Below are 54,786 nucleotides of genomic sequence, written 5' to 3'. Positions count from 1 at the left end.
GTCGTTGAGCGTCGGCTATGGCGAACTGGAGGCGCTGCTGCTGCGGCAGGCGCTGTTCGGCACGGAGGAGGAAGAGGTCGTGCTGGACGGCGAGGGGATGGTGAAGAGCCGGAAGGTGAAGCGCGGGCATCCCAATGCGGTCGGGGTGCGGCTGCTGCTGCAGCATCGGCGCGAGGTTGGGGAGAAGCTGGCGGCGGAGACTGTGGACCGGCCGGACGGGGCGGATGCGGTCGAGCGGTTGCGGGCGGCGCTGGAGAGGGTGCGGGAGAGGCGTGGGTGAGGAGGAAGTGTTGGGTGAGGCGGCTTTCCTTCTCCCTCTCCCCTTCAGGGGTTGATGAGAGGCACGTGACTCTCATCGAGGTTGGGGAGAGGGGAGCGGCGGTGGAGCTTGCGTTCCCCTCTCCCGCCTTCGCTTTGCTCGGCACCTCGGCCAGAGTCACGAGCCTCTGGCCGACCCCTGAAGGGGAGAGGGAAATGCGGTTGCTTACCGCGCCGCTTCGGGAGCGTGGCGCAAGTGAAGGAGAGGGTAAGGCCTGCCTTGGCCATCCCTTTCCGATCTGCCGGTTCGGGCGAAGCCCATGCGTTCGTAGAAGGTGACGGCGCCTTCATTCTGTTCATTGACGTCGGTCGTCATGGCCGGGTGGAGGGCGAGACCGTGATCGACGAGCGCGCGGCCTACGCCTTTGCCGTGCCACGCCGGGTCGATGAAAAGGGCGTCCATGTGCGTGCCGTCGATCAGCATGAATCCGACCGCGCGGTCATCGGCATCGGTGGCGAGCCATGCGGGGGATTGCGGCAGGAAGCCGGACACTTCCGCATCGATCGCCTGGCGGTCGGCGGGATCGAGGAAATCATGGGTTGCGTCGACGGCGCAGCGCCAGATGTCGAGCAGGCGAGCGCCATCGGCGGCGCGGGCGGGGCGGATCGATATCATGGGCGGCATATAGGGACGCAGCGGAGCAGGCGAAAAGGCGCATGATCAAAAAAAGGCCAAAATGAGGCACTTGGGCCGGTGAGGGGAGTGAATGGCCGATGGGTGGCATGTCGGATTTCGAGAGATTGGCGGCCCTGCCCGATGCGGCGCGCGAGCGTGTGCTGGCGGGGTTGAACGGCGCGGCGGCGCAGGCGCTGGAACATGATTGGGAATGGCTGGCCCGGCCCGAGCAGCTGGCGCCCGAGGGCAGCTGGCGCATCTGGTTGATGATGGCCGGGCGCGGATTTGGCAAGACGCGGGCCGGGGCGGAATGGGTGCGGCGGATTGCGGAGAATGACAGCGCCGCGCGGATCGCGCTGGTCGGCGCGACCCTGGGCGAGGCGCGTAGCGTGATGGTGGAGGGGCCATCGGGACTGCTGTCCATTGCGCCGTGGTGGAACCGGCCCATCTTTTCGCCAGCGCTGCGGCGGCTGGTGTGGCCCAATGGCGCGATGGCGCTGCTGTTTGGCGCGGCGGATCCGGAATCGCTGCGTGGGCCGCAGTTCAGCCATGGCTGGGCGGACGAGATCGCGAAATGGCCGCTGGGAGAAGCGGCGTGGGATAATATGATGATGGGGATGCGACTGGGGCGCGCTCCACAAGTGATGGCGACGACGACGCCACGGCCGGTGCCGCTGGTACGCGGGCTGGTGGCGCGGGACGGCGCCGATGTCGCGGTGACGCGGGGGCGGACGGCGGACAATGTGGTCAACCTGGCCGAGGGCTTCGTTGCGGCGATGGAGCAGAGCTATGGCGCGACGCGGCTCGGGCGGCAGGAACTGGACGGCGAGCTGATCGAGGAGGTCGAGGGCGCGCTGTGGAACCGGGAACTGCTGGAGCGGTGCCGGGTGGCGCATGTGCCGGGCGGCGGGGATGGCGGGGCGTTGCTGTCGCGCGTGGTGATCGGGGTCGATCCTCCGGCTTCGGTACATGGCGATGCTTGCGGGATCGTGGTGGCCGGGATGGGCGGCGATGGGCGGGCCTATGTCATTGCCGATGCGAGCGTCGAGAAGGCGAGCCCGGAAAGCTGGGCGCGGGCGGTGGCGCAGGCAGCGGCGCTGCATGGCGCGGACCGGGTCGTTGCCGAAGCCAATAATGGCGGGGCGATGGTGGAGAGCGTGCTGCGCGCGGCGGAGGCGGCGCTGCCGGTGCGGCTGGTTCATGCCAGTCGGGGCAAGGCGGCGCGGGCCGAGCCTGTGGCGGCGCTGTATGAAGCCGGGCGGGTCCGGCATCGGGGAGCCTTCTGGGCATTGGAGGATGAGATGTGCGGTCTGATCGCCGGGGGCGGCTATGTCGGGCCGGGGCGGTCGCCGGATCGGGCGGATGCGCTGGTGTGGGCTCTGACCGAGTTGATGCTGGGACGGCGCGGCGATGCGCGGGTGCGGGCGGTTTGAGGAACCGGGCTGACCGGCGCGGCGTATTATCCCAAGTCAAGTTTTTCGAGGGAGTTAGGCTGATGAAACTGGCCAGGATCATGATGGTGGCGGCTGGCGCGACTTTGGTTGCCACGCCGGTGATGGCTGCGTCGCTCAATAGCAAGGAGCGGGCGCGGGTGGCGCGGGCGGCTCCGCGTGACCGTGATGATGTGCGCTACTGCCTGTTGCAGGCGAAGAAGGGGCGCGATCGAGGGACGGTGATCGGCGCGGCTGGCGGCGCTGGCGTGGGTGCGCTGGCGGGCGGGAGCCTGGGTGAGTCCCTGCTCGCCGGTGCGGCTGGGGCAGTGGCCGGGCGTGTTATTGGGAAGAGCGAGGGGACTAATGCCGAATGTGATCGGGTGTTGCGGCGTAATCCCTGAGTAGGTGGGCGGTAAGTCCTTTCTGTCATCCCGGGCTTGACCCGGGATCCCGCTTCTTCTTCCGCAATATGGACAAGGAAGCGAGACCCCGGGCCAAGCCCGGGGTGACAATCTCAAGATAGTAGGTTGGGTGAGGGCGTTCCCCTCTCCAGGTTCCGTAGGCGGCGGGGCGTGCCCCTCTCCAAGTTTCGCTAGGCGGCTGTCGCCGCCAAGCTTCACTATCCTCTCCCCTGAAGGGGAGAGGATTTTTGTTTTGTGGGGTCTTCATGAAATTTTTCGGGGCGAAGGCCGCGCGGGGTGGCGCGCGGCCGGTGTTGGCGCGTGCCTGGGGTTCGGGCGCGGTGGCCTTGGGGGAGTGGCCTGCTTCCTATGAGGCGCAGGTGCGCAGCGGCGTGCTTGGCAATCCGGTGGCGCAGCGCGCCCTGCGGCTGGTGTCGGAAGGGGCGGGGGCCACGGCTTTGCTGGCGAGCGGGGTGGAGGAGGAAGAGCGCGGGCCTGTGCTGTCGCTGCTGACGCGCTGTTCGGCGGGGCAAAGTCTGGTGGAGACGCTGGCGAGCCATTTGCTGCTGCATGGCAATGGTTATGTGCAGGTGATGACGGGAGCCGATGGCAAGCCGGTCGAGCTTTATGCGCTGCGCCCCGAGCGGGTGAGCGTGGAGGCGGACGCGCGGGGGTGGCCTGCGGCCTATCTTTATCGCGTGGGGGACAGCGTGACGCGGCTGCTGCCCGAGGATGGGACGGGGCGGGCGTCGATCCTGCATCTGAAGGCGTTGCATCCACTGGACGATCATTATGGGCTGGGCTGCGTGGGCGCGGCTGCTGGGGCGGTGGCGATCCACAATGCGGCGACGGTGTGGAACAAGGCTTTGCTGGACAATGCGGCGCGGCCTTCGGGCGCGATGGTCTATGATCCGGGCGACGGGTCGGTGATGAGCCCGGAGCAGTTCGAGCGGGTGAAACGCGAGATGGAGGTCGCCTTTTCCGGCGCGGCCAATGCGGGGCGGCCGATGCTGCTGGAGGGCGGGCTGGATTGGAAGGCCATGAGCCTGACACCGGCGGAGATGGACTTTGTGGGCCTCAAGGCTGCGGCGGCGCGAGAGATCGCCTTGGCCTTTGGCGTGCCGCCGATGCTGATGGGGCTGCCCGGCGACAATGCCTACGCCAATTATCGCGAGGCGAACAAGGCGCTGTGGCGGCAGACGATCCTGCCGTTGGTGGCGAAGATCTGCGGCGGGCTGGCGCAGGGGTTGCAGGGATGGTGGCCGGGGCTGGGCCTGGCGGTGGACCTGGATGCGGTGCCTGCGCTGTCGGATGAGCGGGCGGCTTTGTGGGAGCGGGTAGCTGCGGCTGACTTCCTTTCGGCGGATGAGAAGCGGGCGATGCTGGGGATTTGAGGTTCACGCGGAGACGCGGAGACGCGGAGGGTTTTTGAGGGCTGCCTTTGGCAGCCTTTTGCGTCTGTGGGTCTTTGCGCGAGGGAGGAGTGGGGCCGATGAAATATGATGGCGAGATGCTGGCGAGGCTGGTGGCTCAGGCTGAAGCGGCGCCGGGGCAGATGGACATGTTGATGATCCGCGCGCTGATCGAGGAGGCGAGTGAGTTGGGCGCGGGGCGGGCCCTGGAGCGGCTGGGGCTGAGCGATGGGCGTGCGGAGGGCGATGTGCGGGAGTTGCGCGAGCTGCTGTCCGCCTGGCGGGACGCGAAGAAGGCGGCGCGCGGGGCGGTGGTCGGCTGGGCGGTGCGGATCGTGATGGCGCTGGTGCTGCTGGGCGTGGCGGTGAAGGCCGGGCTGATCGGGATGGTCCGGGGATGAGCGGCCCGAGCGGAGGGGGCGATGTGCGGTTCGCTGGTTATGCGGCGGTGTTCGATCGGGTCGATCATGGCGGCGACGTGGTGCGGCCGGGCGCTTTTGCAGGCGTGGCGGCGGGGGTGCCTTTGCTGTGGCAGCATTTGCCGGGCGAGGCGATCGGGACGGTCGAGCGAGTGGAGGAGGATGCGCGCGGATTGCGGGTGATCGGGCGCGTGTCGGGGCGGACTGGCGCGGGGAGGGCGGCTGCGCGGGCGTTGAAGGAGCGCGCGGTGGATGGGCTGTCCTTTGGCTATCGGGTGCGGGAGGCGCGGGGGGCTTCGCCGCGAGAATTGCTGGCGCTGGAGCTGGTGGAGGTGAGCGTGGTGACGCACCCGATGCAGCCTTTGGCGCGGGTGATTGCGGTGGAGAGGTAGCGCCTCTCCCCCTCATCCAACTTCGCCTAGCCAGGAAGCTGGCGAGGCTTCGTATCCTTCTCCCTCGAGGGGAGAAGGTTTGATGGGCGGTCCTTTGGGGCCGCCTTTTTTGTGGGAGTGGTTGATGACGGATCAGTTGGAAGCGAGCTTTGATGCGGTGGTGCAGGGTGAGCGTATCGAGGCGCTGGAGGGTGAGATCGCGGCGCTGAAAGGCGCGCTGGTGCAGCAGCAGCGGCCTGCGCTGGATGGGGTGAAGGGTGGGACGTTCGATCCCAAGCGGGCGGCCTTTGTCGATCGTTACTTGCGGCAGGGGCTTGAGGCCGGGGTTGAGCTGAAGAGCTTTTCCGGCGCGACTGGCGCTGCGGGCGGCTATGCGGTGCCGCGCGAGATCGACCAGATCATCGATGCGACGCTGAAGGGCATTTCGCCGATCCGGTCGATCGCCAATGTCGTGCGCACGGGCAGCGCTGGCTATCGCAAGCTGGTGACGTCGGGCGGCATCGTGTCGGGCTGGGCGAGCGAGACGGGTGCGAGGGCGGAGACGGGAACGCCCAGCTTCAATGAGATCGTGCCGCCCTATGGTGAGCTTTACGCCAATCCGGCCGCGTCTCAGGCGATGCTGGATGATGCGCAGTTCGACGTCGAAGGATGGCTGGCGGGCGAAATCGCGCGTGAGTTTGCGGCGGCGGAGGGTGCGGCCTTCGTCAACGGCAATGGCACGAACAAGCCCAAGGGCTTCCTGACCTATACGGCGACCAATGAGGCGGACGGCGTGCGTGCCTTTGGCTCGCTGCAATATGTGGCGTCGGGGGGCGCGGGCGCTTTTGCTGCGAGCAACCCGGAGAATAAGCTGATCGACCTCGTTCAGAGCCTGCGCGCGCCCTATCGCCAGGGGGCGTGCTTCGTCATGAATTCGGCGACGTTGTCCGCCATTCGCAAGATGAAGACGAGCGATGGCGCGTTCATCTGGCAGCCGTCGTTGGCGGCGGGGCAGCCTGCGACGCTGCTTGGCTATCCGGTGGTGGAGGCCGAGGACATGCCGGACATCGCGGCGGGTTCGCTGTCGATCGCCTTTGGCAATTTCCAGGCGGGCTATGTGATTTCGGAACGTAGCGAGACGAGCATCCTGCGCGATCCGTTCAGCAACAAGCCGTTTGTGCACTTCTACGCCGTGAAGCGGATCGGCGGCGCTGTTTCCAATTCGGAGGCGATCAAGCTGATGAAGTTCGCGGCTTCTTAAGCGGTGCCCTCATCCAACTTCGCCTAGGCCCAGTCGGGCCAAGGCTTCGTATCCTTCTCCCGCTTGCGGGAGAAGGATCATATTTCGTGGGAGGGGCGGTTGGTGCTGGTGCGGGAAGAGGCTGGGGCGGCGGGGGCGTCGCTTGGGCAAGTGAAGGAATATCTGCGGATTAGCGGCAGCGGCGAGGATGGCTTGTTGGAGGGACTGATCAAAAGCGCAACGGCGCTGTGCGAGCAGTTTTTGGGGCAGTGGCTGATCCTGGGTGAGGCCCGGGAGACGGTGCTGGCGGACGGAGGGTGGCAGCGGCTGTCGGCGCGGCCTGTGTCGGCGATCCTGGGAGTTGATGCGGTGGGGCCGGATGGCGCGGGGCAAGCGCTGCCCGTCGATGCCTATTCGGTGGATATCGATGCGTCAGGCGATGGCTGGGTGCGGGCGCGGCCTTTGTCCGGGCAGCGGGTGCTGGCGGTGCGCTATCGCGCGGGAATGGCGGAGGATGCGGACGGGTTGCCCGAGCCGATCCGGCAAGGGATCGTCCGGCTGGCGGCGGAGCATTTCTCCGCGCGTGGAGGTGAGGTTGCGAGCCCGCCTGCGGTGGTGAGCGCACTGTGGCGGCCGTGGCGGCGGATGCGGCTGGCATGAAGGTCGTGGCGCTGGCGCGGCTGGCGGAGGAGCGCGCCCGACGGCGGCAGCGCGAGGTGGCCGAGGCCATGCTGGCGGCGGGGGTGGAGGATGCGCGGATCGAGGGGGATGCGGTGCTGCTGTCGGGACGCGGGCTGATGCGGCGATGGCTGGGCGCGCTTGATCTGCGCGATTGGGCGAGGGGTGGGCGATGAGTGCGGAAGTGACGGTGCGCGCTGCGGTGATTGCGGCTTTGACGGAGGACGCGGCTGTGATGGGCGGCCTTAATGGGCTGTTCAACGGGCAGCCGCTGCGAGCGAGCGTGCCCTATGCGGTGGTGGGCGAATGTATCGCCAGCGACTGGGGCGCGAAGGAAGTGGACGGGCGTGAGTTGCGGCTGACAATTGGGCTGCATGACGCTGGTGAGACGCCGGGGCGGTTGGCGGCGCTGCTGGAGCGGATCGATGCCGTGATGCAGCTTCTGGAATTTGCCGAGGGGTGGAGGATCGTCGGGGTGCGGTTGATCCGGTCCCGGGTGGTGAAGGGGCGCGAGAAGGAAACCTGGCAGGCGGTCGTGGATTATCGGGTGCGGGTGGTTCGGCAAGGCGGATGATTTTCGCGCGGAGACGCGGAGGCGCAGAGATGCTGCGCTGAAAGCACGGTCATGCCTGTTTCCGAACTCCCGTCCAGACGCGACCCGGCAGGGCAGGGCCGCAATATTCCATGGCGCTCCGCGTCTCCGCGTCTCCGCGTGATTAATTCTCGCGCAGAGGCGCAGAATGCGCAGAGCAGGAAGAGATGCTTCGGCGCGGATGGGATTGGGCTGATCAGAGGGTTGTCACGTCTCCCCGCTAACCCGGTTCTCGAGACACGGATTGCGCGACGCTTCTCGACTTCGCTCGAAACGAACGGAGGCGGCTGTGGGGAACTTCGTTCCCGTGCCTTAGCCGCCGGGCTTGGAGTAATCCTCGAACTCGCCGGTGATCTTGTCGACATATTCGGCGATCTGGTCGTCTGCGTCGGCCTGGGCGTCCTTGTCGGACATGCCGGTGGATTTGTCGTCAGCGACGATGGCGGCGCGGAAGGCGGCTTCCTTGGCGCTGCACTTGGATTTCAGCGTGGACTGGAAGTCGCCGAGCGTCAGTTTCTTGTCGAGCGCGGGGCCGACTTCCTTTGACAGGCACTCGGAATACGCCTTGCGGCCAGCGCCTACGGCATCGCCGCTTTGCGGGGTGGCGGCCAGCATCATCATGAGGGGAGCAGCGAACAGCATTCGAACCTCTCCAATCGCAATTCAGGCACGGTTTATCTTACGGGAGAATGCTCCATGGGAGTGGAAAAGGGAAGCGCGTTTCTGTTGAAAGTGGGCGACGGCGGGACGCCTGTCGCATACGCAACTGTCGCCGGAATGCGGACCACGCAGCTGTCGGTAAATGGCGAGGGCGTCAACGTTACGTCGAAGGATTCCGGCGGCTGGCGGGAGCTGCTGTCGGGGGCGGGGGTGCGGTCCGTCAGCGTGTCGGCAGCGGGCATCTTTACCGGGTCGGCGGCCGAGGTGCGCATTCGCAACCATGCGCTGGCGGGGACGATCGAGCAGTTTGAGCTGAGCTTCGAAAGCGGCGAGCGGATGCGCGGGCGCTTCCTGGTCACGCGGCTCGACTATGCCGGGGATTATAATGGCGAGCGCAACTATGCGCTGAGCCTGGAAAGCTCCGGCCCGGTGGTGTCGGAATGAGCGCGGCCAATAGGGCGAGGGGCGAGGCCGCGCTGGAACTGGCTGGCGAGACTTTGCGGCTGCGGCCGAGCTTTGCGGCGCTGGTGGCGGCGGAGCAGGAATTGGGGCCGCTGTTCGAACTGGTGGAGCGGGCGGCTGCGGGCAAGCTGTCGCTGTCCGACATGGCGGGGCTGTTCTGGCACTGCCTGGCCGATGCGCCCGAAGGGCTGACGCGTGAGAGGCTGGGCGAGGCGATCGTCGAGGCGGGGCTGGCGAAGCTGTCGCCGGTGCTGGGCAGCATCATCAGGCAGATATTGGGGGGACGATGAGCTTTTTCAAAGCGGCGGCGCGGCTGGCTGGCGTCGCGGGATGGCTGCTGGGCTGGCGGCCGGATGAGTTCTGGCGATCGACGCCGGTGGAACTGGAGGTGGTGCTGCGGGCCGCGAGGGGGGAGGAGGAAGAGATGGGTGTTGGGATGGATGCGGGGGAGTTGGCGCGGCTCAGGGGGGTGATGCCGGATTGAGGTGGATGCTTTCCGTTTCTCGACAGCACTCGAACGAACGGAGGTATCGTGTGGGGCACGCCCCCACCCCAACCCCTCCCCTGAAGGGGAGGGGCCTTTTTATGTGTGTGGGAGGTGGCGATGGACGAGGAAATCGAGACGCTGGTGGTGCGCGTTCGAGCGGATACGCAGGGCTTGTCGCGCGATGTGGAGGCGATGCGGGGGGCGTTGGAAGGGCCGTTGGCTTCGGGGGCGGAGCGGGCTGGGCGGCGGATTGAGCAGGGGTTGTTGCGGGCGGTGCGGAGCGGGCGCTTTGGTTTTGAGGAACTGAAGCAGGCTGCGTTGTCCGTGTTGGAGGAGATCGCCGCCGGAGCGGTGCGGTCTGGCGCGGCAAGTGTCGGCGGCGTGGGTGGTTCCCTGCTGACATTGGGTGCCGCCGCGCTGGGTCTGCCGGGGCGGGCGACGGGCGGGCCGGTGTCGCCGGGGCGCGCCTATGTGGTGGGCGAGCGGGGGCCGGAATTGTTCGTGCCGACGGCCAGTGGGCAGGTGGTCGCACATGGCGGCGGTGGCGGGCGTGATGTGCGGGTGAACATCGCCATGCAGGGGCGCGGCGAAGGGTTCGATAACGCCCGGATGCTGGCGCGGAGCGCGCGGCAGGTGGCACGAGCGGTCAGGGGGGCGCTGAACGGATGAGTGGGCTGGGCTATTGGCTGGCGGACGCGCGGCGGGGGCAGGAGGAGCGCTTTATGAAGCGTTTCGCGCCAACGCATTGGACGGTGAACTTCCCGCGGCCGATGATGGCAAGCGTGGTCACGACCGCGCCGGATGCACTGCGGGTGGACGCGGTTTTTTATGGGTCGGGCGATCTGGCGGGGCTGATCTGGGAGGCGGAGGACAAGTGGAGCCATCCGCTGCTGGCCTATGAGACGGCCCGCGATTTTCGTGCGTGCGTGCTGCGGTTCCGCTGGCGGAGCGGGGGGCTCAAGCGGCTGGACGAGGTGCATGGCCCGACGCTGACGATCGAGGGGCGGGATGCTGCGGGCAATCCGAGGTCCTGGTATGTGCGGCTGTGGAATTATGCGAGCGGCACGGCGGAAGATGCTGAAGTCGTTTTGGATTTCGCTGATCTGGATGGCGGGTTCCTGCTGCCGGGCGAAGCTGATCCGGTGTGGGCGGGCGATGTCGATCGGATGTTCATTTCACTTGGCTCCCCCGGCTACGACGCGGGGACGACAGCCTTTGTGGCGGGGGTCGAGGGATGGGCCGAGCTGTCCAACATGCGTTGCGACGGCGCGGGGTCTGTGCTGAGCGTCGGCGATGTGATCGTGCCCGAACATGGGCTGTCGATGGCGACCGGCTATGATGATTGTTTCAACCAGACGCCTGAGCGGATCGTCGAAGCGATCCATGCGCTGGGCTATCGGGGCGACATCAACCATTATGTGGGAATGAGCCATTATTTCCGGCTCGAACCGCTGGGCGGCGGATTTTACGTCAGCCTTGCCGGGGGCGTGCTGAATGCGCCTTGTGCGGCGTGGCATGCGGATTTTGCGCGGCGGGCGAAGGCGCTACGGCTGGGGGTGATCTGGTCGCTTTCCTATGAGCTGCTGGACGCGCATTGCTGGAACGACTGGAAGCAGCGGGCGGAGAATGGCGATCCGGCGCTGACCGGATGGTCGCCGCCTTCGACATTGCTGTCGCCCGCGCATGAAGGGGCGATGAGCTATTTGCGGCTGGTGGCGGGGGCCTTTGTTTCCATTGGTTTGAGCGCCGGGATTCCGATCAAGTTTCAGGTGGGCGAGCCATGGTGGTGGGTGATGCCTGCCGATGGGCGGATCTGCATTTATGACGCAGCGGCGCGGGCGGCCTTTGGCGGGAGCCCGGTGTCGATCAGCGATGTGCGGGGAGCTTTGAGCGGCCCGCAAAAGGCTCTGCTGGATCAGGCGGGGGCGGTGCTGGCGGCTTCGACGGCGGCGCTTTGTGCCTGGGTGAAGGGGTTGGCGCCGGGGGCGGTGACGCATTTGCTCGCCTATCTGCCAACCGTGCTTGATCCGCTGGCTCCGGAGGCGAAGCGGGCGAACATGCCTGTCGGCTGGGCGTCGCCCGCCTTCGATGTGCTGCAGCTGGAGGATTATGACTGGGTGACGGAGGGCCGTCCTACGCGCACGTCCAGGGGGATCGAGGTGGCGACGGCGCGGCTCGGCTATCCTGTCGAGGAGCAGCATTATTTTTCGGGCTTCGTGCTGCTGGGTGAGCAGGCGGCGCAGTGGCGGCAGATCGCTGACGCGGCGGATGCAGCGGTGCGGCGGGGGACGGCGGCGACCTTTGTCTGGGCGCTGCCGCAGGTGGCACGGGATGGCTTCACCTGCTTCAGACTTCAGGGGGATGATGAGATGCAAGCCTTTGACGATGTGGCGTTTCCGATCGCCATCGGGCGGGACGCGAGCTTGTCGCCTGCTTTTTCGACCCAGATCGTGGAGAGCCCGTCCGGGCATGAGCGGCGGAGCAGCGATTGGGCGGATGCGCGGCTGTCCTTCGATGCGGGGCCGGGCGTGCGATCGGAGGCGGACATTGTCGCGCTGATCGCTTTTTTCCGGGCGCGGCGTGGGGCGGCGCGGGGATTTCGTTTCAATGATCCTTATGATGATCGCAGTTGCGGGCCGGGAATGATGCCGACTGCGCTGGATCAGCGTCTGGGGACTGGAGACGGCGTGCGGACGGAGTTTCCGTTGCATCGCTATTATGGCGAGGGCGAGGAGGCGCAGGTGCGGCGCATCACCCGGCCGGTTGCGGGCAGCATCAGGGTGGCGGTGAATGGCGTCGAGATGATGAGCGGCTGGAGCCATGCGGGGCTGGGCGTGATCGCCTTTGACGAGGCGCCTGCGCCGGGCGCGCTGCTGACGGCGGGCTTCCGTTTCGACGTGCCGGTGCGCTTTGCAGAGGACAGGCTGGACATCAACCGCGCGACCTTTTCGGCGGGCGAGGCGCCTTCGGTGCCGCTGGTGGAGATACGGGAATGAGCGGGGTGGAGGCTTTGGACAAGCCGCTGTCGACGCTTGCCTTCTGTTGGCGGCTGGAGCGGCGGGATGGGGTGACGATCGGGCTCACCAGCCATGACCGGGATCTGGAGATCGGGCATGTCCGCTATCGCGCTGCGCCGGGGATGATGCCTTCGGCTATTCGCAGCGGGATCAGCGCGGAAGCGGGCGATACGGACTTGGCTGGCGCACTGATCGCCGATGCGATCAATGAGGCGGACCTGATGGCGGGGCGCTGGGATGGCGCCGTGCTGGAATTGCGCCTGACCGAATGGGAAGCGCCGGGCGTGCTGTGGTGGCTGCTGGCGAAGGGTGAGATCGGCAGCGTGGCGCGCAAGGGCGGGGCGTTCACGGCGGAGCTGGTGGGGGCGATGGCGGCGCTGAAGGCTCCGGTCGCGCCCTCTACATCGCCCGATTGCCGGGCGCGGCTGGGCGACCGGCAGTGCCGGGTCGATCTGGCGGCGCGGCGCAAGGTCGTGACGGTGGAGGCCGTCGATGATGTTGAGGTGAGCGCGGCGGGGTTGGCGGCAGGGGTCTATGCCTTTGGCACGTTGCGGTGGATGACGGGACCCAATGCTGGTGCGGTGCAGGGGGTGGTGGATAATGGGGCGAGCCTGCTTACCCTGTCGGACCCGCCTTCCTTTGCCGTCGCGCCGGGCACGCTGGCGCTGCTGACGGAGGGGTGTGACCGGCAGTTGGAGACATGCCGGGCGCGGTTCGGCAATGTCGTGAATTTCCGGGGGGAGCCCTATCTGCCGGGGACGGACCTGCTGACGCGCTATCCGGGCGCATGAGCAGCGGACAAGCGGACCGGATCGTCGCGGCGGCGCGCGGTCTGGTGGAGGTGCGCTTCCGCCTGCAGGGACGAAGCAGGGCGAGCGGCGTGGATTGTGTCGGGCTGGCGGCGCTTGCTCTGGCAGAGGCGGGGCATGAGGCTGCCCTGCCGCGAGGCTATGGGCTGCGGTCAGGAGACGAGGCGCTGGCGCGTGACTGGTTGACGCAGGCTGGATTGGTGGCTGTCGAGCGGCCCAAGGCGGGCGACCTGGCGCTGGTACGGCCGGGGCCGTTGCAATTGCATCTGATGATCCTGGTCCCTGGCGGGCATGTCCATGCCCATGCGGGGCTGGGACGCGTGGTCGAGACGCCGGGGCCTTCGCCCTGGCCCGTCATCGGCCATTGGCGGACGATAGAGGAGGAGACATGGCGACTTTAGTGCTGACGGCGCTCGGCACCGCCATTGGCGGGCCGCTGGGCGGGGCGATCGGCGGGCTGATCGGCAGCAGTTTCGATCAGGCGGTGCTGTTCAAGCCCAAGGGGCGCGAGGGCAGGCGGCTCACCGAATTGCAGTTGCAGACGTCGAGCTATGGCGCGCAGATTCCGAAACTGTTCGGAACCATGCGTGTCGCGGGCTCGGTGATCTGGGCGACGGACCTCAAGGAAAAGCGCAACCGGAGCGGCGGCGGCAAGGGGCGGCCGAGCGTCACCAGCTACAGCTATTCGGCGAGTTTTGCCGTGGCCTTGTCGGCGCGGCGGGTGCGGGCGGTGCGGCGCATCTGGGCGGACGGCAATCTGCTGCGCGGCGCGGCGGGCGATTTCAAGTCCGGACTGAACGCCTTTCGCCTGCACCTGGGCGGGGAAGATCAGGCGGCCGACCCGTTGATCGCTGCGGCGGAAGGCATTGCCAAGGCGCCCGCGCATCGGGGGATTGCCTATGCCGTGTTCGAGGACTTGCAGCTTGCCGATTTCGGGAACCGCATCCCTTCCCTGACCTTCGAAGTCGAGGCGGATGCGGGGATGGTGGCGATCGATACGGTGGCGATGGACCTGAGTGGCGGCCTGCTTGCCGCTGCTGGGGATGAGAGCGTGCAGGGGTTTGCGGCAGGCGGCACCGATGTGGTGGAGGCGATCACGCCGCTGGTGGAGGCGTGGGACCTTGCCTTTGCCGCTGGGGAAGATGGGCTGCGGCTGATCGGAACGGCTCGGGATGAGCCCGAGGCCGAGGTCGGCGAGGCTAAGCTTTGCAAGCGCGTCAATGGGCGAGCCATCGACGCTGTCGAGCAGACGGGCGGGAGCGTCGAGACGGTGCCGGTGGCGCTCGCCCTGCGCCACTATGATGCGGCGCGCGACTATCAGGCGGGGGTGCAGCGGGTGACGCGGCCAGGGACGGGGCGGATCGAACGTGGCATCGATCTGCCCGTCACCATGCCCGCCGATGCGGCACGACGGCTGGCGGCGCGACGTTTGGGCCATGACTGGACCGGGCGATCGGCCATGACGCTGCGGTGCGGGTGGGAGGCTCTGCGTCACGATCCGGGCGACATCGTGACAGTCGAGAATGTGCCCGGGCGCTGGCGGATCGAGGAGCGGGAATGGGAGGCGATGGCCGTGCGGCTGGCGCTGCGGCGGGTGCCTGGAGCCGGGGGTGTGTTGCCTGCGGGTGCATCATCCGGTTCCATCGTGCGGCAGGTGGATGATCCGCCGGGCCCCACATCGCTGATGCTGGTCGACCTTCCGCCGTTGCGGGACGCGGCCGCCACGGCGCCCTTGATCGCGGCGGCGGCAAGTGGCGGAGAAGGATGGCGGGGCGCGGCCCTCTTCGCGATGAGCGGTGCGGGGGAGGCTGACCCGGTTGGCCGCACGGCGCCCCGCGCGGTGATGGGGCAGGCGGACGAGGTCCTGGGGCAGGGGAGCTGCACGTTGATCGATGCGGTCAACAGCCTGCATGTGACGTTGCTGGCCGATGACATGGAACTGGGCGACGCGGATGAAGCGGCGCTGGCGCAGGGGCGCAATCTTTGCATGGTCGGACGGGAGCTTCTGCAATTTTCCCGTGCGGTGCAGACGGGCGCGGCGAGCTTCCGGTTGGAGGGGCTGCGCCGTGGGCTGTTCGGAACCGAGTGGGCTATGGCCGAACATGGCCCTGATGAGCCGTTTCTGTTGATCGGGGAGGAGCGGCTCGCCGAGCCATTTGCCGGGACGGGCAACAGTGAAATCGGCATGACGCTGCGCCTTGCGGCTCTGGGGATCGGTGATGCCGAGCCGGTGGAGGCGGAACTGGCCGTGAGCGGCGAGGCAGTCACTCCGGTAGCGCCCGTTCACCTGCGCGCCTTATCTGACGGAGCAGGCGGCTGGGACATTCGATGGGTGCGGCGCAGCAGGAGCGGCTGGCGGTGGGTCAGCGGGGCGGATGTGCCGATGGGCGAGGAAGGTGAGCGCTATGAACTGCGCGTTCTGGCGGCTGGCGCTTTGATCCGGCGGATAGAAACCGGGTCGGCGCAGTGGACTTACGAGGCCGCTGCCTTCGATGCCGACGGCGGGGGCGCTTTGACGATCGAGGTCCGGCAGATCGGGTCCTTCGCCCTGGGACGTCCCGCGCGCATCATGCTGCCTGGCTGATAATCGAGAATGGAAAGGAAATTCGACATATGACGAGCGATGCGACGCCGCGCTGGGTGCTGCCGAACCTGTTTGCCGGGCAGGCTCAGAAGGAACTGTTCCATAACGAGGCTTTGGCAAGGATCGACATGCTGTTGCACGGCCAGGTGGAGAGCGCGGACGAGGGTACGCCGCCGCTGTCGCCCGGGGAAGGGCAATGCTGGATCATCGCTGCGGGCGCCACGGGAAGCTGGCTTGGCCGGGAGGGATCGGTCGCGTGCTGGACCGATGGCGGATGGCGTTATGCCGAGCCTCGTGCGGGTCTGGTCCTGTGGGTGGCGGACAGGGGGCACATCATGCAATTCGATGGCCACGGATGGGCCGACGGAGCCGTGCGGAGCGATGGGCTCTATGCCGGAGGTTTGCGCGTGGTGGGGACGCGGCGTCCGGCCATCGGCAACCCTGTGGGAGGGGGTTCCGTCGACAGTGAAGCGAGGAGTTCCATAGCGGCTATTCTTTCCGCGATGCGGGATCATGGATTGATCGAAACATGACTTGAACGTGCCCGACTTTTACAGTGCTGGTGCACGGAAATGCTTATATATCGGGGCTCCCGCAGTCCGCTGATGCATTTTGGCAACAGTTTCACCAAATGTGGACTTGCCATGAAACTTTCTTGCCGATACATGGTTTCAGCAGTCCTTCGTGACACTTTTGAAAGGGGAATCCAAATGCGGAAGCTTGCCCTCGCGGCTGCGCTTGCGACCAGTGCCCTGGCCACCCCGGCCCTGGCGCGTGATGATAGCTGGTATATCGGTATCGAATCCGGCGTCACCATCGTTGAAGATCAGGACATCACTTTCAGCCCCGGTTTCGATCCGTTCACGGGCGCTCCCACTGCCAGCACCACGCTGGAAAATGTGGACTACCACAAGGGTTGGGACGCTGACGCCGTCATCGGTTACGACTTCGGTGGTTTCCGCCTTGAAGCCGAAGCTGGCTACAAGCGTGCCAAGGTCGACCTGGACAACAGCCAGTTCGGCGGTTCCGTTTCGGCTCTCTCGTTCATGCTGAACGGTCTGCTTGACTTCGGTTCGGACGATGGCCTGCAGGGCTTCGTCGGCGGCGGTGTCGGCGTTTCGCGCGCCAAGCTCGCCAACGACCTGGTCAACGACAGCGACACCGGTTTCGCCTGGCAGGCGCTGGCTGGCATTCGCTATCCGCTGACCAACAACCTCGACGTTTCGCTGAAGTATCGCTTCTTCAACCAGGACGACATCAACCTCGTCCCGGCTTACACCACTGCGGTGGGCGTTGCTGGCGGTGACGTCGAAACGAAGCTGCGTACGCACAGCCTTCTGCTGGGTCTGACCTACAACTTCGGTGGTGAACCGGCTGCTCCTCCGCCGCCCCCGCCGCCGCCCCCGCCGCCCCCGCCGCCTCCGCCGCCGCCTCCGCCGGTCGCTGAGTGCAGCCCTGGGCCGTACATCGTCTTCTTCGAATGGGACAAGTCGGACATCACGCCTGACGCCGCCACCATTCTGGACAACGCGGTTTCGGCCTACAGCAACTGCGGCAGCGCCCAGGTCATGCTGGCAGGCTATGCGGACCGTTCGGGTTCGGCCTCGTACAACGTCGGCCTGTCGCAGCGCCGTGCGGACGCCGTCAAGGCCTACATGGCTTCGAAGGGCATCCCCGATGGTGTGATGACGACCCAGGCGTTCGGTGAATCGAACCCCCGCGTCGAAACCGCCGACGGTGTTCGCGAACTGCAGAACCGTCGTGTGGAAATCACCTACGGTCCGGGTTCGGGTCAGTAAGCAAGATCTCCATCTTTCGGGATGGATCAAGGTTGAGGGGCTGGTCGAAAGACCGGCCCCTTTTCCTTTGCGGGGTGTAGGGCGACATGGTGCTGCACAGCACCGGAGGAAAGGGGAGCGGCGGCGATCCGCTCGTCGGCTTGGCATTCTGAACTATATGCGCAACAAACAGCGTCTTGCTGCGTTCGCCAGCCATGCTTCATCGGGAGTGCATTTGATCATGAAACGTGCTGCAATCGTCTTCGCGCCGCTCGCCCTTAGTCTTGCCGCATGTGCAAGCACTGACGTCAGCACCGTCAATAGCGGGGCCGCTGGAGCCTCCAGCGCCCGCGCCGTTCTTCTGGCGGCGGATGGTTCGCGCCGCGGCGAGGCCATGGTGACCGAAGCGGTGGACGGCTTGCATGTGGCGGTACGGGCGATGGGGATCACCCCTGGAGTTCATGCGGTTCACGTGCACATGACGGGTACTTGCACGCCTCCCGACTTTGCCAGCGCGGGCGGCCATTGGAACCCCACGGCCAGGCAGCATGGCAAGGACAATCCTGCGGGCATGCACATGGGGGATATGCCGAACCTCACCGCTGGTGCCGATGGCACGGGCCGGATGGAGTTCGTGATAGCTGGCGCTACGCTACGTAGCGGAGCCAATGCTGTGCTCGACGCGGATGGCGCCGCGATCGTGGTTCATGCGCAGGCGGATGATAACAAGACCGATCCTGCGGGGAATGCAGGCGGGCGCATCGCCTGTGGGATATTGTCCGCTGCGTAAGGCGGCATCGTGGTGGGCGCATACACTCTATAAAGGGGCGGACGTGGCGGGATAGGTCGCCGCAATCTCATAATGCGCGCCGCTCTGGGTCAAATGGCTTTCGAACAGGGCAAATTCATCTACGGTGAAAGGCGCACTGGAGAGACCGGCATGATGGGTGATGAAGCCGTCCGTATCGCCACCGCTCCTTCCGAAGCGCGCCAGGGTTATATGGGGCAGGTAGGCGCGTTCTTCTGCCGGGAAGCCTGCTGCGACGCAGACGCGGTCAATCTTCCGGTGAAGGTGTTGGAGAGCATCGTGCGGCTGGACGCCTGCCCATAATATATGGGTGCGTCCCTTGCGATCGAACTGGCCGAGGCCCGCCAAGGAGAGCGAGAAGGGGGAAAAGCGAAGGGACGACAGCGCTTCCGCAAGGTCATTGGCGTGGTGGCGGTCGGCATCGCCTATGAAGCGCAACGTCAGGTGAAGTTGATCGTCATCCTGCCAGCGTGCTCCGGCAATGCCGCCCATCAACGACAGCAACCGCGTCCGAATGTCCTCCGGCGGGCGAATGGCGACGAACAGGCGGTGCATGTTGCCGATATAGTGAGGCCCGGCCGAGGCGCTAGCGGACAAGCGTGCCGATGTGGCGCTATTCCTTCCCCGGAGCGTTGGCTCTTCCCTTGAATTGCCACTCATATGGGGCGATAATAGCGATATCGGCGAAAGTGCGCCGGCGAAGGAGACTATCTCATGGCCAATTGGTCTGACCCCCGATCGAATATTGCCGGTTTCGGCGGGGCGACAGTGGCGCGCGGCGAGGCTTTCGACGCTGGCCTGCGCAGCTACATGCTATCGGTTTACAATTATATGGCGAGCGGCGTGCTGCTGACCGGCATCGTCGCAATGCTGTTCGCGTCCAGCGGCTTTGCCTACCAGATCCTGGCTGGGCCGGGCATTCTAAAATATGTGATCATGCTCGCACCGCTTGCCTTCGTGATGGTGATGAGCTTCGGCATGAACCGGCTGTCGACGGTCGCCATGCAGGCTCTGTTCTGGGCCTATGCGGTGACGATGGGGCTTTCGCTCTCGTCGGTCCTGCTGGTTTATACCGGTACGTCAGTGGCGCAGACCTTCTTCGCGACGGCTGCGGCTTTCGCGGGGCTCAGCCTGTGGGGCTACACGACGAAGAAGGATCTGTCGGGCTTCGGCACCTTCCTGATCATGGGCGTGGTCGGCCTGCTGGTCGCATCGCTCATCAACCTGTTCCTGCGCTCTAGCGCGCTGGACATGGTGGTCAGCTTCATCGGTGTACTGCTGTTCGCAGGCCTCACCGCCTACGACACGCAGAAGATCAAGAGCATCTACGCCCATGTCGCAGGGACCGACATGATGGGCAAGTCGGTGGTGATGGGGGCGCTGAACCTTTATCTCGACTTCATCAACATGTTCCTGTTCCTGCTGCGCTTCATGGGCAATCGCGACTGATCGCACGCTTGCGGACGAATCGAAAAGGCCCGGTGGAGCGATCCGCCGGGCCTTTTTCTATGGGGTGGTTCAAGAGGAATCAGGATGACTTCTGCATCTGCGCAATGAGCGCGCCGTCCAGTTCCTTCTGCCGTTTGTAGGCCGGGCGTTCGCGCAGGCGGGCGGCATAGGCTTCGAAGGCTGGGCGGCTATCGATGGTGCCGAAGGTCAGGCCCCAATCCACCTGAGAACCGACATAAACATCGGCGGCGGTGAACTGGTCGCCGCAGATCCATTGGCCGCCCGACACCGCCTTTTCCAGTGTGGTGACGGTCTGGTCATAGCTGCCATAGCCCATCGAGCGCTCCCGGCCTTCCGGCACAGTGAGGCCGAGCGACTTGTTGGAGACCGCCGCCTCGACCGGACCAGCGGCGAAGAACAGCCAGCGATAATAGTCTGCCCGCTGATCGACGGGCGGGGCGAGACCGGCGTCCGGGAAAGCATCGGCCAGATAGGCGCAGATCGCGGCCGCCTCGGTCACGACCTTGCCCTTGTGCACGATGGCGGGAACCTTGCCCATCGGGTTGATGGCGAGATAGTCGGCCGCCTTCATCGTGCCGTCATAGTCGAGGATGGTCATGTCGTAGGGTTGGCCAACCTCCTCCAGCATCCAGCGGGCGATTTGTCCGCGCGACATGGGGTTCGTGTAGAAGGCGATGTCTGTGGGCATGGGGTTCTCCCTTAAGTGCGTGAGAGGGAGAGTGCCGCAAGTCGAGGCTGTGGACTATCGGGAATTTTTGGTTGGTGGCTGCCTCGGCTGTTGCGCTGGCCCACCCCCTGGCCCCTCCCGCTTGCGGGAGGGGGGACAAGTTGATCCTGGCCTCTTTGCCCCAAAAAAAGGGCGGCTACAGGAGCCGCCCTTTCATCTCATTCTCTTCAGTCCGCTTACTTGGCCGGTTCGGCGGGCTTGGCCTTGCCACCCTTCTTGCCCTTCTTGGGGGCCGCCGGGATGATCTCGAAGGCGAGCGCCTCGTCCTTCAGCCTGACATGCACTTCACCGCCATGCACCAGCTTGCCGAACAGCAGTTCCTCAGCGAGCGGCTGCTTGATCTTTTCCTGCATCAGGCGGCCCATCGGGCGAGCACCGTAGAGCTTGTCATAGCCCTTCTTGGTGAGCCAGCCCTTCGCCTCGTCGTCCAGCGTGATGTGGACGTCGCGGTCGGCCAGTTGCAGTTCCAGTTGCAGCACGAACTTGTCGATGACCCGCGCCACGATCTCCGGCGGCAGATAGCCGAAGGGAACGATGGCATCGAGACGGTTGCGGAATTCCGGGGTGAAGAGCTTCTTCACCGCATCTTCCTGCACATCGTCGCGGGTCAGTTCGCCAAAGCCGATGCTTTCCTTCGCCATGTCCGACGCACCGGCATTGGTGGTCATGATGAGGATGGTGTTGCGGAAGTCCACCGTCTTGCCATGGTGATCGGTCAGGCGGCCATTATCCATCACTTGCAACAGGATGTTGAACAGGTCCGGGTGGGCCTTCTCGATCTCGTCCAGCAGGAGGACGCTGTGCGGGTTCTGATCGACCGCATCGGTCAGCAGGCCGCCCTGATCATAGCCGACATAGCCCGGAGGGGCGCCGATCAGGCGGCTGACCGAGTGGCGTTCCATATATTCCGACATGTCGAACCGCTGGAGCGGAATGCCGAGCAGGTTGGCCAGCTGGCGCGCCACCTCCGTCTTGCCGACGCCGGTCGGGCCGGAGAAGAGATAGCTGCCGATCGGCTTTTCCGGATCGCGCAAGCCCGCCCGCGACAACTTGATCGCGGAGGACAGAACTTCGATCGCCCGGTTCTGGCCGAACACGACGCGCTTCAGATCCGTGTCCAACGTCTCCAGCACGGACTTGTCGTCGGCCGAGACGGTCTTGGGAGGGATGCGGGCCATGGTCGCGATGACCTGCTCGATCTCCTTGGGTGTGATCGTCTTCTTGCGCTTCGACGGCACCACCAGCATCTGCATCGCGCCGACTTCGTCGATCACGTCGATCGCCTTGTCCGGCAGTTTGCGATCGTTGATGTAGCGCGCCGACAGCTCCACCGCCGCCTTGATCGCGTCGGGGGTGTATTTGACGTTGTGATGTTCCTCAAAGGCGCTGCGCAGGCCCGCGAGGATCTTGACCGTGTCCTCGACCGAAGGTTCGTTGACGTCGATCTTCTGGAACCGGCGCAGCAGCGCGCGGTCCTTCTCGAAATGGTTGCGGAACTCCTTGTAGGTGGTGGAGCCGATGCAACGGATCGTGCCGCCCGACAAGGCGGGCTTGAGCAGGTTGGACGCGTCCATCGCCCCGCCGCTGGTGGCGCCAGCGCCGATGACGGTGTGGATTTCATCGATGAAGAGGACCGCATGCGGCATCTTCTCAAGTTCAGTGACGACAGCCTTCAGCCGCTCCTCGAAATCACCGCGATAGCGCGTGCCCGCGAGCAGCGCGCCCATGTCGAGGGAATAGATCACCGCTTCCTTCAAGACGTCGGGAACCTCGCCCTCGACGATCTTGCGCGCCAAGCCCTCCGCGATCGCGGTCTTGCCGACGCCCGGATCGCCCACATAGAGCGGGTTGTTCTTCGACCGGCGGCACAGGATCTGGATCGTCCGGTCGACTTCGGCGCTGCGGCCGATCAGCGGGTCAACCTTGCCCCGCGTCGCCTTCTCATTGAGGTTGACCGTGAACTGCTCCAAGGCACTGTCCTTCTTGCCCTTGCTGTCCTGCGCCTTCTTTTCCTCCTCCTGAGAGCCCTTGGCGGCGCTCTGTTCAGGAGCGGCAGTACCCTTGCCGACGCCGTGGCTGATGTAGCTGACGGCATCCAGTCGGCTCATGTCCTGCTGCTGGAGGAAATAGACGGCGTAACTCTCCCTCTCGGAGAAAAGCGCGACGAGCACATTGGCTCCCGTCACTTCATCCTTTCCGGAAGATTGCACGTGCAGGATGGCGCGCTGGACCACGCGCTGGAAACCGCTGGTGGGGGATGGGTCGCTTGATCCCTCCAGCTTCAGGCTGTCGAGTTCGCTGTCGAGATATTGGGTGACGGCGTCGCCCAGTTCGCCAAGCTCTACACCGCACGCCTGCATCACCTTCGAAGCATGCTCGTCATCGATCAGCGCGAGGAGCAGATGCTCCAGCGTCGCATATTCGTGGCGGCGCTCCGACGCATGGGTCAGCGCGTTGTGCAACGTGGTTTCAAGGGCGGGTGCGAAAGATGGCATTTCTATTCTACTCCTGAGCCCGCAAGAGGGGCTGTCTTGAACCATATGTCGGCATTGCTCGACGGCGGATCAAGGAGGGGTCCCTGATCGCCGGAATTGCCAGACTGCCCGTGCCCGAAGAGACCCTGTTCAGGGCCGCAGGGGGCGGGGCGCGGGTTCATCGCTTGAATAACGCCTCGGCACTTGATTTGTGGTTAACGGCGCTTTCAATCTTTGATCTGGTGCGGGCTATTTCACCCTCCAGCGCCGCGATGCGCTCTTCCAGATCGGCAAGGGACAAGGGACCCAAATCCTGTCGAAGCAGTTGGGCCAGCGGATCATCAATCTTGCGAGGCAGATCGTCGTCCATGTCCATATATGCCAATGTTGACCCTCGCGGCGGCTCTGTCAATAAGGGGCTTGAGCCGCTGGCGAATTTCAGCTGCGGCTTGATGATGGGGCTGGGGGAACGTGATCATGGCGATTGAGGCGGCGTTGCCCCAGGAAATGATGGCGGTCGCCATTCCCGTTCCGGGCGGCCCTGAGGCGCTGGTGCCCGAACGCCGCCCTGTGCCGGTTCCGGCCGAGGATGAGGTGCTGATCCAGGTGGCGGCGGCGGGCGTCAACCGGCCTGATGTCTTGCAGCGGCAAGGAAAATATCCGCCGCCGCCGGGCGCTTCGGACATTCCTGGGCTGGAAGTTGCCGGAACCATCGTCGCGGCTGGCGGCAGCGCCGGACGGCTGATCGGCCAGCGCGTCTGCGCCCTGCTGCCGGGCGGCGGCTATGCGGAATATGCGGTCGCGCCTGCCGGGCAGTGCCTCCCCGTTCCGGACAGCTATGACATTGTCGAGGCGGCGGCCTTGCCAGAGACGCTCTTCACCGTCTGGACCAATTTGTTCGAGCGGGCCTATGTCGTCGTCGGCGACACGGTGCTGGTGCATGGCGGGACCAGCGGCATCGGCACCATGGCGATTTCGCTTTGCCGCCTGTTCGATATCACCATCATCGTCACTTGCGGCAGCGACGCGAAATGCGAGCAGGCAAAGGCGTGGGGCGCGGATCATGCCATCAATTACCGGGACCAGGACTTTGTCGAGGAGGTGAAGCGCATCACCGGCGGGCAGGGCGTGCAGGCGGTGCTGGACATGGTGGGCGGGAACTATGTGCCGCGCAATCTCCAATGCCTTGCCGAAGATGGCCGCCATGTATCCATCGCGGTGTTGGGCGGTCCAAAGGCGGAAATCTTCATTCCGGCGGTGATGTCCCGGCGGCTGACGCTGACCGGATCGACGCTGCGCCCTCGCTCCTCCGCCTTCAAGAGCCTCGTTGCGGATGAAATCGTCCGTGAGGTCTGGAGCTTCGTCCAGGAAGGCAGGCTGCGGCCGGCGATGGACCAGCGCTTCCCGCTCGCCGAGGCGGCACGGGCTCATGCGCGGATGGATGCCGGGGAGCATTTCGGCAAGATCGTGCTGACCGTCTGACGCGGCGCCACAGTAGCAATTCCGTCACATTGGGCGCGGGATTGTAACATTGCCCGGCTAAGGATTCGGTCCCGAGGACAACAGCTCCAAAGGCCCGCTTCATGAATGCCATCACGCGCTTGCCCTTTCTGGCGGACATGGATGAAGGCGCGCACAGCCTCGATACGCCAGAGCGTGCGGGGAAGCGCAAACGCTACCGCACCATCTGGATCTCCGATATCCATCTCGGCACGCGCGGCTGCAATGCCCGGATGCTGATCGACTTCCTCGACAGCGTCGATAGCGAGACAATGTATCTGGTCGGCGACATCATCGACGGCTGGAAGTTGAAGCGCCGCTTCTACTGGCCTGCCGCGCATAATGACGTGGTCTGGCGCATCATGAAGCGGGCCAAGCGCGGCACCCGCGTCGTCTATATTCCCGGCAATCATGACGAAATGTTCCGCCAGTTCACCGGCCTCAGCTTCGGCGGCGTCGAAATCAGGCGCAAGGCGATCCATGAGACCGCCGATGGCCGCAAGCTCCTCGTGCTGCACGGGGACGAGTTCGATACCATCATGCTCGCCCATCGATGGCTCGCTTTCGTGGGGGACGCGGCCTACACGTTGCTGATGCGCCTGAACGTCGTGGTGAACGCCGTCCGCCAACGCATGGGCCTGCCCTATTGGTCGCTCAGCAAGATGGCCAAGCACAAGGTCAAGAATGCGGTAGAGTTCATCTCCCGCTTTGAGGAAGTCGTCGCGCATCAGGCGGGCACGCGCGGCGTCGATGGTGTCGTGTGCGGTCATATCCACAATGCCGAAATGCGCGAGATAGGCGGCATCCAATATTATAATGACGGCGATTGGGTGGAAGGCTGCACGGCGCTGGTCGAACATTTCGACGGACGCATGGAGGTGCTGCACTGGGCCGATGAGGTTGCCGCGCGCACCGCCGCCGCCGACGCGAAGATGGCCGCCTGATGCGCATCGTCATTGTGACCGACGCTTGGTCGCCCCAGGTGAACGGCGTCGTCCGGACGCTCCAGACCATCATGGCGGAGCTTGAGGCGCGGGGTCATGCCGTCAAGATCATCTCGCCCGATCTCTACGGTTCTTTCCCTTGCCCGACCTATCCGGAAATCCGGCTCGCCTTCGTCCGGCCGAGCGTCGTTGGCGAGGCGATCGCGGCCTTTCAGCCGGACGCGGTCCATATTGCGACCGAGGGGCCATTGTGTCTGGCTGCGCGGCGCTGGTGCCTGCGGGGCGGGGTGCCTTTCACCACGGCATATCACACGCATTTTCCCGACTATGTCTCGCGCCGGACGGGGCTGCCCGCCAGCTGGTTCTGGTCCTATATCCGCTGGTTCCATGGTCCTGCCCGGGCGGTGCTCGTCTCCACCGGATCGGTGCGGCAGCAGCTCCGCGCGCATGGCCTGGCGCAGGTGCGGCCGTGGGGCAGGGGCGTGGACCTTGCCGCCTTCACGCCCGAGGCAGAGCCGCCAGCGCTCTTCGCTAGCTTGCCGCGGCCCATCCAGCTCTATGTCGGCCGCGTCGCGATCGAGAAGAATCTCGAAGCCTTTCTCGGGAACGCGCATTCCGGCAGCAAGGTCGTGGTGGGCGATGGTCCTGCCCGGACCCAGCTGGAAACCGCCTATCCCGACGCGCATTTTCTCGGTCCGCTGTTCGGGGCAGAGCTTGCAGGCGCCTATGCGGGGGCTGACGTGTTCGTCTTCCCCAGCCGCACCGACACGTTCGGCCTTGTCATGATAGAGGCGATGGCCTGCGGGACGCCCGTCGCCGCTTATCCCGTCAGCGGCCCGATCGACATCGTGACCCCGGCGAGCGGCGCGCTTTCCGATGATCTGGAGGACGCCATCACCCTCGCGCTGCGTTGCGATCGTGCCGCCTGCGCCGCCCAAGGCCGACGCTTCAGTTGGGCACGCAGCGCCGACGAGTTTCTCACCGGCCTTCATTGCATCGATGCCGCCGCGAGAGACAGCGCGGGCTGACGCTTTTCCTTGCTCCACCGGGCTTCTTGCACTATCTCAGGACGGGCGTGGCCGCCCTGCTTGGGCGGCCCTTGTTGTTTTTAGTGCCGGAGAATCCTCGTGTCCCAGCCTCTCATGCCCCATGCGACCGCCAGCTGGCTGGTCGACAATACCGCGCTCGGCTTTGATCAGATCGCGGAATTTTGCGGGCTGCACATCCTGGAAGTACAGGCGATCGCGGATGACACGGCTGGCATCAAATATACCGGCCGCGATCCCGTACGTGCCCATGAAATCACCATGGACGAAATCCACAAGGGTGAGGCGAACCCCGACTATCGCCTCAAGATGCTGAAGGGTCCCGAGCCGGTTCGCCGTACCAAGGGGCCGCGCTACACGCCGGTGTCGAAGCGTCAGGACAAGCCAGATGGCATCGCCTGGATCCTGCGCAACCATCCGGAAATCTCGGACGGCGCGATCGGCAAGCTGATCGGCACCACCCGCACCACGATCGCCGCGATCCGCGACCGCACGCACTGGAACATTTCCAACATCGTGCCCAAGGATCCGGTGACGCTAGGCCTCTGTTCGCAGCGCGAGCTAGATGCGCTGGTGACCAAGGCTGCGAAGAAGGCCGGTATCGAAGCGCCGACCGACTCCCGCCTGGATGGCGACCGCGAAGCGCTGATCGAAGAACTGCGCCGCGAGCGCGACGATGCCGCCCGCCGCGCCGAGGAAGCGTTGAAGAGCGAGTCCGACCTGATCTCGGGCGCCGCGACCATCCTCGACCCGTTCAGCAACAACCAGGGTCAGGTCTGATCCTCTTCTGACGCCCTGCTTTACGCTTGCGTAAAGCAGGGGTCCGGCTTACACCTGCCTTAATGGAGAGCAGCGAAGCGGTCTGGAAAGACCATTATAATCATCCCAATGCCTGGGATCAGTCCTTTCCCCCCCTGTCGATGGTCGACATGGTCGTCGCCAGCGCGAAGGCCAATCCCGACGCGGCGATGATCGATTTCCTCGGCCGCCACACGACCTATGGCGAGATGCTGCACGCCATCCGCCGCGTGGCCAGAGGCCTTCAGGACATGGGCGTGCGCAAGGGCGACCGGGTCGGCCTCTACCTTCCCAACGTCCCCCATTATGTCGCCGCCTATTATGGAGCGACGATGGCGGGGGCGATCGTCGTCAATTTCTCCCCCCTCTACACCGCCGCCGAACTGGAACATCAGGTCGAGGATAGCGGCACAAAGATCCTCTTCACTCTGTCCGCCAAGGCGCTGCTGCCGACCGCGCTGGAGGTGCTGGACAATAGCAGCCTGGAACGGCTCGTCGTCGGCTGCGTGGCCGAGGCATTGCCCCCCGCCAAGTCGGTCCTCTTCCGCCTCTTCAAGCGCAAGGAGACGGCGCAGATCCCCCATGATCCGCGCATCACCAACTATGCCGACCTGTTGCGCCATGGCGAAGATCCGGCGGCTGTGGAGATCGATCCCGTCAACGATGTCGCCCTGCTGCAATATACCGGCGGCACCACGGGGCGGCCCAAAGGCGCGATGCTGACCCACCAGAATCTGACAGCCAACGCCCGCCAGATCCGCCTCATCGACCCCCACCCGGAGGCCGTCGATCGCATCATCGCGGTGCTGCCCTTCTTCCACGTCTTCGCCAACACCTGCGTCCTCAACCGCACGGTGCTGAACGGCGGAGAGATGGTCATGCTGCCCCGCTTCGAAGCCGTGCAGGTGCTCGCGGCGATCCAGCGGACCAGCCCCACATCGATGCCCGGCGTGCCCACCATGTTTCAGGCGCTGCTCGATCATCCGGCGACGCCCAATATCGACTTCTCCTCGCTGCGCCTCTGCATTTCCGGCGGCGCGCCATTGCCGCTCGAAGTCAAGCAGCGGTTCGAGGCTGCGACGGGCGCGAAGCTGGTCGAAGGCTATGGCCTTACCGAAAGCAGCCCCGTCGTCTGCTCCAATCCCTATGAGGGGCTGAACAAGTCAGGCACCGTGGGCCAGCCGATCCCCGGCACCCACGTCAAGCTGGTCGATCGCGAAGACCCGACCCGCCCGCCGCCCCCCGGAGAACCGGGCGAACTAGTCTTCGCCGGGCCGCAGATCATGAAGGGCTATTGGCAACGCCCCGACGCCGACAAGGACGTCTTTGTCGATGGCTGGCTTCGCACGGGCGATGTCGGCCTCATCGACGAGGACGGCTATGTGAAGATCGTCGACCGTTTGAAGGACATGATCGCCGTCGGTGGCTTCAAGGTGTTCCCAAGCCAGGTCGAAGCGGTGCTCTACCATCACCCCGCCGTCAAGGAAGCGCTGGTGATCGGCATCCCCGACGCCTATCGCGGCGAATGCCCCAAGGCGTTCGTCACGCTTCAGGAGGGCGCCGACATCGATGGCGAGGGCCTGAAAGCCTGGCTCAACCCGCAGCTCGGCAAGCACGAAAAGGTCTGCGAGGTCGAAGTCCGCCTGAACCTGCCCAAGACGCTGGTCGGCAAATTGTCGCGCAAGGAACTGGTCGCCGAGGAACGGGCCAAGGCGCAGTCAGCGACGCGGCAGGCTGGAACCACTGCCTGACCGTCCCTATCTTGTGCGCCACACAGGATAAGGAACCAAGCGAATGGCCGAAGACATCGCGACGCTGGCAGGTGGCTGCTTCTGGTGCACCGAGGCGGTCTACCAAAATCTGAAAGGCGTCCGGTCAGTCGAGAGCGGCTATATCGGCGGCCAGTTGCCAAACCCGAGCTATGAGCAGGTCTGCTCCGGCGCGACCGGCCATGCCGAAGCGATCCGCATCGCCTATGATCCGGAGGAGATCTCCTATGGCGACTTGCTCGACATCTTCTTCGCCACGCATGATCCGACGACGCTGAACCGCCAGGGCAACGACATCGGCACCCAATATCGCTCGGCCATCTTCCCCCATTCGCGCGAGCAGGAAGCGGAAGCCAAGGCCGCGATCGCCCGCGCGCAACCGGATCAGCCGAGCCCGATCGTCACCACCATCGAACCCGATGCGCCCTGGTATCCCGCCGAGGACTACCACCAGAAATATTGGGATCGCGTCGGCGATCGGAACCCCTATTGCATGGCGGTCATCCCGCCCAAGCTCGCCAAATTGCGCAAAGGCTTCGCCGAACGGATCGAAGGCTGATTACCGAAAATAGGCCCCTCCCTTTCAAGGGAGGGGGAAGGGGTGGGTAGCGAGCGCCAGCGAGCCTCTTCTTCCAACACCCTTCTTGCGTTCGCCCTGAGCCTGTCGAAGGGCGTTCTTCCTTTTCTTAGAAGAACGAGGCTTCCACAGGCTCATCCCAGACGGGAATAGATTGGAAACCCCAAAAGCGCTTAGGCTAAGGTTAATCCAGACCATGCCATGCCCGCAGCAGTTCACAGGGGAATATCCATGCGCCCATTCATGACGATCGCCGCAGCCGCTATCATGCTCACGCTGCCGGGCTGCATCGCAAAGACGGCGCTCGACGTCGCCACACTGCCGGTCCGCGCCGGGGCGCAGGCCGCAGACTGGGCGACCACCAGCCAGGAAGAGTCCGACCGCAACTACGGCCGCCGCATGCGCAAGCAAGAGGCACGCGAAGCCCGCGAACGCAAGGAAGCCGAAGAACAACGCCGCCGCGAATGCAAACGCGCTGGCTATCGGGATTGTTATTGAGCGCGCAGGTACGGACGTAGGCGATTTGCGAAGCCATCCGTCAGTAACAGAGTCCGTCCAATCTACATCACTCACCCCGTTCGGGCTGAGCTTGTCGAAGCCCTTCCCTCCTAAAAAAGGTAGAACCCTTCGACAGGCTCAGGGCGAACGGATTTGGAATGGAGCATCTAAGGCACTAAGCCAAAAATCCTCTGCGCCTCTGCGCGAATCCAAAAATCTATGATCGCCGGATCAAGCCGCCGCCCGCCGCAACCGATCATTGATCGCCACCCCGATCCCTTCGTCCGGGATGGGCGCCACCGCGATATGCGACGCAGCACTCGCATCGGCCACATGCAGCGCCGCGAACAGGTTGGCCGCCGCTTCCTGCACATCGGCATCGGGGCTGAGGTTCAGATTGCAGGGCATCAGGCCAAAGCCGATCAGATATTCATCCTTCTCCGCCCGCAATGCATTGAGGCGCACCGGCTTGGATGGCGCATAATGGCTTTCCAGCTGTCCCGGCGCTTCGATCCTGGCCTTCTCCGCCCCGACCACCACCGGAAGCCCGCTCGCTTCCTCCAGCATCGCCGCCGTCACCGGCCCGGGCCGCAGCAGCCGGATGCGATCTTCCTCCGGTGCCGCGATCGTCGATTCCAGCCCCTCGCTCGTCGGCCCTTCGTCCAGGATCAGCCGCACCTTGCCGTTGAGGCTGGCCAGCACATGCTCCGCGCGCGTCGGGCTGATCGCGCCGCTGCGATTGGCGGACGGCGCGGCAAGCGGCCGGTGGCTCTCCCGGATCAGCGCCCGCATCGCGGGGTGCGCGGGCAGGCGTAACGCCACGGTCGGCAGGCCCGCCGTCACCAGCGATGACAGGCCGCTTCCTTCCCGCACCGGCAGCACCATGGTCAGCGCGCCGGGCCAGAAGCGCGCTGCCAGCCGGTCCGCCACTGGCGAAAAGACGGCAAGCCGCTCCGCCATCTGCTGGTCCGCGACATGGACGATCAGCGGGTTGAAGCTTGGCCGCCCCTTGGCGCTGTAGATTGCCGCGACCGCGCTATCGTCCGTCGCATCGGCGGCGAGGCCATAGACCGTCTCGGTCGGCACCGCGACCGGCTCGCCCGCGCGGATCAGCAATGCGGCCTCGCGCAGGGCTTCGGTGCCATAGCGGCAGATGCGGGTGGAATAGACAGGATTTGGGATGGTCACGGCCCCCGCGGTATAAGCCCCTGCGACGTGGAGTAAAAGTCCATTACTACAGAAGAATGACAGGCCCGTTCGCCTTGCCGGGGCGGGGCAGGGGGGCTAAGCCCGCCGCATGACCGACGATATCCTCAGCCGCATCGCCAGCGCGCTTGAGCGCATGGCACCGCCGCCCGCGCCCTCGGCGGACCTCAGCGCCGCATCCGCCTATGTCTGGGACGGCAGCGCGATCCAGGCTGTCGACGCGTTCGAGCCGGTAAATTATGACCTCCTGACCGGCATCGATGCGCAAAAGGCGACGCTGCTCGAAAACACCCGCCGCCACGCTGCGCACCATGCCGCGCATGACGTGCTGCTCTGGGGCGCGCGCGGCACGGGCAAGTCCGCCGTCGTCGCCGCTGTCGTTGACCGGCTCCAACGGGAAGGGGCGGACATCGCCCTGCTGCAATGCGCGATCGATGAACTGGCCAGCCTGCCGCGCCTCTTTTCGCTCCTGCGCACGACGCAGCGGCCTTTCATCCTCTTCCTCGACGACCTCGGCTTTGACGAAGGCGGCGTCGGTGACGCACGCGCGCTGCGCTCCCTGCTTCAGGGCGGGACGGCGGCGCGGCCCACCAATGTCCGCCTCTACGTCACCTCGAACCGCCGCCACATCGTTCCGCGCCACCTTTCCGAGCAGGATGACCCCGTCAATCCGCGCGACGTCATCGACGACAAGATGGCGCTGTCCGATCGCTTCGGCCTCAGCCTCGGCTTTCACGCGATCGACCAGCAGGCTTATGTCGACATCGTCACCGGCTATGCCGACAGCCTCGGCCTCAGCTTCGACCCGCTCGAAGCGATCCAGTGGGCGACGCAGCGCGGCAGCCGGTCGGGCCGCGTCGCCTGGCAATATGTGGTGGAGCTGGCAGGCCGCAACGGCCGCGCGCTCTGATCCTTTGTTTGCCGATTTCCTAACCAGCACTCGGTTTGGAGCGCTTGGAAATCGTCCATGATCATGTTTTGAATGATCGTCACCCCGGACTTGATCCGGGGTCCCGCTTCTTATCTGACGCCGCCCGGGGAGCGGGACCCCGGGTCAGGCCCGGTGTGACGGAAAAGGAGCCTTGGTGCGGATGCGCCCGCATATGCGATCACGGCCTCAATCACTTGCCCCCAGTCACCCGCCAGATCACGCCGCCGACATCGTCGCTGACCAGCAGCGCGCCCTTCGCGTCGCCAGCGACATCGACCGGCCGCCCCCGCGCATTGCCGTCCGCATCCAGAAAGCCGGTCAGCACATCGACAGGCTTGGCCTTGCTCACTTCGCCATTGGCGGCGAAGGGCACGAAGACCACCTTGTAACCCGCCGCAGGCTTGCGGTTCCAGCTGCCGTGCAGTCCGACAAAGGCTCCGTTCGCGAACGCGCCGCCGATCTTCACCTTGTCGGCAAAGGCCAGCCCCAGCGGCGCGACATGATTGCCCAGCGCATAGTCGGGGCGCTTGGTATATTCGCGCACTTCCGGCCGTTGCGGCTGGACGCGGCGATCCTCATAACCGCCCCAATAATTCCACGGCCAGCCATAAAAGCCGCCGAACTCGATCCGGGTCAGATAGTCGGGCACCAGGTCGCTGCCCAGCATGTCGCGCTCATTCACGACACCCCACAGCGCGCCGCTCTTGGGCTCGAATGCCAGCCCGACCGGATTGCGCAGGCCCGAAGCATAGATGCGATAGTCGCCGGTCCTGGGATTGACCTCCAGCACCGCCGCCCGGTTTGCTTCGCCTTCCAGGCCGTCTTCGGCAATATTGCTGTTGGACCCGACGCCGACATAGAGCAGCCCCGTCGGGCCAGCCGTCAGGCTCTTGGTCCAGTGCATGTTCGGCGCATTGGCGGGGAGGTTCAGGATCTTGCGCCCCTTGGCGGTGATCCGCGTCTCGCCCTCCTTATAGGGGAAGGCCATCAGCGCGTCGGTATTGGCGACGTAGAGCGTCCCATCGACCAGCGCCATGCCATAGGGCGAATTGAGCCCGGTCAGGAACGGCGTCTTCACCTCCGCGCGCCCGTCGCCATCGGCGTCGCGCAGCAGGGTGATGCGATTGGCCGAAGGCACGCCCGCGCCCGCCTTGTTCATCAGGTAATTCATCACCCGATCGACCAGCCCACCGGACGGGCGCGGCGGGCTGTTCGTCTCGGCCACCAAAATATCGCCATTGGGCAGCACCAGCATCGATCGCGGATGCGCGAGCCCATCGGCAAAGCGCGCGACGGCAAGGCCCTTGGCCGCGACCGGCTTCTCGCCCGCCGTCCACACCTTCACTTCAGCGACGTTGATCGTGGGGATGAGTTCGCTGCGAGGAGCGGTGAACACCGGCTCCTTGCCCGTATCGGCCCCCGCCGCCAGCTTCGCCTTATCCCCTTGCGCCAGATAGAAAATGACGCCCCCAGCGATCAGCAGGAGGATAAGGGTGATGGCGATCAGATGCTTCTTCATGGCGCTTGTCTATGCTGCCGCAACGCGCGCCGCAAGGCGTGCTATCGGTCCCGTTCGCGCAGCCACAGCAGCAGCGCGATCACGCCGCCCAGCGCCGCGCCCGCCAGCAGCCCCGCGCTCGGCTGGTCCATCATGCCGCCGATGATCGCGCCGCCCAGGATCAGCAGCGCGATGATGGCGCCCGCGCCCGTCGGATTCTTCTTGCCATTGGTCATCGCCACCGCCCTTGCCACGACCCGCGGGCCAAGGCCAGCGCTTTGCTCACCGGCCCGCCATGGCACATGCCCGTCCCGATCCAGCACAACTGTACCGCAACGGGACTTGGCTAACGGACCATTCACCCTCGTAACCCGCCGCAGCCCGTCAAAGCATCAAACTGGCACGGCCCTTGAACCCGTTCCTCCCATCGGGGTGAGTTTTTTCAAGGGGTTCTCATGCAGTTGCCATATCTGTCCGGCCGCAAAAGCTATGAGGATGCGGCGGAACTGATGGCGGCCTTTGGTGACAATGCGGGCTATGAAGCGGCAGCGCGCGCAGACCGCAGCCGCGACCTTGGCAACTACATCCATTTCTGCCACTGGCGCCAGATCGAGCGGCTGATCGTGCTGCTCGCGCACGACATGCCGCTCGGCACGGTTCACTAAGCGCCGCGGTTCAGAGCCGCAGCCCGGCCGTCTCCGGCAATCCCGCTAGGATGTTGAGGTTCTGCACCGCAGCACCCGCCGCACCCTTGCCCAGATTGTCGAGCGCCGCCACCAGCCGCACCTGACCCGCATCGTCATTGCCGAAGACGAACAGCGCCAGCCGATCCGTCGCTCCGACATGCTCGATCGCGACCTGGCCAAGCCCCGCGCTTTCCTCAAGCGAAGCAACGCTCACGATCGGCGATCCCGCATAAGCATCCGCCAGCGCCGCATGAATGTCGGCAACCTTGGGCGCACCGGCCATCGCGCGCAGCTGCAAGGGCACCTCGACGATCATGCCGCGATAGGCGTTAGCCACCGCTGGCGCAAAGATCGGCGGATGCGACAGCCCCGAATAGCGCAGCATTTCCGGGATATGCTTGTGCGTCAGGCTAAGCCCATAGGGCCGGAAAGCGCTGGGGGCGCAGCCTTCGCCCTCATATTCCGCAATCATCGCCTTGCCGCCGCCGGAATAGCCCGACGCGCCCGACACCGTCACCGGCCAGTCTGCTGGCAGCAGTCCGCCCAGCACCAGCGGCCGCACCAGCGCCAGGAAGCCGGTCGGCCAGCAGCCCGGGTTGGACACGAACCGCGCTTTTGCCAGCTTTTCCCGATGACCCGGCTCCAGCTCGGCAAAACCATAGGTCCACCCATCCGCCACGCGATGAGCGGTGGACGCATCGATCACGCGCGTGCGGTCATTGTCGATCAAGGCCACCGCTTCGCGCGCGGCGTCATCAGGCAGGCACAGGATCACGATATCGGCGGCGTTCAAAGCCTCCCGCCGTGCCGCCGCATCCTTGCGCTTGTCTTCGTCCAGCGTGATGAAGGACAGTTCGGGCCGTCCGGAAAGCCGCTCGACAATCTCAAGCCCGGTGGTGCCGACCCCGCCATCGATGAAAATCTTGTGAGTCACGCGCCGATCCTCCGCCGCGAAATAATGGGTTCTGCATGATCATCCGCCAGCCGGGCGACCACGTCGGCCAAGGGTTCGACCACCACGGCCATCCAGTGCGCATTGGCATGCAGCAGATTGTCGCCGTCCGTCATGATGCCGACATGGCCGGGGAAGAAAACGAAGTCGCCCCGCCTCAACGGCTCGTCGGAGGGCAGGGGGCTGCCAATGCCCTCGCGCTGCAAGTCCGTGTCGCGCGGCGCCTTGATCCCGCACTGGCCAAGCGCGACCTGGACAAGCCCCGAACAGTCGATGCCGCGATGGCCGCGCCCACCCCACACATAGGGCTGGCCCAGATAGCGCAGCGCCACCGCGACCCAATCGCTTTCCAGAACTTCGGCGCCCACGGCATGGCGCTCATGCACATATCCTTCGGCGCAGGCGACGAAGCCGCCCTCCGCCTTGCCCGTGAAAAGCGCGCCGCCCGGCCAATAGTCGCGAATGGGCGACTTGATATCGGCCGCGCTGAACAGGGGCGCTGTACCAGCAAAGACCCGATGATCGGTCTGTTCGTGCACGTCCAGCGCGTCCCGCCGTACATAGCCGACATAGCCGTCATGCCCGCAAAAGCCCCAGGCCCAGTCGGTCGTGACGTCCAGCGCATGAAAGCTTTCGCCGCGCAGCAATTCGCTTACCGCAGTCGCGGTAACCGTCGCTGAGGCAAGGACCGGCGTTCCCGCCGCGACGCAGGTCAGTTCGATCGAGCGGGCGTAATGGGCTGAAAACAGCACCCCTGCCAACGACAAGTCGGCAAGATCGCCGCGCGCGGCATGGATGCGGCTGTCCAGCTTGACGGAGCGGCCGTCCAGTTTGAACCGGATGCGTTCAGGCGGTGCGTTCCGCAGAGTTGAAGTCGTGGCGTTCATCGCGGCCGGTTCCTGCGATGAAATGGTGAAACGCGTCAAGGAATTCCGCCCCTTTGGCGGTCCGGGTGATGAAAATATTGCGCCGGTCGGCCGCATCGCGCTCCCGGCGAAGATATCCGAGCGCGGAAAGCTTGTTCAGCGCCCGGGTAATCACTGGCTTCGACACATGCAGCGCTTCCGCGAGTCCCCTGACCGTATGCGGCCCGGAGCTGATGTACACTGTCATCATCAGCGCCATTTGCCGATTGGTGAGGTCGGGCCTGCCGGATCGCACATAATCGACCAGCGTTCGCATCCATTGGCCGAGTTGTTTCAGACCGGGGCGGTTGAGCTCAGAGCTCTGATCATGTGCAGAGGCGGCATCCATGCCCCCGTAACGCATAATGCACAATCCGGTTGCGTAACGGCCTCATGCCACAGGATCATTTCCGCCCTGAATTTTCATAACGTTGTTCCAGCAGACGGAAAACGGCGCGCAGGCCCAATGCCTCACCACCCTTGGGCCGCCCCGGCTTTGGCGACGGCCGCCAGGCGAAGGTGTCGAGATGAATCCATTTCGCCTTGTCCGGCACGAACCGCTTCAGGAACAGTGCGGCAGTGATCGCGCCAGCAAAGCCGCCTTCGCCCGCATTGTTGATGTCGGCGATGTCCGACTTCAGCATGTCGGCATAGCCATCCCATAATGGCAGGCGCCAGCTCGGGTCGTCCACTTCGCTGCCCCCCGCGTCCATCTCTGCCGCCAATGCATCATCATTGGTGAAGAGGGCAGGGAGGTCGGGTCCAACGGCGACCCGCGCCGCGCCCGTCAGCGTGGCATAATCGATGACAAGCTCCGGATCATCTTCGCCCGCCAGCGTCAGGGCGTCGGCCAGCACTAGCCGTCCTTCCGCATCGGTATTGCCGATTTCCACCGTCAGCCCCTTGCGGCTGCGCAATATGTCCCCTGGCCGGAAAGCGTTCGCGCCCACCGCATTTTCCGCCGCCGGGATCAGAACATGCAACTGCACTGGCAGGCGCGCGCCCATAATGAGCCTGGCGAGCGCCAGCGCATGTGCCGCACCGCCCATATCCTTCTTCATCAGGCGCATGGCCGATGACGGCTTGATGTCCAGTCCGCCGCTGTCGAAGCAGATGCCCTTGCCGACGATGGCGACGCGCGGATGCTTGAGATCGCCCCAGCGCAGTTCGATCAGGCGCGGGGCAAACTCCTTGCCCGCCGCCCGCCCCACGGCATGGATCATCGGAAAGCCCTGCTCCAGCGGGTCGCCCTTCGTCACCGTGAAGCGCGCGCCAAAGCTTTCCGCGACCTTCGCCGCTTCCTCCTCCAGTTGCGCAGGCCCCATGTCGCCCGCCGGAATATTGACGAGGTCGCGCACCAGCGCCACCGCCTCCGCCAGCCTGACCGTCGCGTCGATCTGCGCCACCTCGCCGGTCAGCAGCACGCGCGGCCCAGCGGCATTGTCGTCGCGGCGATAGCGGTCGAACCTGTATTGCGCCGTCAGCCAGCCAAGCATGGCTGGCCCGGCCATCCCCTCCGCCAACCGATATTGCCCCTCGGGCAATGTCTCCGCCAGCTTGGCGAGGCACCAGCTGCTGAGTTTCGACCTGTTCGCGACCCCCGCGACCACCGACCAGTCCGAAGGCTCGTCGCCCGGAATGATCGCATGCTCATAACCCTTGCCCGCGAATTTCTGGGCGGCAACGATGGCGCGCACTCGCTGCGGCTGGGCGGAAAGCCAGCTTTCGAAGCTTTCCGCATCGACGATCCGGATCATATGGGCGGGCTGGTTGTTATCTGCTTTCAGCAGGTCGGAATAGTCGGTCATGGGCAGGGTTTGGACAAGGATGGCAGGGTTGGAAAGCCCCATTTTCGCCGCGCTGCCGTCTCCATCTGCCCTCGCCATGTTTGCGCCTCAGGCGCGAAAGGCCTAGATTGATGTCAACGCTAACTGGCAAGGAGAGAGACATGGTTATGCATGGCGATGATGCGCGGCAGCAGGCGCTCCGTGCACGTGCCTATCAACTGGCGGAAAGCGGAAGGTTCGACGGCGCACATGCGGTCGAACAAGCCCTGATCGCGGAAGGCTGGCCGAATGCCTCCGCCGCTCTTCAGAGCAGCTATGCCCGCAAGGCGATCAGCGAGCGCTGTCTGGCGGCCAAGCCGCATTGATGCAGCAATCGATGATGCGAAAGAAGGCGGGGCCGGTCGCAGGACTGGCCCTCTTTCTCTGTGCCTGCACCCCGACCGCCAGTGATCAGCCGGAGGGGCGCGCCGACAAGGGTGAAGATGCCGCTACGGCAAACTTCCTCAACCGCATGGCAGGCGCGGAACAACCCAAGCCGCCGTCCGAGCCTTTCCAGCAGGCTGAAAAGACCGATCTGCTGGAGTTTCTCTACGCCTGGCCCGCCCAGGCATCTGCCGTGCCGCAGATCGCCGCCAAATTGCGCAAGGATATGGAAAGCGGCAAGGTGGACGCGCTTAAGATGGCTGCGGACGACCGGAAATCGGCGCAGCAGTCCGGCTTTCCCTTCCACGCGCATAGTCTGGAGACGCGCTGGACCGTCGCGGCCGATACGCCGCGCTTCCTGTCGCTTCGCTCCAGCCGCTACACCTATACGGGCGGCGCGCATGGCATGACGGGCTATGACGTGCTGCTGTGGGACAAGGCGCGCAAGCGGGAAACCAGCGTGAACGCGCTCATGACCTCACCCGCCGCCTTTGCCGAAGCCATCCGCACGTCCTTCTGCGACGGCCTGGACAAGGCCCGCGCGAAAAAGCGGGGAGGGCCGATCATGCGGGGCGATGATCCCTTCACCCAATGTATCGATCCGATGAAGGAAGTGCTCGTCCCTACATCGCGCGGCGGCAAGCTGATAGACCGGATCGTCGTCGTCGTCGGCCCCTATAGCGCGGGCCCCTATTCGGAAGGAACCTATGAAGTCCCGCTCGCGGTAGACGCCGCCATGCGGAAGGCGATCAAGACCGAATATCAGAACGCGTTCGCGGGAGGCTCATAACGACACCTCTCCCCGTTCGCCCTGAGCTTGTCGAAGGGCCTACTTCCTTCAGGAAGAAGAGCGCCCTTCGACTGCCTGCTTGCAGCTGGCGCTCAGGACAGGCTTCGACAGGCTCAGCCCGAACGGACGAGAGATTCAGATCCAAGGCACTTTGCTCTAACCGACCGAAGCCTTCGGCCAAGCGTGTCTAAGCCACCGGCGCGCCATAAAGATCATGCTCGTCGGCATCCTCGATCACCACATCCAGGATGTCGCCAGCTTTCAGCCCTTCACCAACATCGCGCAGGAACACATTGCCGTCGATCTCCGGCGCATCTGCCTGGCTCCGGGCGGTCGCGCCGACCGAACCGTCCTCGTCCGCTTCGCCCACCTCGTCGATGATCACCGGCAGCACGCGCCCGACCTTCGCCTGCAACTTGGCGGCCGAGATCGCGGCGGTCTTTTCCATGATCCGCTGATAGCGTTCTTCCTTAACCTCTTCCGGCACCGCACCCGGCAAGTCATTGGCTGCCGCTCCTTCCACCGGCTCGAACCGGAACGCGCCCACGCGGTCCAGCTGCGCCTCGTCCAGCCAGTCGAGCAGATATTGGAAATCCGCCTCCGTCTCGCCGGGGAAGCCGACGACGAAGCTCGAACGGATCGCGATGTCCGGGCAGATGTCCCGCCACTTGCGGATACGGTCCAGCACCTTCGCCTCGTTCGCGGGGCGCTTCATGGCTTTCAGCACATTGGGCGATGCATGCTGGAACGGAATGTCGAGATAGGGCGTCAGCAGCCCCTCGGCCATCAGCGGAATGACGTGATCCACATGCGGATAGGGGTAGACATAGTGCAGCCGCACCCACGGAGCCGCGCCCTCGCTCGTCCGCAACTGGCCCAATTCGCGGGCCAGGTCGGTCATATGCGCGCGCACCTCGCGGCCCTTCCACTGGCGCGGATCATGCCGCGTATCGACGCCATAGGCCGACGTGTCCTGGCTGATCACCAGCAGTTCCTTCGTGCCAGCCGCGACCAGCTTCTCCGCCTCGCGCAGCACCGCATCGATCCTGCGCGACACCAGGTCGCCCCGGATCGACGGGATGATGCAGAAGGAGCAGCGGTGGTTGCAGCCTTCCGAAATCTTGAGGTAGCTGTAGTGGCGCGGCGTCAGCTTCAGCCCGCCTTCGGGCACCAGATCAACAAAGGCGTTGGGCACCGGCGGCGACGCGTCATGCACCGCATTCACCACCTGCTCATATTGATGCGCGCCCGTAACGGCCAGCACCTGCGGGAATTTCTGGCGGATCAGTTCCGCCTCGTCGCCCATGCAGCCCGTCACGATGACGCGGCCATTCTCCGCGATCGCCTCGCCGATCGCCTCCAGCGACTCTTCCTTCGCGGAATCGAGGAAACCGCAGGTATTGACCAGCACCACGTCTGCCCCGGCATAATCGGCCGACATCAGATAGCCGTCGGACCGCAGCTTGGTCAGAATGCGCTCGGAATCGACGAGGTTCTTCGGACAGCCGAGCGACACCATGCCGACCTTCGGCGCTTCGGGAATTTTGGTTGCCATGATCGGCGCGCACATAGGGATTTTCGCGCCAAATGTCACGCCCGTGCGAAAGATCAGCCGGGGCTGGGCGCCTCACCCACGCCATGCCCTTGAACAATCTCGATGATAAGGTCGCCGGGCTCCAGCCTTTGTGCCCCCTCTTCCCAAAAGCCGATGACCCGCTCGCCACGATAGATGCGCACGCCCAGCCCGGTGCGGATCGCCGAGAGCGGCCCGCCGATCTCCTCCGCCACGGCCGGGCGTTCATGCAGTTTCACCGCGCCGCCGGACGCCGCCAGGTCCGCCATATAGTCCGCGATATGCCGCCCGCTCGTGCTCCCCGCCAGCAGCAGCCCGGCAAAGCTCACCGGGTTGATCACCGTCGTCGCGCCAGCCTGCCGCGCGGGCAGCTCATTATCCTCGTTCCGCACGACGATGCTGATCGGCAGCCGAGGGGCCAGATGCCGCGCCGTCAGCGTGATTAGGATCGACGTATCGTCCCGCCCGGCCGACACGATCATGGATCGCGCCCGATCGATTGCCACATCCTTCAGCGTCTTGTCCCGCGTCGAATCGCCGCACATCACGTTGCAGCCCAGATCCTCCGCCTCCACCAGCGGCTTTTCCTGCGGATCGACCACCACGATCTCGCGCGGATCGACGCCCCGTGCCAGCAGTTCCCGCACCGCCTCGCTCCCGCTGGTGCCAAAACCGGTGACGATAATGTGATTATGCAGATCGGCCTGAATGCGAGCCATGCGCCACCTGTAGAAGATGTTGCGGAAAAAGAGATTATAGGCCGTCCCCAGAAAGATCAGCCATACGAACAGCCGGATCGGCGTCACCAGCAGCGCCTCGAACAGCCGCGCTTCCGGGCTCACCGGTACGATGTCGCCATAGCCGACCGTCGTCACGGTGACGGTCGTGAAATAGAGTACGTCAACAAAGCTGATCTGGTCGTCCAGATTGTCCTTCAGCCCATCGCGCCCGACCCAGTGGATCAGCAGCACCAGCGCGATCAGCCCGAACACCAATCCCACCCGCCAGGCGAGATCGACCCATACCGGCATGGAGGACCGCCGCCGCAGGAAGCCGGTCTGCGCCAGGGGAGGGCGGGCGGGGTTGATCCTCATCGCGCGCGCCGGTCGCCCCTCACGCCTCGAACAACCGCGCCGTCGCCGCCATCGCTCCATCCTGCGTCAGGTCGTAATGGAGCGGCGTTACGGTCACATAGCCTTCCGCGATCGCGGCCAGATCACTGCCCTCCGGCACCGAAGAGCTGCTGCCAAGCCCGAACCAGTAATAACGATAGCCGCGCGGATCGGTCCCCTCCAAGATATGCGTGCGATCGACGTCATGGAAACCCTGCCGCACCACGCGAATGCCCTTCACCGCATCGGCGTCGATCGCGGGGAAGTTGACGTTGAACAGCAGGCGCGGGCTCGCGGGCATGTCGACCAGCGGGCGCAGCACCTTCTCACCCCAGGCACGCGCAGCGGCGAATGGCACTGCATCGCCCATCCCCTCGCGCGCATAGACCTGGCTCAGCGCGATCGACTTGATGCCGGAAATCGCCCCCTCCATCGCGGCGGACACCGTGCCCGAATAGGTGACGTCCTCGGCCAGATTGGCCCCGCGATTGACGCCCGACAGCAACAGGTCGGGCTTGGCATCCTTCATCAGGTGCCCGACCGCCATCATCACCGCATCGGTCGGCGTGCCGGTGACGCTATAATGTTTCTCGCCATGCTGTCGGATGCGCAACGGCCGGGTCAGCGTCAGGCTGTGCCCCGCGCCTGACTGCTCCTCGGCAGGCGCGACGATCCAGATATCGTCCGACAGCGTCCGCGCAATCTCCTCCAGCACCTTGAGGCCGGGCGCATGCACCCCATCGTCATTGGTCAACAGGACGCGCATGCAGCTTCTTCAACCCTTCTTCCTACCGTCATCCCAGCGAAAGCTGGGATCTCAGGAAATGTCGCACAACCCGGCCTGAGACCCCAGCCTACGCTGGGGTGACGGCGCAAGACGGAAGCCTTACCTCGGCTCCAGCTTGTCAATCCCACCCATATAAGGCTTCAACACCTCAGGCACGATCACGCTGCCATCTTCCTGCTGGTAATTTTCCAGCACCGCGACCAGCGTCCGACCCACGGCGAGCCCCGACCCGTTCAGGGTATGCAGGAAGCGCGTCTGCTTCTCGCCCTCCGGCTTGAACCGCGCATTCATCCGCCGCGCCTGGAAATCGCCGCAATTGGAAATGGAGCTGATCTCGCGATAGGTCTGCTGGCTCGGCAACCACACTTCCAGGTCGAATGTCTTCGCCGCCGCAAATCCCATGTCGCCGGTGCACAGCAGCACCTTGCGATAGGGCAGGCCCAGCGCCTGCAACACGCCTTCGGCCGCCGCGCACATGCGCTCATGTTCGGCCTCCGACTCTTCGGGCTTGCAGATGGCGATCAGTTCCACCTTCTCGAACTGATGCTGGCGGATGAAGCCGCGCGTATCGCGTCCCGCCGATCCCGCTTCCGACCGGAAACAGGGGGTCAACGCCGTCAACCGCATCGGCAGGCTGGCGACATCGACAATCTGCTCGCGCACCAGATTGGTGAGGGAGACTTCGGCGGTCGGGATCAGCCAGCGGCCATCGGTCGTGCGGAACAGGTCCTCGGCAAATTTCGGCAGCTGCCCCGTGCCGAACAGCGCCTCGTCCCGCACCAGAAGCGGCGGGTTCACTTCCTCATAGCCATTGTCGCCCGACTGGCGGTCCAGCATATATTGCGCCAGCGCCCGGTGCAGCCGCGCGATCTGCCCGCGCAACGCCGCAAAGCGAGCGCCCGAAAGCGCCGCTGCACCCTCGAAATCCAGCCCCAGCGCCGGACCGAAATCGGCATGATCCTGCGGCGCAAAGTCGAACGCGCGCGGCTCACCCCAGCGGCTCACCTCGACATTGTCCGCCTCGTCCGCGCCCTCGGGCACATCTGCGGCTGGCAGGTTGGGAATGGCCGCCAGCAGCGCGTGCAGCTTCTCGCTCACCTCCCGGTCTTCATTCTCCAGCGCGGGCATGCTTTCCTTCAGCGCCGCGACTTCGGCCTTCAGCGTCTCGGCCTTCTCCATGTCCTTGGCCGCCATGGCCGCGCCGATGGCCTTGCTCGCCTCATTCCGGCGCGCCTGGCCCTGCTGCAATTCGGTCTTGATCGCCCGGCTGCGCTCATCCAGCGCCAATATGTCCGCGCTTGAAGCGGCAAACCCCCTACGGTCAAGGCCGACGTCGAAAGCTGCGGGATTTTCGCGGATGAAACGGATGTCGTGCATGGGTCAGCCCTATGCCGTTCCGCGATCAGCCGCGCAACCCTGCGCGCTCCCGTCCGTTAGGGACTGCAAGACGTAAGGAAAGGAGCCGCTGATGTGGATCGATCATGACGCAATGGTGCTGGTGGCCGATGGTCGCAAGATGCTGTTCTTCCGGAACAAGGGCGACCGCATGGCGCCAAATCTGGAAGCGGAAACAGTGAAGGTTCAGGAAAATCCCGCAGATCGCGATCAATCCACCGATCTGGCGGGGAAAGCGCCATCAATCATTGGTGGTCAGGCGACCATGGGCAAGACCGACTATCATGAACAGGAAGAGGCGCGCTTCGCCGTCGAAGCGGCTGACATGCTCAAGCGTCGCGCGCTCGCCAATGATTTCGAAAAGCTGATCATCGTCGCTCCGCCGAGCGCGCTCGGCGAAATGCGCAAACATTATCACAAGGAAGTGCAGAGCCGCCTGGTGGGCGAAATCGCCAAGGATCTTTCCAACCATCCGGTTCCGGAAATCGAAAAGATCATCGCCCAGAGTTGAGCTTGCCAACGAAAAAAGGGGCGGCCCCCCACAAGCCGCCCCTTCTGCACGCCCCCGCGTGAAAGGCTGAAATGGCCGGATCCGGGCAGCTAACGCCCACCTCCGGCTCCGGTAAATCTTAGCTCCAACCACTGTCTCCGTTCGGGCTGAGCCTGTCTAAGCCCGTCCTGATCGCCTTCTGCAAGCAGGCAGTCGAACGGGCCCTCTGCTTCTTTCCAAACGGCCAAGCCTGGTCAAGAAGGCACAGGCTCGTCGATACCCAAAGCTTCAGTCCCGCTTCGCCTTCCGCTCGGCAAAGCGCCGCCGCGCGACCAGCGCGACCGCGCCCGCGCCGAACAGCAACACCATCGGCGGCGCAGGCACATCATGCCCGCCGCTGCTGGTGGAACCGCCCGAGCTGCTGGACGAGGTCGAGGAAGATGTGCTCGACGATGTCGACGTGGACGAGGATGTGCTGGACGACGTCGAGGACGAGGTAGAGCTGGAGGTGGACGTCGACGAGCTGCTCGTCACATTGCCGCTGGAGGTGGACGTCGAAGAACTGCTCGTCACGTTGCCGCTGGACGTGGAGACATTCCCGCTGGAGGTCGAGACGTTTCCGCTCGACGTCGACACATTGCCGCTCGACGTGGACACGCCACCAGTCGAGGTGGAGACTCCGCCGGTCGATGTCGACACGCCGCCCGTCGTAGAGCTCGTCGAACTGCTGATGCCGCCCGTCGAGCTGCTGGTCGAGGAAATCACCACCGATCCGCCGCTGCTGCCACCGCCGCTGCCGCCGAAAAATCCTCCGAAGAAACCGCCCCCGCCAAAGCCGCCGCCGCCGCCCGCCAGCACCACCGGGGCAGCGCCGCCGCCGGACATGGGCATTTCAGCCGCTGGAAGTGGAGCGGGCAGGGGAATGGGCGCGCCTTGCGTCACCACAGTGATGGTCTGCGGCTTGCGGGGGGCGGCCCGCTTCACGATCTTGCGCTTGATCGGGCGGACGGCATAGCGCTTTGGCGCGGCCTTCACGCTCTTGGTGCTCTTGACCACGGCCGGGCGCGCGCTCTCCGCGACATGGACGGCGCCACCCCCGATGATCGCGCCACCGCAGGTGAAAGCGCATAATTTGGCCAGTGCCATCCGTACCGACATAGCTATCCACTCTTCTTCGTCTTGAAGCTTCGGGCCGCGTCAGTCGCCTTTGGCAGCCATGAAACTGTTCTGTGCTTCTAAAAAGGGGGAAGAACAGTTCAACTTCAACGTCATTAACCTTGAATATAGGCTATAAGTTGGTGGGCGATGTAGAACAGCACCAATCTTTATGGTTAACGTCTCGTTTTGATACGCTGGTTGTTAACGATTGGATTGTGTTTTTCTTTGCAGCCGGTGCTGGCGGATGAGGGGCGGAATCGGGCGGGGAGGGACCCGTTCCCCTCCTCGGCGCTCTTGCCTCTCTGCATGGCTGATGATTGCGCGCTTGTGTCGTCCCGCGCCGCTCGTTATTAGGCGCCGTCAATCATAAGTCACGGGCTACCGGCGCTTTTGAGCCGGAGCCTCTCGAGTCGGAGAGCCAGATGGCATCGGTCCTGAATTCCGATAAAGACGGCCATAATCCGCCGAAATCGGCTGTTATACTTCCCCCCGACTATCGTCCTTCGCCCGACGAAGAGTTCATGAATCCCCTCCAGCTCGAATATTTCCGCCAGCGCCTCTGGGACTGGAAGAAGCAGATCCTGGCTGAGGCGGAAGGCACGCTGGCCGTGCTGCAGAATGAACCCCTTCGCGAGCCCGACCTCAACGACCGCGCGTCGAGCGAGACCGACTGGTCGATCGAACTGCGCACCCGCGACCGCCAGCGCAAGCTCATTTCCAAGATCGACGCTGCGCTCCGCCGCATCGATGATGGCGAATATGGCTATTGCGAAGTGACCGGCGAACCCATTTCGCTCGGTCGTCTCGAAGCTCGTCCGATCGCGACCATGACCGTCGAGGCGCAGGAACGGCACGAGCGGCAGGAAAAGGTCTCGCGCGACGATTAACGCTTTATCCACCGATCCCTGCCAATGTCCCGGCAAATAAACGGGTCATTGCAAGGTATTGGACATGGATAAGGATCAGGAAATGGCAGAACGGGGTCCGGCACGGTCGGGTCCGCGGGACAGCCTGTTCCTGCTCACCAATCTGGCGACGGAGGAGGGCAAGCCGCTCGGCCGCGCCCGCGTGCGCAACCTGTCGGCGACCGGGCTCATGGCCGATTGCGAACGGCCCGTGCCTGCGGATGCCGCGATCGTCCTCGACCTACGCGGGGTCGGGCGGGTCAGCGGCCGCGTCGTCTGGTCGAAAGATGGCAAGATCGGTATTGCATTCGATCATGAGATCGACCCTGCGCTTGCCCGCAAACCCGTGGCCTCCGGCACCACCTCCCGCGCTCCTTCCTATCTGCGCCTCCACCAGATAGGACGCTAAAATAGCAAAACGCGGTTTTCCCGCTATTTCCTTCATGAAAAAAGCGGCCCGCCTTCAGCGACGCCGCATTCCGTGCGCTCAAAATGAGGAAAGGGCGAACTTTCGCTCGCCCTTCTCAAAATGCCGGATCAATTCCGCGTCATTTCCTCTTTCACCCGCAATTTCTGCTTTTTAAGCGAAGCAACCAGGATTGCATCGGGCATCGGCCGACTCGTCTCCGCCTTGATCCGCGCTTCAAGGCCGGCATGCTTGGCTGAAAGAGCTGAAATGTGGCTGTTTTCCATGACATTCTCCTGATGAGGGTAATGGACGAATGAGTAGATCATGATTCGCCCCTCATGTCTTCGCGCTAACCGGGCTTTGCGACGGGCCGCGTGCAAATTTGCGATGGTCCGACCGGGTTTGCGGAGTTATCAGGATGCTGTCCGCAACATGGCCGAGAAAGTGGGTAGTGGGTGAGCCGGGAAGACATCATGCGACGGCTGGAACTGCTGCGAGTCGAGCATCGCGACCTTGACGGCGCGATCGAAGCCCTCGTCGATGCCGGCGGCCGTGACCAGATGCAGGTCGCCCGACTCAAGAAGCGCAAGCTCCGGTTGCGCGATGAAATAGCGCTTCTTGAGGATGCGCTCGTCCCGGACATCATCGCCTGATCGCATATCCGCCTGTTTGTTGGTTAACAACGGCCCTGAATGAGACAATCCAGCCCATGTCCGCTGCATCTTAACTGACAAGCAGCAGCTTTTATGTCAGTGATTCGGTCCATGTCTCCGTCCGTCACTCTTGACCGTGGTTTGCATCGGCGTCTGGTCGATGGCCTGTATCTGGAAGCCATGGTGATGGCCGATGAAGCGCGTGCCTATTTCGACCATCGCGATACGACAGAGGCTGAGCTGCAGGATCCACTTCGCCGCGTGTCTTTCGCTTGCGAATCCCTCAAGGTCACGACCCGGCTGATGCACATCATCGCCTGGCTGCTCAGCCAGCGCGCGTGGCAACGTGGCGAAATCTCGGACGCGGACCTGGTGGACGAAAAATACCGTCTGGGCCGCGCAACGGAAACGGACCCGGACATTGCGGCCGCTTTCCCCTTTGCCGCCCGCGCACTGATCGACGCCAGCCAGGAACTATATGGCCGCGTCGCACGCCTGCAGGACCGGATGGATCATATGGCGCGTCCTCGGGGTCAGGTGGAAAGCAGCCCGGCGCGCGCGCTGATGGATCGCCTGAACACTGCCTTTTAAACGGCAATCGCCCGTCATCGGCCATCTTACAGGCTGGCGCTTCCTTTCTAACTTGGGCTAGACCGCTGATATGAATACGGGCTTGCGGCCTTGCCGCCGCGTATCAGCCATGTCGCAAGCCTCCCGGCTTCTCCTCCTGCCTCTGCTTTTGGCGGCTCCTGTCGTGCACGCCCAGAGCGCCGAACCGCCCGCGGGGGCGGTCGATCAGGACCTGCCCCTTGATCCCATGCCCGACCTGGGTGTCGCATGGCCCGACCTTGGACAGGCTGATACCGTCACATCCTTGCCGCCCGACCCCCTGGACGCTCCAGATATGGCCGGGCAAGTGGCTGATGCCGCCGTTCCGGACCCCGGTGACGAAGTGCCTGCCGAGGTGGCGGCCTTCGCGGACTCCGGCGAAGAAAAGCGTTACTTGGTGCAGCTCAATGGCGCGGACCAGATCGCTGACCCGCAGTTCGACAGTCGGTTCAAGCAATTGTCGGTCCTGCGGGAAGGCGAAGGGAAGCCTGCCAATATCGCCCAGATAAACAGGCGGATTAAGGAAGATAGCGAACTGCTCGAGCGGCTGTTGCGAGCCAAAGGCTATTATGCCGCGCGCGTCCGCAGTGCCATTTCCGTCTTGCCCGGCACTGAAGACCGGCTCGCTGTGCAGTTCGATATAGCAGCGGGGCCCCGTTATCAGCTTGCTTCCGTCGATCTCCCGGGATTGAATGAGGCGGGCGAGCGCGAAGCGAAATTGCGCGAAGCCTTCGCTGTCCAGGTGGGCGATCCCGTCGATGCCGATGCGATCCTGGCGGGGCAGGCCTCTTTGTCGCTCGCGCTCAGCGAGAATGGCTTTCCCTTCGCGAGCGTCGGCGAACCGGAAGTGCGGATCGATCATGAAGAGCGCAAGGGAGAGCTGGATATCGTCGTTACGCCCGGCGCCTACCGGACTTTCGGCTCGATCATCCTCAACAATGAAAAGCTCTTCAGCGCTCGTCATGTGGCGCGGATTGCGCGCTTCGAACGGGGCGATCCCTATAACATATCGGATGTCGAGGACCTGCGCGGAGCGATCGTCGCCACCGGGCTCATATCTTCGGTCACATTGACCCCCAAGGACGCTGGTGACGGAGAGCATGTCGACCTGGCGGTCGATGTACGCCCAGCACCGTTGCGGACCATTGCGGGCGAATTGGGCTATGGCACCGGAGAAGGCTATCGTGCCGCCGTCAGCTGGCAGCACCGCAACCTGTTCCCGCCCGAAGGTGCCGTCACATTGCGCGGTGTTCTGGGAACGCAGGAGCAGACAGCATCCTTCACCTACCGGCGCAATAATTTCCGGGAGCGCGATCATGTGCTGACCGGACTTGTGTCGATCAGCAACATCAAGCGCGACGCTTATGACGCCCGCACGATCACCCTGTCCGGGGCGCTCGAACGGCAAACCAACATCCTCTTTCAGAAAAAATGGGTGTGGCGGGTCGGAGCGGAACTGATCGCATCGGACGAGAAGGATGCGTTCAGCGGCGGGAACCGGCGAACCTTCCTTATCGGCGCAGTGCCGCTCAGCCTGACCTATGATGGTAGCGACGATCTGCTGAATCCCAGCCGGGGTTTCCGCCTGGGCGGCAGGTTCAGTCCTGAGCTGTCCTTCCAGAACGGCACCTTCGGCTATTCCCGGGTGCAGATCGACGGCAGCGTCTATCAGCCGATGACTGAGCGCGTGGTCCTGGCGGCGCGCGCCCGCTTCGGCACCATATTGGGTTCGACGGTCGACCGGATTGCGCCATCGCGCCGTTTCTACGCGGGCGGCGGCGCTTCGGTCAGGGGCTATGGCTATCAGGATATCGGCCCACGCGACGCGAACAACGACCCGATCGGCGGCAAGAGCCTGGCCGAATTCTCGCTGGAGTCACGCGTCCGGTTCGGCAATTTCGGCGTCGTGCCCTTCATCGACGCAGGCAACATCTCCACCAGCTTCCTGCCGCGTTTCCGCGATCTGCGCATCGGGGCGGGCTTGGGCCTTCGCTATTATAGCAGCTTCGGTCCGATCCGGATTGATGTCGGCACGCCGTTGAACCCGCAAAAGGGCGATCCCCGCGTCGCTGTCTATGTGTCCTTGGGCCAGGCTTTCTGATGGCGGAGGATATCCAGCAGCCCCTGCGGCGGCACCGCGCATGGGACGGTCCGTGGCAGCGCTGGATTACCGGGCTGCTGGCCCTGCTGGTCGTCATATCGGCAGCAGCGCTTATATGGCTGGACACGTCGGCGGGGCACCGCTTTCTCATCACGCGTATCGACAAGATCAGCCCGCCGTCAGGTTTGCGCATCCATGTCGATCGTATCGAAGGCAGCATCTATCGCCGGGCCGTCCTGCATGGCGTGACGGTTGCAGACCCGAAGGGCGCTTTTCTAACGGCGCCGCGGGTAGAGCTAGACTGGTGGCCGCTGGCGTGGCTTTCAAACCGTCTGGATATCGATCGGCTCAATATACCGGCTGCAACGCTGCACAAGCTGCCCCGCCTCAACCCCGCCAAGCAGCAAGGCCCCATCCTCCCAAGCTTCGACATCCGGTTGATGCAGTTTTCGGTCGGGCGGCTGACCATCGACGACAGCATCAGCGGCAAGGTGCAGCAGGCAACCATTTCCGGCGATGCCGACATCAGGGGGCGGAGGGCCGTTATCGATCTTTCCGCGCGCGTGTTGGGGCAGGAGGACGCGATAAACCTCGCGCTCGACAGTCGGCCCGACGATGACCGGTTCGATCTGGATGTGACGGTGAACGCCCCATCGGGTGGCGTTCTGGCGAACATCGCAGGGCTGCGGCAGGACGGCAACCTGCGAGTTCGGGGAAAGGGGAGCTGGACCCGCTGGGACGGGCGCTTGTCCGGCACGCTGGACAGCGAACCGGCGATCGACCTCATGTTGGCGGCGCGCAGCGGCACCTATTCAGCAACGGGATCGATCGAGGCGCAGGCGGTAGCGGGCAAGGGACTGGTACAGCGCCTGTCCGCGCCGCGCCTTTCAATAGAAGCTAGGGGGTCTCTGACAAACCGGATCGTTGACGGCAAGCTGTCGCTGCGATCGGAGGCGATGCAGTTGAAGGCAGATGGGGCGCTCGATCTACGCAACTCCGCGTTCGACAATCTGCTGATCGATGTGAGCCTTGTCCGGCCCCAGGCATTGCTGAAGTCGATGCGCGGGCGGGACGTCACCGCCCGCGTGCGGCTTGACGGTCCCTTCGCCGGGTTCGGCTACGAATATCTGCTAAGGGCTCGGCAGCTGGCTTTCGACCGCACCCTGATCAGCGATGTCCGCGCCGAGGGCAAAGGGCGCAAGGCTGCCAACGCGCCGTTGCTCATCCCCGTCCATTTGCGCGCACGGCGACTGGATGGACAGGGGGAGCTTGTCGAAGGCATCGTCCGCAATTTCGTGCTCGACGGTGTGCTGCAGATCAAGGGCCAGCAACTCATCAGCAATCCCATGCCGATCCGCTCCGACAAGCTGAGCGGCAAGTTCGTCATGCTCGCGGACCTCAAGACCGGGCGCTATGATTTTGGTCTGGATGGGCAGATACGCGGCCTGGCCATTCGCGGCCTCGGCATCGTGGACCTGACCTCCAAATTACGCGCGGTGCCGGGGAAGAACGGTGCTTTTGGTTTGAGCGGGACTGCGATGGCGCGGATGCGCCGGTTGGACAACAGCTTCCTGCGCAGCTTGGGCGGAGGCCTTCCCGTGGTAAAGAGCGGCCTTTCGCTCGCGCCGGACAAGCGACTGATGTTCACGGGCTTGCGCTTGGAAGCGCCGTTGCTCAGCCTTGCCGCCAATGGCTACCGGCGCCCCGACAGGAGTTTCCATTTCGAGGGCAGTGGAACCCACAAGCAATATGGGCCTTTGCGTCTGACGCTGGACGGCAAGATCGAACAGCCGACGATCGATCTGCTGCTTGATCGGCCGCTGGACGCGCTGGGCGTCGCGGGGATGCGGGCGCATCTCGTGCCGGACAGCGCCGGTTATCAGTTTACGGCCCAAGGCGGCTCGATGCTTGGCCCCTTCACCGGTGCTGGCCAGATCCTGCTGCCGCGCGGAGGCCAGGCGGTAGTGAGAGTGGCAAAGCTCGCGGTATCCGGTGTTGTGGCAAGCGGCGATCTGCGCCCGGTGACTGGCGGTCTTGAAGGGCAGCTGAATGTGGCCGGGCCTGTCAAGGGAAGTATCGCGTTCGCGCCGATCAACGCTGTCCAGCAACTGGTTTTGAAACTCGACGCCACAGACGCCAGCTTTGATGGACCAACGGCCATCGCCGTCCGTCGCGGCAAGCTGGATGCGACCGTCCTGCTTGACCCGTCGGGAACGTCGATCAACGCGGTGATGCAAGCCAGGGGACTGCGTGTTGGTGGCGTCCTGATCGGCAGATTGGCGGCCAATGCAGACCTGAAAGGCGGCTATGGCACTGTAAAGTCCAGCCTGTCAGGACAGCGCGGGCGCCTTTTCGACCTTCAGGGCGAAGCGCAGGTGGAACCAGACCGTATCCGTGTCGCGGCTCGCGGGACGATCGACAAGCGCCCGATCCGGTTGACGCGGTCAGCGCTGTTGACCCGCAGCGCGGACGGCTGGCGGCTGTCCCCCGTGACCATCAGCTATGCGGGCGGCTCGCTGCAATTGGGTGGAGAGCTGAGCGGGCAGACGACCCGGATCGAAAGCCGTGTGCAAAAGCTCCCTCTTTCGCTGCTGGATATCGTCTATGACGATCTTGGCCTTGGGGGGACAGCCACGGGCTCGCTGACCTATGTTCACAGCCGTGGCGGCATGCCCAGCGGCAAGGCGGAACTGCGCGTCCGCGGCTTGTCGCGGTCGGGATTGTCCCTCAGTTCCCGTCCGGTGGACGCGGGGATCAACGCCGTTCTCATGCCGGACCGGTTGGCGGCACGCATGCTGTTCGCAGCCGATGGCCAGACGATCGGAAGGGCTCAGGTGCTGCTGACGCCGCTTGGCACGCAGGGAAGCCTTGTCGACCGGCTCAATAGCGCGCCGCTGTTCGGGCAGCTTCGACTGAGGGGCGCCGCTGATACCCTTTGGCGGCTGACCGGAGTCGAGATCGTGGACATATCCGGACCCGTGAGTGTGTCTGCCGATGCGCGGGGTACGCTAGGCAATCCGGTCATCACCGGCGCGCTTGCAACGGATAGTGCAGCGATAACCAGTGCGGTCACCGGCATGCGGCTGCACGATGTGCAAGCGCGGGGAAGATTTTCGGGCGCGCAACTTGTCATGTCCAGCTTCACCGCTACCGCCAAGAATGGCGGCATCGTGACAGGTACGGGCAGCTTCACTTTCGCCGGTATCGCGGGCGTCGGCATGGATTTGCGCCTGCAGGCGGAAAATGCCGCGCTGCTGGAGCGGGACGACATAGCCGCGACTGTCACTGGCCCGATCACTCTGCGTTCGGATGGCGTCAACGGCACCATCGGTGGCGATCTGCTGCTCAACCGCAGCCGCTTCACGCTCGGGCGCGCGGCCGCCATCGCTCAAATCCCCGAGTTGCGAGTGACAGAGGTCAACCGCAATGGGGAAGAAGTCGAGCGCCCTCGGGCAAGTCGGCCATGGGCTATGGCGGTCAAGGCCCGTGCGCGAAATCGCCTGACGGTCAGGGGACTGGGGCTGGACAGCGAGTGGCGCGCCAACCTGGACATCGGGGGAACCGTTACCAGCCCGGCGATCTCTGGCACGGCAGAGTTGATCCGGGGTGGCTACACTTTCGCCGGGCGCCGTTTTGAATTGCGCGAAGGCAAGATCCAGTTCGACGGCCGCACGCCCGCTAATCCGACGCTCGACATCGATGCCGAGGCAGACGTCAGCGACCTCAAGGCGATGATCCATGTGGGTGGAACCGGTCTGAAGCCCGACATCAGTTTCACCAGTATTCCCGCCTTGCCGCAGGACGAACTGCTGTCCCGCATTCTGTTCGGGACCTCGATCACCAATCTTTCCGCGCCAGAGGCATTGCAGCTCGCATCGGCGGTGGGATCATTGCAGGGCGAAGGCGGGCTCGATCCGATCAATGCCGTGCGCAAGGCTGCTGGGCTGGATCGCCTGAGGATCATCGCGGCCGATCCTACGCAGGGGCAGGGAACCTCCATCGCGGCGGGAAAATATCTGACGCGCAAGACCTATGTCGAACTTATCACCGACGGCCAAGGCTACTCAGCGACGCGCATAGAATATCAGGTGACACGTTGGCTTTCCCTGCTGGCGGCGATCTCTACGCTTGGACGAGAGAGCGCAAATGTGCGCATTTCGAAAGACTATTGAGTTCGGGGCGACACCGATTTCGTTGCCCAAATGCCACATTTTCAGCCGTTTATCTTGGGTTCATGAAACCATGAGCTGTGCTTGGGACTTCCAGCACTTCCTCCTGAAGGAGGTGAGTGACAATGGAGTACCCTATGCGGAAAATAATGGTCGCAACCTTGCTGGCCGGATCGGCCGTAGCCGCTCCCGCCCTGGCCCAGGATGCTGGAGCCACTTTCACCGGGCCTCGGGTCGAAGCGATTTTAGGCTATGACCATACCGGCGCGGGCAGCAGCGTGGACAATGACAATGGCGATGATGACCAGTCGATCGATGGCCTGCTCTATGGCGTCGGCGCCGGTTATGACTTCAACCTT

The 54,786-nt window shown here is 64.5% G+C and carries 61 protein-coding genes (2 of these 61 running past the window's edge); 42 read left to right on the top strand and 19 right to left on the bottom strand.

What is annotated here, in order from left to right:
• On the top strand, positions 1–280 hold the 3' portion of the coding sequence (locus MU848_RS11115; protein WP_247231922.1) for a hypothetical protein. Its footprint begins 290 nt before the window's first position; 280 of the gene's 570 nt are visible here — the last part of the coding sequence; its start codon lies off the left edge, out of view; it ends in the stop codon at positions 278–280.
• A gap of 204 nt (positions 281–484) precedes the next feature.
• On the opposite strand, the gene MU848_RS11110 is transcribed toward MU848_RS11115, so the two are convergent.
• Positions 485–943 carry an acetyltransferase gene (locus tag MU848_RS11110; protein WP_247231920.1) on the bottom strand — a complete coding sequence of 153 codons (459 nt, stop codon included), beginning with the start codon at positions 941–943 and terminating at the stop codon, positions 485–487.
• Between the two features lie 89 nt (positions 944–1,032).
• On the opposite strand from MU848_RS11110, the gene MU848_RS11105 reads away from it, so the two are divergent.
• The 9 genes from MU848_RS11105 to MU848_RS11065 all read left to right on the top strand — a co-directional run bounded on the left by MU848_RS11105 (position 1,033) and on the right by MU848_RS11065 (position 7,462).
• Positions 1,033–2,367 carry a DNA-packaging protein gene (locus tag MU848_RS11105; RefSeq protein ID WP_247231918.1) on the top strand — a complete coding sequence of 445 codons (1,335 nt, stop codon included), beginning with the start codon at positions 1,033–1,035 and terminating at the stop codon, positions 2,365–2,367.
• A gap of 62 nt (positions 2,368–2,429) precedes the next feature.
• On the top strand, positions 2,430–2,768 hold the full coding sequence (locus MU848_RS11100; protein ID WP_097091125.1) for a hypothetical protein: 339 nt from the start codon (positions 2,430–2,432) through the stop codon (positions 2,766–2,768).
• A gap of 266 nt (positions 2,769–3,034) precedes the next feature.
• Positions 3,035–4,162 carry a phage portal protein gene (locus MU848_RS11095; protein ID WP_247231916.1) on the top strand — a complete coding sequence of 376 codons (1,128 nt, stop codon included), beginning with the start codon at positions 3,035–3,037 and terminating at the stop codon, positions 4,160–4,162.
• Between the two features lie 98 nt (positions 4,163–4,260).
• The gene (locus tag MU848_RS11090; RefSeq protein ID WP_201513399.1) at positions 4,261–4,581 is read left to right on the top strand and encodes a DUF6127 family protein; all 321 of its coding nucleotides are present in this window, start codon (positions 4,261–4,263) and stop codon (positions 4,579–4,581) included.
• Positions 4,578–4,991, top strand: coding sequence for an HK97 family phage prohead protease (locus MU848_RS11085; RefSeq protein WP_201513400.1), 414 nt, complete (start codon positions 4,578–4,580; stop codon positions 4,989–4,991). Before MU848_RS11090 ends, MU848_RS11085 begins: the two co-directional genes overlap by 4 nt.
• A gap of 124 nt (positions 4,992–5,115) precedes the next feature.
• Positions 5,116–6,231, top strand: a complete 1,116-nt coding sequence (locus tag MU848_RS11080; RefSeq protein WP_247231914.1) for a phage major capsid protein — start codon at positions 5,116–5,118, stop codon at positions 6,229–6,231.
• Positions 6,232–6,294: 63 nt separating this feature from the next.
• Positions 6,295–6,870: a head-tail connector protein gene (locus tag MU848_RS11075; RefSeq protein ID WP_449325347.1), complete on the top strand. Its 576-nt coding sequence runs from the start codon at positions 6,295–6,297 to the stop codon at positions 6,868–6,870.
• Positions 6,867–7,064 carry a hypothetical protein gene (locus MU848_RS11070; protein WP_247231912.1) on the top strand — a complete coding sequence of 66 codons (198 nt, stop codon included), beginning with the start codon at positions 6,867–6,869 and terminating at the stop codon, positions 7,062–7,064. The genes MU848_RS11075 and MU848_RS11070 overlap by 4 nt, the downstream gene beginning before the upstream one ends.
• A complete protein-coding gene (locus MU848_RS11065) occupies positions 7,061–7,462 on the top strand; it encodes a DUF3168 domain-containing protein (RefSeq protein ID WP_247231909.1) in 402 nt (133 codons plus the stop codon). The genes MU848_RS11070 and MU848_RS11065 overlap by 4 nt, the downstream gene beginning before the upstream one ends.
• Positions 7,463–7,792: 330 nt before the next feature.
• Here the strand turns inward: MU848_RS11065 and MU848_RS11060 are convergent, their stop codons facing one another.
• Entirely contained in the window at positions 7,793–8,122 is a 330-nt protein-coding gene (locus MU848_RS11060) for a hypothetical protein (RefSeq protein WP_201513405.1), read from the bottom strand.
• 54 nt (positions 8,123–8,176) lie between these two features.
• Here MU848_RS11060 and MU848_RS11055 point away from each other — a divergent pair, with 54 nt between their 5' ends.
• From MU848_RS11055 to MU848_RS11005, 11 genes are all read left to right on the top strand, one after another.
• Positions 8,177–8,584, top strand: a complete 408-nt coding sequence (locus MU848_RS11055) for a phage tail tube protein (RefSeq protein ID WP_097091129.1) — start codon at positions 8,177–8,179, stop codon at positions 8,582–8,584.
• A complete protein-coding gene (locus MU848_RS11050) occupies positions 8,581–8,892 on the top strand; it encodes a gene transfer agent family protein (protein WP_247231907.1) in 312 nt (103 codons plus the stop codon). Before MU848_RS11055 ends, MU848_RS11050 begins: the two co-directional genes overlap by 4 nt.
• A complete protein-coding gene (locus MU848_RS11045) occupies positions 8,889–9,086 on the top strand; it encodes a phage tail assembly chaperone (RefSeq protein ID WP_247231905.1) in 198 nt (65 codons plus the stop codon). Before MU848_RS11050 ends, MU848_RS11045 begins: the two co-directional genes overlap by 4 nt.
• Positions 9,087–9,206: 120 nt before the next feature.
• The gene (locus MU848_RS11040) at positions 9,207–9,758 is read left to right on the top strand and encodes a tail tape measure protein (RefSeq protein ID WP_247231903.1); all 552 of its coding nucleotides are present in this window, start codon (positions 9,207–9,209) and stop codon (positions 9,756–9,758) included.
• The gene (locus MU848_RS11035; protein ID WP_247231901.1) at positions 9,755–12,085 is read left to right on the top strand and encodes a DUF2460 domain-containing protein; all 2,331 of its coding nucleotides are present in this window, start codon (positions 9,755–9,757) and stop codon (positions 12,083–12,085) included. The genes MU848_RS11040 and MU848_RS11035 overlap by 4 nt, the downstream gene beginning before the upstream one ends.
• On the top strand, positions 12,082–12,897 hold the full coding sequence (locus MU848_RS11030; protein ID WP_247231899.1) for a DUF2163 domain-containing protein: 816 nt from the start codon (positions 12,082–12,084) through the stop codon (positions 12,895–12,897). The genes MU848_RS11035 and MU848_RS11030 overlap by 4 nt, the downstream gene beginning before the upstream one ends.
• Positions 12,894–13,316: a peptidoglycan endopeptidase gene (locus MU848_RS11025; protein ID WP_247231897.1), complete on the top strand. Its 423-nt coding sequence runs from the start codon at positions 12,894–12,896 to the stop codon at positions 13,314–13,316. Before MU848_RS11030 ends, MU848_RS11025 begins: the two co-directional genes overlap by 4 nt.
• On the top strand, positions 13,304–15,499 hold the full coding sequence (locus MU848_RS11020) for a phage tail protein (RefSeq protein ID WP_247231895.1): 2,196 nt from the start codon (positions 13,304–13,306) through the stop codon (positions 15,497–15,499). Before MU848_RS11025 ends, MU848_RS11020 begins: the two co-directional genes overlap by 13 nt.
• Before the next feature lie 29 nt (positions 15,500–15,528).
• The gene (locus MU848_RS11015; RefSeq protein WP_247231893.1) at positions 15,529–16,032 is read left to right on the top strand and encodes a DUF2793 domain-containing protein; all 504 of its coding nucleotides are present in this window, start codon (positions 15,529–15,531) and stop codon (positions 16,030–16,032) included.
• Positions 16,033–16,209: 177 nt separating this feature from the next.
• Positions 16,210–17,298, top strand: coding sequence for an OmpA family protein (locus MU848_RS11010; protein WP_247231891.1), 1,089 nt, complete (start codon positions 16,210–16,212; stop codon positions 17,296–17,298).
• A 220-nt stretch (positions 17,299–17,518) separates the two neighbouring features.
• Entirely contained in the window at positions 17,519–18,067 is a 549-nt protein-coding gene (locus MU848_RS11005) for a superoxide dismutase family protein (RefSeq protein ID WP_201513414.1), read from the top strand.
• 27 nt (positions 18,068–18,094) lie between these two features.
• On the opposite strand, the gene thpR is transcribed toward MU848_RS11005, so the two are convergent.
• Positions 18,095–18,640 carry an RNA 2',3'-cyclic phosphodiesterase gene (gene thpR, locus MU848_RS11000; RefSeq protein ID WP_247231941.1) on the bottom strand — a complete coding sequence of 182 codons (546 nt, stop codon included), beginning with the start codon at positions 18,638–18,640 and terminating at the stop codon, positions 18,095–18,097.
• A gap of 159 nt (positions 18,641–18,799) precedes the next feature.
• Between thpR and MU848_RS10995 the strand changes: the two genes are divergently transcribed.
• Positions 18,800–19,534, top strand: a complete 735-nt coding sequence (locus MU848_RS10995) for a Bax inhibitor-1/YccA family protein (RefSeq protein WP_201513415.1) — start codon at positions 18,800–18,802, stop codon at positions 19,532–19,534.
• Between the two features lie 79 nt (positions 19,535–19,613).
• On the opposite strand, the gene MU848_RS10990 is transcribed toward MU848_RS10995, so the two are convergent.
• The 3 genes from MU848_RS10990 to MU848_RS10980 form a co-directional block, all read right to left on the bottom strand.
• Positions 19,614–20,243 (bottom strand): glutathione S-transferase family protein, encoded by a 630-nt coding sequence (locus MU848_RS10990; RefSeq protein WP_247231889.1) that lies wholly within the window; start codon positions 20,241–20,243, stop codon positions 19,614–19,616.
• Positions 20,244–20,458: 215 nt separating this feature from the next.
• Positions 20,459–22,777, bottom strand: coding sequence for an ATP-dependent Clp protease ATP-binding subunit ClpA (gene clpA / locus MU848_RS10985; RefSeq protein WP_201513417.1), 2,319 nt, complete (start codon positions 22,775–22,777; stop codon positions 20,459–20,461).
• 157 nt (positions 22,778–22,934) lie between these two features.
• Complete coding sequence (locus MU848_RS10980) at positions 22,935–23,132, bottom strand: DUF1192 domain-containing protein (RefSeq protein ID WP_097091141.1); 198 nt, start codon at positions 23,130–23,132, stop codon at positions 22,935–22,937.
• 101 nt (positions 23,133–23,233) lie between these two features.
• On the opposite strand from MU848_RS10980, the gene MU848_RS10975 reads away from it, so the two are divergent.
• The 7 genes from MU848_RS10975 to MU848_RS10945 all read left to right on the top strand — a co-directional run bounded on the left by MU848_RS10975 (position 23,234) and on the right by MU848_RS10945 (position 29,888).
• On the top strand, positions 23,234–24,238 hold the full coding sequence (locus MU848_RS10975; protein ID WP_247231887.1) for an NAD(P)H-quinone oxidoreductase: 1,005 nt from the start codon (positions 23,234–23,236) through the stop codon (positions 24,236–24,238).
• Positions 24,239–24,339: 101 nt separating this feature from the next.
• On the top strand, positions 24,340–25,200 hold the full coding sequence (locus tag MU848_RS10970) for a UDP-2,3-diacylglucosamine diphosphatase (RefSeq protein ID WP_247231885.1): 861 nt from the start codon (positions 24,340–24,342) through the stop codon (positions 25,198–25,200).
• Positions 25,200–26,228 carry a glycosyltransferase family 4 protein gene (locus MU848_RS10965; protein WP_247231883.1) on the top strand — a complete coding sequence of 343 codons (1,029 nt, stop codon included), beginning with the start codon at positions 25,200–25,202 and terminating at the stop codon, positions 26,226–26,228. The genes MU848_RS10970 and MU848_RS10965 overlap by 1 nt, the downstream gene beginning before the upstream one ends.
• A gap of 114 nt (positions 26,229–26,342) precedes the next feature.
• Positions 26,343–27,026: a DUF1013 domain-containing protein gene (locus tag MU848_RS10960; RefSeq protein ID WP_097091145.1), complete on the top strand. Its 684-nt coding sequence runs from the start codon at positions 26,343–26,345 to the stop codon at positions 27,024–27,026.
• 62 nt (positions 27,027–27,088) lie between these two features.
• Positions 27,089–28,795: a long-chain-fatty-acid--CoA ligase gene (locus tag MU848_RS10955; RefSeq protein WP_247231881.1), complete on the top strand. Its 1,707-nt coding sequence runs from the start codon at positions 27,089–27,091 to the stop codon at positions 28,793–28,795.
• Positions 28,796–28,838: 43 nt separating this feature from the next.
• Positions 28,839–29,372: a peptide-methionine (S)-S-oxide reductase MsrA gene (gene msrA / locus MU848_RS10950; RefSeq protein ID WP_247231879.1), complete on the top strand. Its 534-nt coding sequence runs from the start codon at positions 28,839–28,841 to the stop codon at positions 29,370–29,372.
• A 249-nt stretch (positions 29,373–29,621) separates the two neighbouring features.
• Entirely contained in the window at positions 29,622–29,888 is a 267-nt protein-coding gene (locus MU848_RS10945; protein WP_236574897.1) for a hypothetical protein, read from the top strand.
• Positions 29,889–30,119: 231 nt separating this feature from the next.
• Here MU848_RS10945 and MU848_RS10940 read toward each other — a convergent pair whose 3' ends face one another.
• Positions 30,120–31,076, bottom strand: a complete 957-nt coding sequence (locus MU848_RS10940) for an L-threonylcarbamoyladenylate synthase (RefSeq protein WP_201513423.1) — start codon at positions 31,074–31,076, stop codon at positions 30,120–30,122.
• Positions 31,077–31,185: 109 nt separating this feature from the next.
• Between MU848_RS10940 and MU848_RS10935 the strand changes: the two genes are divergently transcribed.
• Entirely contained in the window at positions 31,186–32,004 is an 819-nt protein-coding gene (locus MU848_RS10935) for an ATP-binding protein (protein ID WP_247231877.1), read from the top strand.
• 211 nt (positions 32,005–32,215) lie between these two features.
• Here the strand turns inward: MU848_RS10935 and MU848_RS10930 are convergent, their stop codons facing one another.
• Entirely contained in the window at positions 32,216–33,544 is a 1,329-nt protein-coding gene (locus MU848_RS10930; protein ID WP_247231875.1) for a PQQ-dependent sugar dehydrogenase, read from the bottom strand.
• A gap of 41 nt (positions 33,545–33,585) precedes the next feature.
• Positions 33,586–33,885 (bottom strand): hypothetical protein, encoded by a 300-nt coding sequence (locus MU848_RS10925; protein WP_247231948.1) that lies wholly within the window; start codon positions 33,883–33,885, stop codon positions 33,586–33,588.
• A 93-nt stretch (positions 33,886–33,978) separates the two neighbouring features.
• Between MU848_RS10925 and MU848_RS10920 the strand changes: the two genes are divergently transcribed.
• Positions 33,979–34,188: a hypothetical protein gene (locus MU848_RS10920; protein ID WP_176502176.1), complete on the top strand. Its 210-nt coding sequence runs from the start codon at positions 33,979–33,981 to the stop codon at positions 34,186–34,188.
• Between the two features lie 10 nt (positions 34,189–34,198).
• On the opposite strand, the gene argC is transcribed toward MU848_RS10920, so the two are convergent.
• Genes argC through MU848_RS10900 form a run of 4 tightly spaced genes read right to left on the bottom strand, consistent with a single transcriptional unit; the run spans position 34,199 to position 37,874 of the window.
• Positions 34,199–35,143: an N-acetyl-gamma-glutamyl-phosphate reductase gene (argC, locus tag MU848_RS10915; protein ID WP_247231873.1), complete on the bottom strand. Its 945-nt coding sequence runs from the start codon at positions 35,141–35,143 to the stop codon at positions 34,199–34,201.
• Positions 35,140–36,048, bottom strand: coding sequence for a C40 family peptidase (locus MU848_RS10910; RefSeq protein WP_247231871.1), 909 nt, complete (start codon positions 36,046–36,048; stop codon positions 35,140–35,142). Before MU848_RS10910 ends, argC begins: the two co-directional genes overlap by 4 nt.
• Entirely contained in the window at positions 36,008–36,415 is a 408-nt protein-coding gene (locus MU848_RS10905; protein WP_097091154.1) for a MarR family winged helix-turn-helix transcriptional regulator, read from the bottom strand. The genes MU848_RS10910 and MU848_RS10905 overlap by 41 nt, the downstream gene beginning before the upstream one ends.
• Before the next feature lie 55 nt (positions 36,416–36,470).
• Entirely contained in the window at positions 36,471–37,874 is a 1,404-nt protein-coding gene (locus MU848_RS10900) for a leucyl aminopeptidase family protein (protein WP_247231939.1), read from the bottom strand.
• 140 nt (positions 37,875–38,014) lie between these two features.
• Between MU848_RS10900 and MU848_RS10895 the strand changes: the two genes are divergently transcribed.
• Together MU848_RS10895 and MU848_RS10890 are read left to right on the top strand one after the other, a co-directional pair.
• Complete coding sequence (locus MU848_RS10895) at positions 38,015–38,218, top strand: hypothetical protein (RefSeq protein WP_201513430.1); 204 nt, start codon at positions 38,015–38,017, stop codon at positions 38,216–38,218.
• Positions 38,219–38,229: 11 nt separating this feature from the next.
• Positions 38,230–39,066 (top strand): DUF4163 domain-containing protein, encoded by an 837-nt coding sequence (locus tag MU848_RS10890; protein ID WP_380800694.1) that lies wholly within the window; start codon positions 38,230–38,232, stop codon positions 39,064–39,066.
• Positions 39,067–39,253: 187 nt separating this feature from the next.
• On the opposite strand, the gene rimO is transcribed toward MU848_RS10890, so the two are convergent.
• The 4 genes from rimO to serS all read right to left on the bottom strand — a co-directional run bounded on the left by rimO (position 39,254) and on the right by serS (position 43,915).
• A complete protein-coding gene (rimO, locus tag MU848_RS10885) occupies positions 39,254–40,636 on the bottom strand; it encodes a 30S ribosomal protein S12 methylthiotransferase RimO (RefSeq protein WP_247231867.1) in 1,383 nt (460 codons plus the stop codon).
• Between the two features lie 38 nt (positions 40,637–40,674).
• Entirely contained in the window at positions 40,675–41,733 is a 1,059-nt protein-coding gene (locus tag MU848_RS10880) for a potassium channel family protein (protein WP_247231865.1), read from the bottom strand.
• A gap of 19 nt (positions 41,734–41,752) precedes the next feature.
• A complete protein-coding gene (gene surE, locus MU848_RS10875; protein WP_247231864.1) occupies positions 41,753–42,517 on the bottom strand; it encodes a 5'/3'-nucleotidase SurE in 765 nt (254 codons plus the stop codon).
• 120 nt (positions 42,518–42,637) lie between these two features.
• A complete protein-coding gene (gene serS, locus MU848_RS10870) occupies positions 42,638–43,915 on the bottom strand; it encodes a serine--tRNA ligase (protein WP_247231862.1) in 1,278 nt (425 codons plus the stop codon).
• A gap of 91 nt (positions 43,916–44,006) precedes the next feature.
• On the opposite strand from serS, the gene MU848_RS10865 reads away from it, so the two are divergent.
• The gene (locus tag MU848_RS10865) at positions 44,007–44,444 is read left to right on the top strand and encodes a host attachment family protein (RefSeq protein ID WP_097091161.1); all 438 of its coding nucleotides are present in this window, start codon (positions 44,007–44,009) and stop codon (positions 44,442–44,444) included.
• Positions 44,445–44,711: 267 nt separating this feature from the next.
• Here MU848_RS10865 and MU848_RS10860 read toward each other — a convergent pair whose 3' ends face one another.
• A complete protein-coding gene (locus MU848_RS10860; RefSeq protein ID WP_141397805.1) occupies positions 44,712–44,807 on the bottom strand; it encodes a PEP-CTERM sorting domain-containing protein in 96 nt (31 codons plus the stop codon).
• A 19-nt stretch (positions 44,808–44,826) separates the two neighbouring features.
• On the opposite strand from MU848_RS10860, the gene MU848_RS10855 reads away from it, so the two are divergent.
• The 3 genes from MU848_RS10855 to MU848_RS10845 all read left to right on the top strand — a co-directional run bounded on the left by MU848_RS10855 (position 44,827) and on the right by MU848_RS10845 (position 46,895).
• The gene (locus tag MU848_RS10855) at positions 44,827–45,438 is read left to right on the top strand and encodes a hypothetical protein (protein WP_247231860.1); all 612 of its coding nucleotides are present in this window, start codon (positions 44,827–44,829) and stop codon (positions 45,436–45,438) included.
• 565 nt (positions 45,439–46,003) lie between these two features.
• Positions 46,004–46,468, top strand: a complete 465-nt coding sequence (dksA, locus tag MU848_RS10850) for an RNA polymerase-binding protein DksA (protein WP_097091163.1) — start codon at positions 46,004–46,006, stop codon at positions 46,466–46,468.
• 64 nt (positions 46,469–46,532) lie between these two features.
• Positions 46,533–46,895: a PilZ domain-containing protein gene (locus MU848_RS10845; protein WP_247231857.1), complete on the top strand. Its 363-nt coding sequence runs from the start codon at positions 46,533–46,535 to the stop codon at positions 46,893–46,895.
• Positions 46,896–47,023: 128 nt separating this feature from the next.
• Here MU848_RS10845 and MU848_RS10840 read toward each other — a convergent pair whose 3' ends face one another.
• Entirely contained in the window at positions 47,024–47,179 is a 156-nt protein-coding gene (locus MU848_RS10840) for a YdcH family protein (RefSeq protein WP_097092713.1), read from the bottom strand.
• 189 nt (positions 47,180–47,368) lie between these two features.
• Here MU848_RS10840 and MU848_RS10835 point away from each other — a divergent pair, with 189 nt between their 5' ends.
• From MU848_RS10835 to MU848_RS10815, 5 genes are all read left to right on the top strand, one after another.
• Positions 47,369–47,548, top strand: coding sequence for a YdcH family protein (locus MU848_RS10835; RefSeq protein ID WP_097092714.1), 180 nt, complete (start codon positions 47,369–47,371; stop codon positions 47,546–47,548).
• A 111-nt stretch (positions 47,549–47,659) separates the two neighbouring features.
• Entirely contained in the window at positions 47,660–48,139 is a 480-nt protein-coding gene (locus MU848_RS10830; protein WP_097091165.1) for a DUF1465 family protein, read from the top strand.
• Positions 48,140–48,209: 70 nt separating this feature from the next.
• On the top strand, positions 48,210–50,258 hold the full coding sequence (locus tag MU848_RS10825) for an autotransporter assembly complex protein TamA (RefSeq protein WP_247231855.1): 2,049 nt from the start codon (positions 48,210–48,212) through the stop codon (positions 50,256–50,258).
• On the top strand, positions 50,258–54,430 hold the full coding sequence (locus tag MU848_RS10820) for a translocation/assembly module TamB domain-containing protein (RefSeq protein WP_247231852.1): 4,173 nt from the start codon (positions 50,258–50,260) through the stop codon (positions 54,428–54,430). Before MU848_RS10825 ends, MU848_RS10820 begins: the two co-directional genes overlap by 1 nt.
• A 134-nt stretch (positions 54,431–54,564) precedes the next feature.
• On the top strand, positions 54,565–54,786 hold the start of the coding sequence (locus tag MU848_RS10815) for an outer membrane protein (RefSeq protein WP_201513438.1). It continues 432 nt past the right edge of the window; only the first 222 of its 654 coding nucleotides appear in the window; its start codon is at positions 54,565–54,567; its stop codon lies beyond the right edge, outside the window.

The sequence above is a fragment of the Sphingobium agri genome (assembly GCF_023051225.1).
GTDB classification, from domain to species: domain Bacteria; phylum Pseudomonadota; class Alphaproteobacteria; order Sphingomonadales; family Sphingomonadaceae; genus Sphingobium; species Sphingobium agri.
The sequence above is the reverse complement of the archived record's forward strand: the minus strand, read 5'-3'. Positions and strand labels throughout refer to the sequence as shown.

Bases quoted from the DNA above. Each gene is read 5' to 3' on its own strand.
- MU848_RS11065 (WP_247231909.1), top strand. From the start codon at position 7,061: ATGAGTGCGGAAGTGACGGTGCGCGCTGCGGTGATTGCGGCTTTGACG.
- MU848_RS10895 (WP_201513430.1), top strand. From the start codon at position 38,015: ATGGTTATGCATGGCGATGATGCGCGGCAGCAGGCGCTCCGTGCACGT.
- MU848_RS10905 (WP_097091154.1), bottom strand. From the start codon at position 36,415: ATGGATGCCGCCTCTGCACATGATCAGAGCTCTGAGCTCAACCGCCCC.
- MU848_RS10825 (WP_247231855.1), top strand. From the start codon at position 48,210: ATGAATACGGGCTTGCGGCCTTGCCGCCGCGTATCAGCCATGTCGCAA.
- MU848_RS11035 (WP_247231901.1), top strand. From the start codon at position 9,755: ATGAGTGGGCTGGGCTATTGGCTGGCGGACGCGCGGCGGGGGCAGGAG.
- MU848_RS10990 (WP_247231889.1), bottom strand. From the start codon at position 20,243: ATGCCCACAGACATCGCCTTCTACACGAACCCCATGTCGCGCGGACAA.
- MU848_RS10970 (WP_247231885.1), top strand. From the start codon at position 24,340: ATGAATGCCATCACGCGCTTGCCCTTTCTGGCGGACATGGATGAAGGC.
- MU848_RS11085 (WP_201513400.1), top strand. From the start codon at position 4,578: ATGAGCGGCCCGAGCGGAGGGGGCGATGTGCGGTTCGCTGGTTATGCG.
- MU848_RS10910 (WP_247231871.1), bottom strand. From the start codon at position 36,048: ATGAACGCCACGACTTCAACTCTGCGGAACGCACCGCCTGAACGCATC.
- thpR (WP_247231941.1), bottom strand. From the start codon at position 18,640: ATGCACCGCCTGTTCGTCGCCATTCGCCCGCCGGAGGACATTCGGACG.
- MU848_RS11105 (WP_247231918.1), top strand. From the start codon at position 1,033: ATGGGTGGCATGTCGGATTTCGAGAGATTGGCGGCCCTGCCCGATGCG.
- MU848_RS10965 (WP_247231883.1), top strand. From the start codon at position 25,200: ATGCGCATCGTCATTGTGACCGACGCTTGGTCGCCCCAGGTGAACGGC.
- MU848_RS11060 (WP_201513405.1), bottom strand. From the start codon at position 8,122: ATGCTGTTCGCTGCTCCCCTCATGATGATGCTGGCCGCCACCCCGCAA.
- surE (WP_247231864.1), bottom strand. From the start codon at position 42,517: ATGCGCGTCCTGTTGACCAATGACGATGGGGTGCATGCGCCCGGCCTC.
- MU848_RS11015 (WP_247231893.1), top strand. From the start codon at position 15,529: ATGACGAGCGATGCGACGCCGCGCTGGGTGCTGCCGAACCTGTTTGCC.
- MU848_RS11005 (WP_201513414.1), top strand. From the start codon at position 17,519: ATGAAACGTGCTGCAATCGTCTTCGCGCCGCTCGCCCTTAGTCTTGCC.
- MU848_RS10865 (WP_097091161.1), top strand. From the start codon at position 44,007: ATGTGGATCGATCATGACGCAATGGTGCTGGTGGCCGATGGTCGCAAG.
- MU848_RS10945 (WP_236574897.1), top strand. From the start codon at position 29,622: ATGCGCCCATTCATGACGATCGCCGCAGCCGCTATCATGCTCACGCTG.
- MU848_RS10880 (WP_247231865.1), bottom strand. From the start codon at position 41,733: ATGAGGATCAACCCCGCCCGCCCTCCCCTGGCGCAGACCGGCTTCCTG.
- MU848_RS11100 (WP_097091125.1), top strand. From the start codon at position 2,430: ATGAAACTGGCCAGGATCATGATGGTGGCGGCTGGCGCGACTTTGGTT.
- MU848_RS10930 (WP_247231875.1), bottom strand. From the start codon at position 33,544: ATGAAGAAGCATCTGATCGCCATCACCCTTATCCTCCTGCTGATCGCT.
- MU848_RS10920 (WP_176502176.1), top strand. From the start codon at position 33,979: ATGCAGTTGCCATATCTGTCCGGCCGCAAAAGCTATGAGGATGCGGCG.
- serS (WP_247231862.1), bottom strand. From the start codon at position 43,915: ATGCACGACATCCGTTTCATCCGCGAAAATCCCGCAGCTTTCGACGTC.
- MU848_RS11025 (WP_247231897.1), top strand. From the start codon at position 12,894: ATGAGCAGCGGACAAGCGGACCGGATCGTCGCGGCGGCGCGCGGTCTG.
- clpA (WP_201513417.1), bottom strand. From the start codon at position 22,777: ATGCCATCTTTCGCACCCGCCCTTGAAACCACGTTGCACAACGCGCTG.
- MU848_RS10960 (WP_097091145.1), top strand. From the start codon at position 26,343: ATGCCCCATGCGACCGCCAGCTGGCTGGTCGACAATACCGCGCTCGGC.
- MU848_RS11040 (WP_247231903.1), top strand. From the start codon at position 9,207: ATGGACGAGGAAATCGAGACGCTGGTGGTGCGCGTTCGAGCGGATACG.
- MU848_RS10830 (WP_097091165.1), top strand. From the start codon at position 47,660: ATGTCTCCGTCCGTCACTCTTGACCGTGGTTTGCATCGGCGTCTGGTC.
- MU848_RS10995 (WP_201513415.1), top strand. From the start codon at position 18,800: ATGGCCAATTGGTCTGACCCCCGATCGAATATTGCCGGTTTCGGCGGG.
- MU848_RS11010 (WP_247231891.1), top strand. From the start codon at position 16,210: ATGCGGAAGCTTGCCCTCGCGGCTGCGCTTGCGACCAGTGCCCTGGCC.
- rimO (WP_247231867.1), bottom strand. From the start codon at position 40,636: ATGTGCGCGCCGATCATGGCAACCAAAATTCCCGAAGCGCCGAAGGTC.
- MU848_RS11045 (WP_247231905.1), top strand. From the start codon at position 8,889: ATGAGCTTTTTCAAAGCGGCGGCGCGGCTGGCTGGCGTCGCGGGATGG.
- MU848_RS10845 (WP_247231857.1), top strand. From the start codon at position 46,533: ATGGATAAGGATCAGGAAATGGCAGAACGGGGTCCGGCACGGTCGGGT.
- MU848_RS11030 (WP_247231899.1), top strand. From the start codon at position 12,082: ATGAGCGGGGTGGAGGCTTTGGACAAGCCGCTGTCGACGCTTGCCTTC.
- MU848_RS10935 (WP_247231877.1), top strand. From the start codon at position 31,186: ATGACCGACGATATCCTCAGCCGCATCGCCAGCGCGCTTGAGCGCATG.
- msrA (WP_247231879.1), top strand. From the start codon at position 28,839: ATGGCCGAAGACATCGCGACGCTGGCAGGTGGCTGCTTCTGGTGCACC.
- MU848_RS10955 (WP_247231881.1), top strand. From the start codon at position 27,089: ATGGAGAGCAGCGAAGCGGTCTGGAAAGACCATTATAATCATCCCAAT.
- MU848_RS11110 (WP_247231920.1), bottom strand. From the start codon at position 943: ATGCCGCCCATGATATCGATCCGCCCCGCCCGCGCCGCCGATGGCGCT.
- MU848_RS11090 (WP_201513399.1), top strand. From the start codon at position 4,261: ATGAAATATGATGGCGAGATGCTGGCGAGGCTGGTGGCTCAGGCTGAA.
- MU848_RS10980 (WP_097091141.1), bottom strand. From the start codon at position 23,132: ATGGACATGGACGACGATCTGCCTCGCAAGATTGATGATCCGCTGGCC.
- MU848_RS11020 (WP_247231895.1), top strand. From the start codon at position 13,304: ATGGCGACTTTAGTGCTGACGGCGCTCGGCACCGCCATTGGCGGGCCG.
- MU848_RS11070 (WP_247231912.1), top strand. From the start codon at position 6,867: ATGAAGGTCGTGGCGCTGGCGCGGCTGGCGGAGGAGCGCGCCCGACGG.
- MU848_RS11080 (WP_247231914.1), top strand. From the start codon at position 5,116: ATGACGGATCAGTTGGAAGCGAGCTTTGATGCGGTGGTGCAGGGTGAG.
- MU848_RS10890 (WP_380800694.1), top strand. From the start codon at position 38,230: ATGATGCGAAAGAAGGCGGGGCCGGTCGCAGGACTGGCCCTCTTTCTC.
- MU848_RS11050 (WP_247231907.1), top strand. From the start codon at position 8,581: ATGAGCGCGGCCAATAGGGCGAGGGGCGAGGCCGCGCTGGAACTGGCT.
- MU848_RS10900 (WP_247231939.1), bottom strand. From the start codon at position 37,874: ATGACCGACTATTCCGACCTGCTGAAAGCAGATAACAACCAGCCCGCC.
- dksA (WP_097091163.1), top strand. From the start codon at position 46,004: ATGGCATCGGTCCTGAATTCCGATAAAGACGGCCATAATCCGCCGAAA.
- MU848_RS11055 (WP_097091129.1), top strand. From the start codon at position 8,177: ATGGGAGTGGAAAAGGGAAGCGCGTTTCTGTTGAAAGTGGGCGACGGC.
- MU848_RS10840 (WP_097092713.1), bottom strand. From the start codon at position 47,179: ATGGAAAACAGCCACATTTCAGCTCTTTCAGCCAAGCATGCCGGCCTT.
- MU848_RS10835 (WP_097092714.1), top strand. From the start codon at position 47,369: ATGCGACGGCTGGAACTGCTGCGAGTCGAGCATCGCGACCTTGACGGC.
- MU848_RS10975 (WP_247231887.1), top strand. From the start codon at position 23,234: ATGGCGATTGAGGCGGCGTTGCCCCAGGAAATGATGGCGGTCGCCATT.
- MU848_RS11095 (WP_247231916.1), top strand. From the start codon at position 3,035: ATGAAATTTTTCGGGGCGAAGGCCGCGCGGGGTGGCGCGCGGCCGGTG.
- MU848_RS10820 (WP_247231852.1), top strand. From the start codon at position 50,258: ATGGCGGAGGATATCCAGCAGCCCCTGCGGCGGCACCGCGCATGGGAC.